We start from the raw sequence: 57,671 nt of genomic DNA on the forward strand, positions 1-57,671 counted from the left end.
GCGCATTATAGGGAGTAATTCTGAGGTGACAAGGGGAAATGCAAAAAAACTTTTCGTTCGCTCGCTTTTCCATCAAGACGCTGTTTAAACGCCCTGTTTGCGGATCATTTGCGCGATTTCTCGGGCAAATCGGGAGACCTGTTGCCAGTCGGTATAGACCACTTCTTTACGGGTATCCGTTTCGCCCCCGGTCATTTTCATAATCAGGCGGATCATAAACCGATCGTACCAGCGGTAACGCGGGTAACGTAGCGCCCCGGCAAACACCGCGCAGCTCTGCGGCTGCCACAGCGAGTTGAGCAGAAACTTGCGCGTATAGCTGTTGGTCTGCGGCGTGCGCTTCTCGGGTTTGCGCGCAACCAGGTTCACCGAAAAGAATGCCCCCGGCAGCGCCTGCAATGCTGCAAGGTGCTTTTTCACAAAGCGGTCCACCGCCGGATGAAAGTGTCCGTAGCGAATCGACGCGCCAATCACCACGCGATCATAATGATGCCATTCCACGTCATCGGTACGGTTCAGATTCAGGGTGTCCGCATCGATACCCAGCTCTTTAAGCTCAGAGGCGAGAAACGAAGCGATTTCACGTGTCTGCCCGTCGCGGGTGGAAAAGAGAATTAAAGTTTTCACGAGCACTCCTGTTATTCGCGCCAGAAAGTGGGAGTAAAGAGCACCAGTAAGGTGAACACTTCCAGACGACCAAACAGCATATTAGCAATCAGGATCCATTTCGCGACCGGGTTCATGGTGGCAAAGTTGTCCGCGACGACGCCGAGCCCAGGCCCGAGGTTATTCAATGTCGCCACCACGGAGGCGAAAGCGGAGAAGTCATCCACCCCGGTGGCGATAATAGCCAGCATACTAATGATAAAGACCAGCGCATAGGCGGAGAAGAATCCCCATACCGCTTCCAGAATACGTTCCGGCAGCGCGCGGTTACCTAATTTAATGCTATACACCGCATTCGGGTGAACCAGACGCTTAAGCTCACGGTTGCCCTGCTTGAACAGCAACAGGATACGGATAACCTTTAAGCCACCGCCCGTAGAGCCTGCGCAGCCGCCGATAAATGCGGAGCACAGCAGAAGCACCGGCAGGAACAGCGGCCAGCGCGCAATGCTATCGGTGGTGAATCCCGCGGTGGTCGCCATCGACACCACCTGGAAAAACGCCTGATTCAGCGTCGTCAGCACCGAGCCGTACACGTTATGAAGCCATAGCACCAGCGTACAGACGATGACCAGCGTCAACTGGACGCCAATGAACATTCGAAACTCAGGGTCGCGCCAGTACACCTTCAGGCTGCGTCCGCTCAACAACGAAAAATGCAGACCGTAGTTACAGCCGGAGATCAGCAGGAAGATGGCAATGATGGAGTTGATCATCGGGCTGTTGAAATAGCCGACGCTGGCATCATGAGTCGAGAAACCGCCGATGGCGATGGTGGCGAAGCTGTGCCCTATCGCATCGAAGGCCGGCATACCGGCAAACCATAGCGCCAATGCGCAGGCGACCGTCAGTAACACATAGATGAGCCACAATGTCTTTGCCGTCTCGGCGATGCGCGGGCGCATCTTGTTATCTTTCAGCGGGCCGGGCATTTCCGCACGGTAGAGCTGCATCCCCCCGACGCCGAGGATAGGCAGAATCGCCACCGCCAGCACAATGATCCCCATACCGCCGAACCACTGCAGCATCTGCCGATAAAAGAGGATAGCGTGCGGGAGCGAGTCCAGCCCCACCAGGGTGGTCGCCCCGGTCGTCGTCAGGCCGGAAAATGACTCGAAGAAGGCATCCGTCACCGTCAGGTTCGGCTGTTCGGCGAAAATAAAGGGCAAGGCCCCTACGCTACCCAGCACGGTCCAGAACAGCACCACGATCAGAAATCCTTCACGGGATTTCAGTTCCCCCTTTTGCTTACGGTTCGGCCACCACAGCATGGAGCCGATCGCCAGAGCGACAAAAAAAGTTTGAGTGAAGGCCCGTCCCGCGCCATCGCGATATATCAGGGCCACTAATCCCGGGACGATCATCGTCCCCGAAAACAAGATGACCAGCAGTCCAACGATTCGGGTTATGGCGCGAAAATGCATCTCTGGCGCTTCCTTTGATAGGCAAAAAAACAGAGGGGATTATTCGTTAATCTTCAGCAATTGCAATGAACCGCGACTAAAATCAGCCAGTTTTGCTGAAAAAGCCGCCACTTCAGCCTGGGGAAGCGCCACGCGCAGCCGAACCGACGCCAGATATTCGCTTTCAACGACGTTGCCGGAAAATTGGGCGAGCAGCGCTTCGACGCCGGCCAGTTGCCCATATTCACATTGCAAAGTATATGCCGTTAACGGCGTCTTGCGCAGTGTCGTCAACTGCGCCAGCGCCTGATGAACACCGCCGCCATAGGCTTTCACCAGGCCGCCGGTGCCCAGCAGGATACCACCGTAGTAACGCACGACGACAGCGGTTATCTCGCCGACGCCGCTTCCCATCAGCTGCGCCAGCATCGGTTTACCCGCCGTTCCCGCCGGTTCGCCATCATCAGAAAACCCAAGCTGTTGCGAATCATCAGGCGGTCCGGCGACCCACGCCACGCAGTGGTGACGGGCATCGGGGTGATCCGCTCTGACGGACTCGACAAAGGCTTTCGCCGCCGCCACGCCGTCGGTATGCGCCAACAGCGTGATAAAACGGCTCTTTTTGATCTCCTCAACGACGGAAACGGGCGCCGCCGGGATTAACCAGCTCTCCATTAGGCCAGCTTCAGATCGCGCGTCATGTTTTCGATACTGTTTTCGTGAACCACCACATTATCTTCGATACGGATCCCGCCGAATGGCTTCATGGCGTCAATTTTTTGCCAGTTGAAGTGTTTGCTGAACGGGCCTTCACGCCACGGCGCCAGTAACGACTCGATAAAGTAGATGCCGGGTTCAATGGTCAACACCATACGCGGCTCGATAATACGGGTGCAGCGCAGATACGGGTATTTCGCTGGCGCCGCCAGATGCGTACCGGAGTCGTCTTGCATAAAGCCAGCAACATCATGCACCTGCAGACCCAGCGGATGACCAATCCCGTGCGGCATAAATGGCCCGGTCAGATCGTTTTCCACCATCGCCTCTTCGCTCATGTCAGTGACTAACTGGTGTTTACGCAGCAGCTTCGCAATACGCTGGTGGAACTGGATATGGTAATCGACGTAGCGAGTCCCGGCTTTCATGGTGCTAATCAGCGCCAGCTGCTCGTCGTTAACGTCTTTAATCAGATGGGCGAAATCGTTATCGCCGTGTGCCGCCCAGGTCCGCGTCAGATCCGCAGCATAGCCGTTATATTCCGCACCGGCGTCGAGCAGGAAGCTGCGCATTTCCGCCGGAGCGCGGTGGTCCAGTTTGGTGTAGTGCAGGACAGAAGCATGCTCGTTCAGCGCCACGATGTTGCTGTAAGGCACGTCGGTATCGCGGTGACCGGTTGCGGTAAGATAGGCCTGATTGATATCGAATTCGCTCATCCCGGACTGAAAAGCTTCATAGGCCGCACGATGACCATTCACCGCCGACTTCTGCGCTTCACGCATACAGGCCAGCTCGTAATCGGTTTTGTAAGCCCGGTAGTAATGCAGATAATCGATAACCCCTTTCGGGTTGATCTTATCCGCGGCGATTCCCAGACCCAGCGCGCGCTCCGGAACCGGCCCGATATAACCAATATTTCCGCGAGCGGCAGGCAGTTGGCTGCCGATGCCATCGGCCTTCGGCAGCGCGACCACATCGACCTCTTCGGTCCAGAACGAGGTCGGCAGCGGCTCAACGTTATGCCAGTAATCAACCGGCAGATAGAACCACAGCTTCGGTTTATTCACACCGTCCACCAGCAACCAGCAGTTAGGCACCTGAGTCACCGGCACCCAGGCTTTGAACTGCGGATTGACCTTGAACGGGTACGGATGGTCATCAAGGAAGACGTTAACCAGCTCGCCGGAGTGAATCAGCAGAGCATCCATCTGAAAACGGGACAGGACGTCGCGGGTACGTTCTTGTAGGGTAACAATATGATTTTTATAGAGCGCGGCCAGGGATTCCATCTTTTGTCCTTTGCTTTTATGGGATCGTGATACTCCGCATCTTAGCACATCGACCTGCGTGCGGGTGATTTCCACCGGATGTGATCCGACCAGCAATTATTTAAAGAGTAATTTGCAATTCTTTAACATAAATTCCACACTCCGTTTCATCTGGTATGACCAGATCATATTGCTGGATTCAGGAGACTGACATGCTCTACAAAGGCGACACCCTGTACCTCGACTGGCTGGAAGATGGCATCGCCGAACTGGTGTTCGATGCCCCAGGTTCGGTCAACAAGCTTGATACCGCAACCGTAGCCAGCCTCGGTCATGCGCTGGACGTACTGGAAAAACAAAACGATCTCAAAGGCCTGATGCTGCGCTCTGAAAAAGCGGCGTTTATCGTCGGCGCGGATATTACGGAATTCCTCTCACTGTTCCTGGTCCCTGAGGAGCAGTTAAGCCAATGGCTGCATTTTGCTAACAGCGTCTTCAACCGTCTGGAAGATCTTCCGGTCCCCACTGTCTCCGCCGTCAACGGTTACGCGCTGGGCGGCGGTTGTGAATGCGTCCTGGCGACCGATTATCGCCTGGCGACGCCGGATCTGCGCATTGGTCTGCCGGAAACCAAACTCGGCATTATGCCAGGCTTCGGCGGCTCAGTCCGTTTGCCGCGCCTGCTCGGCGCCGACAGCGCGCTGGACATCATTGCTGCCGGGAAAGATGTCGGTGCCGATCAAGCGCTGAAAATCGGCCTGGTGGATGGCGTAGTTGCTGCCGACAAACTGCGCGACGGCGCGCTGGCGATCCTGCGCCAGGCGATTCAGGGCGACCTGGACTGGAAAGCGAAACGTCAACCGAAGCTGGAGCCGCTGAAGCTCAGCAAAATTGAAGCGACGATGAGTTTCACCATCGCCAAAGGCATGGTCGCGCAAACCGCCGGGAAGCATTATCCGGCGCCGATCACCGCGGTGAAAACCATTGAAGCCGCCGCGCGTCTTGGTCGTGAAGAGGCCCTGGTGCTGGAAAATAAAAGCTTTGTCCCGCTGGCTCATACCAATGAGGCCCGCGCGCTGGTCGGTATCTTCCTCAACGACCAGTACGTCAAAGCGAAAGCGAAAAAACTGACCAAAGATGTCGAAACGCCGAAGCAGGCCGCCGTCCTGGGCGCGGGCATTATGGGCGGCGGCATCGCTTATCAGTCGGCGTGGAAAGGCGTGCCGGTCATCATGAAGGACATCAACGATAAATCGCTGACGCTCGGCATGACCGAAGCGGCGAAGCTACTGAATAAACAGCTGGAACGCGGCAAAATCGACGGTCTGAAGCTGGCCGGAGTAATAAGCACCATTCAGCCGACGCTGGAGTATAGCGGTTTTGATCGCGTGGACGTGGTCGTTGAAGCGGTGGTGGAAAACCCGAAAGTGAAGAAAGCGGTGCTGGCGGAAACGGAAGATAAAATCCGCCCGGATACCGTGCTGGCGTCCAACACCTCAACGATCCCCATCAGCGAGCTGGCCAGCGTTCTGCAGCGCCCGGAAAACTTCTGCGGCATGCACTTCTTTAACCCGGTGCATCGCATGCCGCTGGTAGAAGTGATCCGCGGCGAAAAAACCTCGGATAAGACCATTGCCAAAGTCGTCGCCTGGGCCAGCAAAATGGGCAAGACGCCAATCGTGGTCAATGATTGTCCCGGTTTCTTCGTCAACCGCGTGCTGTTCCCCTACTTCGCCGGCTTCAGCCAGCTGCTGCGCGACGGGGCGGATTTCCGCAAAGTCGACAAAGTGATGGAGAAACAGTTTGGCTGGCCGATGGGCCCGGCCTATCTGCTGGACGTGGTCGGCATCGACACCGCGCACCATGCTCAGGCGGTCATGGCGGCGGGCTTCCCGCAGCGGATGCAGAAAGATTATCGCGACGCCATCGACGCCCTGTTTGACGCCAACCGTTTCGGCCAGAAGAACGGCCTCGGCTTCTGGCGCTATAAAGACGACAGCAAAGGTAAGCCGAAGAAAGAAGAAGATGCCGCCGTCGACAGCCTGCTGGCCGACGTCAGCCAGCCGAAGCGCGATTTCAGCGATGAAGAGATTATCGCCCGCATGATGATCCCGATGGTTAACGAAGTCGTCCGCTGCCTGGAAGAAGGCATTATCGCCAGCCCGGCGGAAGCAGATATGGCGCTGGTATACGGCCTCGGCTTCCCTCCGTTCCACGGCGGCGCCTTCCGCTGGCTGGATACCATCGGCAGCGCGAAGTATCTCGATATGGCGCAGCAGTACCAGCACCTTGGGCCGCTGTATGAAGTCCCTGCCGGTCTGCGTGACAAAGCGCGCCATAACGAAGCGTATTATCCCCAGGTAGAGCCAGCCCGTCCGGTTGGCGCTCTGAAAACGGCTTAAGGAGTCACAATGGAACAGGTTGTCATTGTCGATGCTATTCGCACCCCGATGGGCCGTTCAAAGGGCGGCGCATTTCGCCACGTGCGCGCGGAAGACCTCTCCGCGCACCTGATGCGTAGCCTGCTGTCGCGCAACCCGTCGCTTGAGGCAAGCGCGATAGACGATATCTACTGGGGCTGCGTACAGCAAACCCTCGAGCAGGGTTTTAACATCGCCCGTAACGCGGCGCTGCTGGCGGAGATCCCGCATTCGGTACCGGCAAACACGGTTAACCGTCTGTGCGGTTCTTCCATGCAGGCGCTGCACGATGCCGCGCGCATGATCATGACCGGCGATGCCAGCGTTTGCCTGATTGGCGGCGTGGAGCACATGGGCCATGTGCCGATGAGCCACGGCGTCGATTTCCACCCGGGCCTGAGTCGCAACGTGGCGAAGGCGGCAGGGATGATGGGGCTGACCGCTGAAATGCTGGCGCGTCTGCACGGCATTAGCCGGGAAATGCAGGATCAGTTCGCCGCGCGCTCCCACGCCCGCGCCTGGGCTGCGACCCAGTCCGGCGCATTCAAAGCCGAGATTATCCCCACCGGCGGCCACGATGCCGATGGCGTACTGAAGTCCTTTAACTATGACGAAGTGATCCGCCCGGAAACCACCGTCGAGACGCTGTCTACCCTGAGGCCGGCGTTTGACCCGGTGACCGGTACGGTAACGGCGGGTACCTCTTCCGCCCTTTCCGATGGCGCGGCGGCGATGCTGCTGATGAGCGAAAGTCGCGCCCGCGAACTGGGGCTGAAGCCACGCGCCCGCGTCCGTTCGATGGCGGTGGTCGGCTGCGACCCGTCCATTATGGGCTATGGCCCGGTTCCCGCCTCGAAGCTGGCGCTGAAAAAAGCGGGCTTATCCACCAGCGATATCGACGTCTTTGAAATGAATGAGGCCTTTGCCGCGCAGATCCTGCCGTGCATTAAAGATCTGGGCCTGATGGAGCAGATCGATGAGAAGATCAACCTTAACGGCGGGGCGATCGCGCTCGGTCATCCGCTGGGTTGTTCCGGGGCGCGTATAAGCACCACGTTGATCAATCAGATGGAGCGTAAAGATGCCCAGTTCGGCCTCGCCACCATGTGCATTGGCCTGGGACAAGGGATCGCCACCGTGTTTGAGCGGGTGTAAATTTACAAAAGGGTATCTCACAGCCAATGGCGTCAGAACAAGGCGGCAAGCGAGCGAATCCCGATGAGCTTACTGAAGTAAGTGATTCGGGTGAGCGAGCGCAGCCGACGCAGTTATGACGTCATTGGCGAAGAGAGACAGTTTAGTTGCCGTTCTTCCCGCCTGTCAGGGGCGGGTTTTTTATTTGCAGATATCAGATAAAGGCAAACGCGTCGCCAAACAGGCGATCTTCGCGCGCGCCGCGTTCGTTGCAGAACAGGTCGCGAGCAATCTTGGCCATCTCAAAACGCCCGGCAATATAGATATCGTGATCGGCCAGGGTACCGTAATCCTGCAGCACCGCGGTCAGCACGGTGCCGGAACGCCCACGCCAGCCCTCTTCCGGCTGCTCAACCACCGGCTCAATGCGCAGATTCGGATGTTTGACGCTCAAGGCTTCCAGCTCAGCCAGATCGTACAGATGTTTGGTCTCGCGGCCGCCCCAGTAAATCGCGATATCGCGCTGAGGATTGCGTGACAGCGCGGTCAGCAGAATAGAACGCACATAAGAGAAGCCGGTGCCGCCGGCAATCAAAATCAGCGGGCGGTCTTCATCTTCACGCAGCCAGGCTTCGCCATGCGGGATATCAACCTCAATTTCGCGCTCTTTCAGGATGCGATCCATGACCGCCATCGCGTACAGATTGAGCTCCGAGGCGCCGATATGCAGTTCGATAAATTCCTGTTCCGCCGGCGTGGAGGCCATGGAGAATGGGCGTTTGTCGCGCTCATCCATTACCACCATCAGATACTGGCCAGCGCGGAAAGAGAATGCCGCTTCCGGTACTAATCGAACACGATACACGGTATCGGTAATCGCCTCCACCGAGGTCACTTTACAGCTTAAGGTTGTCATGCGTCCCCTCTGTCGGGTCTATAGAGCAAAACAGCGGCGTTAGCCCCGCTTACTGTTGTTTAAAGATGGCCAGATCATCCCAGATGGCGTCAATGCGCGCCGTGACGGCAGGATCTTTTTTGATTGGGCGACCCCATTCACGCTGGGTTTCGCCAGGCCATTTATTGGTGGCATCCAGCCCCATTTTTGAACCCAGGCCGGAAACCGGCGAGGCAAAATCCAGATAATCAATTGGCGTATTCTCTACCAGTACCGTATCACGAGCTGGGTCCATACGGGTAGTGATCGCCCAAATCACATCGTTCCAGTCGCGGGCGTTGACATCGTCATCGCAGACAATCACGAATTTGGTATACATAAACTGGCGCAGGAACGACCAGACGCCCATCATCACGCGCTTGGCATGGCCTGCATACTGTTTTTTCATCGTCACCACCGCCAGGCGGTAGGAGCACCCTTCCGGCGGCAGATAGAAATCGACGATTTCCGGAAACTGTTTTTGCAGGATCGGGACGAAGACTTCATTCAGCGCTACGCCCAGCACCGCAGGCTCATCCGGCGGACGGCCGGTATAGGTCGAATGATAAATCGCGTCTTCACGTTGGGTAATATGGGTGACCGTAAACACCGGGAACTGGTCTACTTCATTGTAGTAGCCGGTATGGTCGCCATACGGACCTTCCGGCGCCATCTCCCCGGCCTCGATATAACCTTCCAGCACAATCTCTGCGCTGGCAGGCACTTCAAGATCGTTCGAGACGCATTTCACCACTTCGGTTTTGGTACCGCGCAGCAGCCCGGCAAAGGCATATTCCGACAAAGTATCCGGCACCGGGGTCACCGCGCCAAGAATGGTCGCTGGGTCGGCGCCGAGCGCCACAGAAACCGGGAAGCGTTCGCCCGGACGCGCCGCGCTCCACTCCTGGAAATCCAGTGCGCCGCCGCGATGAGACAGCCAGCGCATAATCAGTTTGTTTTTGCCAATCAGCTGCTGGCGATAAATCCCCAGGTTCTGCCGCTCTTTGTGCGGCCCGCGGGTCACCGTCAGCCCCCAGGTGATCAGCGGCGCGGCATCGTCCGGCCAGCAGGTCATAATCGGGATTTTCCTCAGGTCGACGTCATCGCCCTGGATGATTTTTTGCTGGCAGGGGGCGCCGCGCAGACGTTTGGTCGGCATATTCAGCACTTGTTTAAACTGCGGCAGCTTATCAAACAGATCGCGGAAACCTTTGGGCGGCTCAGGCTCTTTCAGAAAGGCTAACAGCTTACCCACCTCGCGCAGCGAACTGACGTCCTCCTGACCCATCCCCAGCGCCACGCGCCGCGGCGTGCCGAACAGGTTGCACAGCACCGGCATGGTATAGCCTTTCGGATTCTCAAACAGCAACGCCGGACCGCCGGCGCGCAGGGTGCGGTCGGCAATTTCGGTGATTTCCAGGTGGGGATCGACCGGCAGAGTGATACGTTTTAGTTCGCCCTGTTGTTCCAGGAGTGTCAGAAAGTCGCGAAGATCGTGATATTTCATGAAAGTGTTATTGACCTCTCTACAGGCGGCTAATTATACGGTGTTCAACGGCGAGATGCTGTAATTTTGTTAAATTAGCGTGAAAGAACGCTGAAATTTGGATTTCAATTATAATGGCTTTCGCGATTACACCAGCCATTTGTTATGCTTGCCGTTATTAGAAGTGGAATGAGTCATTATGCAAGCCTGGTACTTACTGTATTGCAAACGTGGGCAGCTACAACGAGCCCAGGAACATCTGGAACGTCAGTCAGTTAACTGCCTGATGCCGACGATTGCGCTGGAAAAAATCATTCGCGGTAAACGCACCATGGTCAGCGAACCGCTGTTCCCGAACTACCTGTTTATTGAGTTCGATCCAGAGGTGATTCATACCACCACCATCAGCGCCACCCGCGGGGTTAACAACTTCGTGCGCTTTGGCGCCCTACCCGCTATCGTCCCCTCGGCGGTCATCCATCAGCTCTCTATCTATAAACCGGAAGGCATCACCGACCCGGAAACGCCGCATGAGGGCGATAGCGTACTGATCACCGACGGCGCGTTCGAAGGCTTACAGGCTATCTTTACCGAGCCGGACGGTGAAGCACGCTCTATGTTGCTGTTAAACCTGCTGAATAAGCAAGTCCTGCAGAGCGTTAAAAACACCGATTTCCAGAAAATCTAAGCGCCGATAACGTCGACGCCAAACAGCGCTCTGACGTTTGCGTCCGTTTGCGTCTCAAGCCACTGCGCCTCCTCGCCGCGCCAGGCCGCGACGCTGGCCAGGATATGCGGCAAATATGCGGGCTCGTTACGACGCGAGGCGGGTTTCGGCTTGAGGTCGCGCGGCAGCAGATAGGGCGCATCGGTCTCCAGCAGCAGACGTTCCGCCGGGATCGCCGGCAGTAGCTCTCGCAGCTCGAGCCCGCGCCGCTCATCGCACACCCAACCGGTAATGCCGATAAACAGCCCCAGATCCAGACATTCCTGCACCTCGCTGCGGCTGCCGGTAAAGCAGTGCAGCACCGCGCCCGGGATCTTCCCAAGCCAGGGTTTAAGTAGCGTCAGAAACCGGTCGTGGGCGTCGCGGCAGTGTAAAAACACCGGTATCGACAGCTCGGCGGCCAGCGCCAGTTGGGCGCTGAATGCCGCCTCCTGCTCCTGCGGCGTGGAGAAATTACGATTAAAATCCAGACCGCATTCCCCTATCGCCACCACCTGCGGCTCGCGGGCAAGGACATAAATCGCCTCGGCGACCGCTGGCGTCCAGCTGCTGCCGTCATGGGGATGAACCCCCGCCGTGGACCAGCAGCCGGCGTAATGGCTCGCCATTCTCTGCGCCTGCTGGCTCTCCGGCAAATTTGTGCCGGTCAGCAGCATGCCGTGGACACCCGCCGACCGGGCGCGCGCCACCACCTCATCATGGTCGCGGGCAAACTGCGAACTGGTCAGATTAACGCCGATATCAAACATGATCGCTCCATATGACAACCGCCCTGACGGGCGGTTGGCGGTATTACTCTTCTCTGTGCTCAGCGGCTTCAGCTTCGGCCGCGGCATCGTCATCGCGTGTCAGGCGCTTCCCGGTGTAGAAGCGGGCGAAGAACACCCCGACTTCAAACAGACAGTACATCGGAATGGCCAGCAGCGTCTGCGAGAACACGTCCGGCGGCGTCAGCAGCATGCCCACCACGAAGGCGCCCACCAGCACATACGGCCGTTTTTTGCGCAGCTCTTCCGGCGTAGTGACGCCCATCCAGCAGAGCAGCACAATGGCGACCGGCACCTCAAAAGAGACCCCGAACGCCATAAACAGCGCCATCACGAAGTCGAGATAGCTGCGGATATCGGTCGAGACCAGCACCCCCTCCGGGGCAGCATGGGTCAGAAAGCCGAACGCCAGCGGAAACACGACAAAATACGCGAAAGCCATGCCGATATAGAACAGCAGCGTGCTGGAGACCAGCAAGGGCACCACCAGCCGGCGCTCGTGCTTATACAGCGCCGGCGCGACGAAGGCCCATACCTGATACAGAATAATCGGCACCGACAGGATCACCGACACCATAAAGGTCAGCTTTATCGGCGTAAAGAAAGGTGAAGCGACATCGGTGGCGATCATCGTCGCGCCTACCGGCATCTTGCTGATAAGCGGGGCCGAGACCAGCTGATAGATATCATTGGCGAAATAGACCAGCGCCAGGAAGATCACCAGGATAGCAATGATGCTGTTGAGCAGACGCTTGCGCAGCTCAATCAGATGCGAAATTAGCGGTTGTGTATCGTCTACGCCCATGTTTACGGTTTATCACTCGATGCGGGGGAAGAATGGGGGGCAGCCGCCGTAGCGGATGTTTTCTCTGCCGGTGAAGCGGGTTGCTCGTCGGCCACAGGCTCTGGCGCATGAGCCGGAGCGCTGGCCTGATGTTCGGCCGTCGCCGGCGTGACGTCCTGCCGCTGCGCTTCGCTGCCTTTCACCACCGGATTATGGATGGTATTCGCTTCGTCGCTGGCCTTTTCCGGATCGTGGGCGCTATAGGAGCGCTTCATCGACTCCGCGGCCTCGCGCAGCTCGTCCATAGAGGCTTTCAGCTCCGGCGTCAGGTTATTCAGGCTGGCCTTTTCCACCTTCTTGAGGCTCTCCTGGAACTCCTGCAGTTTTAGCTCCTGAGCCAGCTCATTCTGCACCGTGGTCGCCAGCGACCGTAGCGTACGGATCCAGCCAACCACCGTTTTAACCGCGACGGGAAGCCGCTGTGGCCCCAGAACAATGAGGCCAATTACAAACACCAGCAGTAGTTCACTAAAACCAATATCGAACACGAGTTACACCTGCTCTTTGTCGTGGCGTTTTGTCTCGTCTTTTTTTGCATCATCCTGTTTGTCGGCGATAGTTTTCGCCGTGAAATCTGCGTCTGGCGCCGACTTTTCGGGTTTATCATCATCACTCATGGCTTTTTTAAAGCCTTTGATGGATGCCCCTAAGTCTGACCCCAGTGAGCTCAGCTTCTTCGTCCCGAATAGCAGAACTACGATGACGACAACAATTAATAACTGCCAAATACTGATACCACCCATACACGTTCCCCTATGACAGATGATGAATTATGTGGACGCATTATACACGCCATCCTGCCAGCCGCCTCGCCGTCAGGCCACCGGCATGATTTTGCGCAAATAAGCCTGCGTCATGAAGTGGCGAACCGATCAGTGGGTTTTTCGCCAGCCAATCAGCCAGGTCACGACACCGCCGGCCATCAGCCAGCCGGGCATCATTCCCCACTCAGGGCGATGGATAAAGAGCAGCGTACCACTGAGCAATAAAACCGCGCCTATACCAAACAGATAACGGGATTGGCCCTGGCGCACATGACGCACATGCATATTCCGCACGATAGTATCGACGCTGGTCTGCAGCTGTTTGCTCTGCTGCAGGCTCTGATACACCAGCTCAGGTATTTCAGGCATTCTTTCGATCCAGAACGGCGCTTTGTCTTTAAACGCGCGCACCAGCGCCGGAATACCGACCTGATCTTTGATCCACGACTCAAGGAAAGGCTTCGCCGTTTTCCACAAGTCTAACTGAGGATAGAGCTGCCGGCCTACCCCTTCTACGTAAAGTAATGTCTTCTGTAGCAAAACAAGCTGCGGCTGGACTTCCATATTGAAGCGCCGCGCGGTGTTGAACAGATTAAGCAGCACGTGGCCGAAGGAGATCTCCGCCAGCGGCTTCTCAAAGATGGGCTCGCAGACCGTGCGGATCGCGAACTCAAACTCTTCGACATTAGTGTCCGGCGGAACCCAACCGGAGTCGACGTGCAGCTCGGCAACCTTACGATAATCGCGGTTGAAAAAGGCGATAAAGTTTTCCGCCAGATAGCGCTTATCTTCTTTGTTCAGCGAGCCGACAATGCCGCAATCGATGCCGATATACTGCGGATCTTCCGGGTGCTCGTAGCTGACGAATATGTTGCCAGGGTGCATATCAGCATGGAAAAAACTGTCGCGGAACACCTGGGTGAAGAAGACCTGTACGCCCCGCTCCGCCAGCAGCTGCAGGTTGGTTCCCTGAGCCTCCAGCGCCTCGACGTCGGACACCGGAATGCCGTAGATGCGCTCCATCACCATCATGCTTTCGCTGCAGTAGTCGGGGTACACTTCCGGCACATACAGCATCGGGCTGTCTTCGAAATTACGCCGCAGCTGAATGGCGTTAGCGGATTCCCGCAGCAGGTTCAGCTCGTCCAGCAGCGTTTTTTCATACTCACGAACCACCTCCTGCGGGCGCAAACGGCGGCCGTCAGGCAGCAGACGCGGCACCCAGCGCGCCAGGCGGTAGATGAGCTTCATGTCCGCTTTAATGATCGGCAAAATATCCGGACGGATAACCTTGATCACCACCTCTTTGCCGTTCTCTTTCAGACGCGCGGTATGCACCTGGGCGATAGACGCCGAGGCTAACGGCTCAACGGAGAAATCATCAAACCAGGCCTCCACCGGCAGGCCACCCATCGCTTTCTCTATCTGCTGCTGCGCGAGCTTCCCGTCAAAGGGCGCCACGCGGTCCTGCAACAGCGCCAGCTGATCGGCAATATGCGGCGGAAAGAGATCCCGCCGCGTGGACAGCATCTGGCCGAATTTAATCCACACCGGCCCCAGCTCCTGAAGCGCCAGCCGCAGACGGGCGCCAAGGGGTTGATCCTGATGGCGGTTTGGCATCCAGAACAGCATCCGCCGCCAGATACGCAGCGGCAGCGTGATCCGCATTTTGGGGATGAGCTCATCGAGCCCGTAGCTCAAAAAGGTGTGGACGATGAAATACAGGCGCCGTAATTCTCCTGGCGTCATTTGCCCTCCAGCGTTTCCAGCCGTTTTTCCAGTGCGGCCAGCGCGCGTTCAATAGCCGTCGTCTCTTCAGCAAACCAGGCCAGCTCCAGCGGCCCCGGCGCCAGGCGCCACTCTTCAGTGATCGCTTCCGCGACATAGCGCTGCTGGCGCTGCGCGCCTTTCAGTAAAAACTGAGCGCCGCCGCGGAGAACTTTACCGACGCCTTCGGCCACGATGTCGCCGGTGTAAGGCGCCAGCAGTTCAGCGGGATCGAACTCTGCCAGATCGCACAGGGTGACCATGTTCTGCACCACCTGCAGATCGCCCTGCACTTCCAGCTCGCCGCTGCGGATAAGCGCCGTGAGCTGCTGACGGTTGCGCAGTTTTGGCAGTACGCTGAGCCGGGTAATCACGGTGCAGTCGGCCTCTCCCTCCCAGGCGCTCAGGACATCAACCTGGCGTTCGCTGAACACCAGCACCACGGGCGTGGAGAGGTCCTGCAGCTGTACCCGCAATACCTTGCCCAGCAGGCGCTGGCGGGCCGGTTTTAGCGCTTTGTCGCGCCAGAGGAAAGTATTCAGCGCCGTTTCAATGCCAGCGGTCACCAGGGGTGTGAAAGGCATAGCGTCCCTCCTGTCAGAACTTGTAACCGCGATGCAAAGCAACGATACCTGCCGTCAGGTTGTAGTAGTCCACGCTTTCGAAGCCTGCATCCTGCATCATCCCTTTCAGGGATTCCTGGTCCGGATGCATACGGATCGACTCCGCCAGGTAGCGATAGCTGTCGCCGTCTTTTGCCACCAGCTCGCCCACCTTCGGCAGGATATGGAAGGAGTAAGCGTCGTAGGCTTTGCTCAGCGGTTCAATAATGGGTTTAGAAAACTCCAGCACCAGCAGACGTCCGCCCGGCTTCAGCACGCGGTACATCGAACGCAGCGCTTTTTCTTTGTCGGTCACGTTACGCAGACCGAAAGAGATGGTGATGCAGTCAAAGGTATTATCAGCAAACGGCAGGGCTTCCGCGTTGGCCTGAACATACTCAACGTTACCCACGATGCCGATATTGCGCAGCTTTTCGCGGCCCATTTTGAGCATTGAATCATTGATATCAGCAAGCATAACGCGGCCGGTTTCCCCAACCAGACGGGAAAACTTAGCCGTCAAATCACCGGTCCCCCCCGCCAGATCCAGCACGGTCTGCCCGCGACGTACACCGCTGCAGTCGATGGTGAAACGCTTCCACAAACGATGGATACCAAACGACATTAAGTCATTCATCACATCATACTTTGCGGCGACAGAATGGAATACATGCGCCACCATGTCCGCTTTCTGCTCTTTAGCGACCGTCTGAAAGCCAAAGTGCGTCGTTTCTTGTGAATCCTCAACCATCTTTATGCCTGCTTGCTTTTCAAGAAAATGTTCACTGAGTGTATCAGACTCAGCGCATTTCCCATACGTTTCAGCGTGGCGGAGCCGCCTCCCGGCTGCGCACCGCCTCGGCAGAGTCGGGCGAAAATGCGTCATTTTCCGGCAGGTTATCCTCCTCTTCGAGACGATATTGATCGTCCTGAGCAGTGGCTTGTTCGACTAAATCAGGATTAATCCCGCGCTTGACCTCCACGCCCAACCCGCGAAAAGCCTCCGCCTGAGCCAGCAGATTACCGCGCCCGGAAGCGAGCTTTTTCATCGCCTGGCGATAGTTCTCTTGCGCTTTATCCAGACTCTGGCCGATAGCGGACATATCGTCCACAAACAGGCGCATTTTGTCGTAAAGGCGCCCCGCCCGCTCGGCGATCTTCTGCGCGTTGCGGCTCTGGTGCTCATAACGCCACAGATTGGCGATGGTGCGCAGGGCCACCAGCAGCGTCGTCGGGCTGACCAGCATAATATTATTTTGCAGCGCCTCGCTGATGAGCTCGGGTTGACGATCAATGGCCAGCAGAAATGCCGGCTCGACGGGAATAAACATCAGCACATAGTCGAGGGAGCGCAGGCCCGGCAGTTGCTGATAATCCTTGCGTCCCAGCAGGCGAATATGATTACGCACCGAGGCAAGGTGCTCCTGCAGCGCGACTTCGCGGGTGTAGTCATCCTCGGCGTTGAAATAGCGCTCATAGGCGACAAGGGTCATTTTGGCGTCGATAACCACGTCTTTACCCTGCGGCAGGCGCACGATGACGTCCGGCTGCATCCGCGAGCGGTTGTCGGTCTCGATGCTGACCTGGGTCTGGTACTCATAGCCTTCCCGCAGGCCGGAGGCTTCCAGCACGCGGGTGAGAACCACTTCCCCCCAGTTGCCCTGAGTTTTGTTATCGCCCTTCAGCGCTTTGGTCAGGTTCAGCGCCTCCTGCGCCATCTGCGCGTTCAGCTGCTGCAGGTTGCGGATCTCATGCGCCAGGGTGTGCCTTTCCCGCGCCTCCTGGCCGAAGCTCTCCTGCACCTGGCGGCGGAACCCGTCCAGCTGTTCGCGCAGCGGTGTCAGCAGGCCATGCAGGCTCTGGCGATTTTGCTCATCGACGCGTCGGTTGCTGTGTTCGAAAATGCGGTTGGCGAGGTTTTCAAACTGCTCGCTCAGGCGCTGTTCGCTGTTCACCATCTGGCGGATCTTATCTTCCGCATGCAGCTGGGTGGATTCGAGCCGGGTGGTAACCTCCCGCAGATCGGCCTCCAGCGAGGTATTGATATCCCGCAGGCTGCGCAGCTCGTTGTTCAGCAGCTCGCACTCTTCACGCCAGTGGGCTTCCTGTACCAGCTGCTGACGGGCGGCGCTCAGCTCAATATCCAGCTCTCGCCGCTCCTCGATAAGATCGGCCCGAATTTGATCGGCGCGCGCTTTGGTCGCCAGCCAGCCGACGATTAATCCAGCAGCCAGTGCGATAACCGCGCTGATAATAATGGAGAGATCCACGACGCCCCCTGCGATAACCTGATGACACAAAATAGAATTGTGCTGTACAAACGTCCAGTTTAAAAGGAATTTCCTGCGAGAGGCGACGCAAAAAAAAGGCCGGAGGATCCGGCCTGACAGGGAAAGCGTTGAATTACAGCAGACGGCGCGCCGCTTCCACGACGATTTTCACCGCATGGCTTTCGGTTTGCTTCATGGTTTCGGCGTTAGGGATCTCTTGCTGGGTACGGTTAACGATAACCCCGGCCACCATCCCGGCGCGCAGACCCTGGCTGGCGCACATGGTCAGCAGCGTAGCGGATTCCATTTCATAGTTCATCACGCCCATCGCCTGCCACTCTTCCATGGAGCCTTTGAAGCGGCTCACTACGCGGCCGGAGAAGGTGTCGTAACGCTCCTGTCCCGGGTAGAAGGTATCCGAGGAAGCGGTCACGCCGATATGGGTGGTGGCGCCAATGGATTTCGCTGCTTCCACCAGCGCGGTGGTGCAGGCGAAATCTGCGACGGCCGGGAATTCCATCGGCGCGAAGTGCAGGCTGGCGCCGTCCAGACGAACGGAAGCGGTAGTCACCAGCACATCGCCAACGTTGATGTGCGGCTGAATGGCGCCGGTGGTGCCAATGCGCAGGAAGGTACGCACGCCAAGCTGCGCCAGCTCTTCCACAGCGATAGACGTAGACGGGCCGCCGATGCCGGTGGAGCAGACGATCACCGGTTTGCCGTCCAGTTCCGCGCGCCAGGAGGTAAATTCGCGGTGAGATGCCAGCTTAACCGGCTTATCCATCAGCGCGGCGATCTTTTCCACACGCTCCGGATCGCCAGGGACGATAGCCAGCGTAGCCCCTTGTAAATCGTTCTTGGTGAGGCCGAGATGAAAAACATCAGACTTGGACATAAAAAACTCCTCTGTGGGTCGAATTATCAGCAGAAGCAAAACGGTACTGTACAGAAGCCCCTGGCAACATTTTGTGATGTTAGTCACCAAGAACAATAATGATTGCAGTTGTTTTTCAGTAAATGGTGATAAACATCACATTAACAAGTTATATTCATCGTCACTGAACAAAAGATAGCCGCTTTCAGGCACTGTGCTTTATTACCGCCCGAACTAAAGGTAAAGGGTCTATAGTTACTGATGCGCTAATAAATAAGGGTACGGAGAATACCATGACCACCACCAAGCAACCTGGATTCGCACCTGCAGCCTCGCCGCATGCCGCAACCGCCGTTCATACGCCGGAAGAGCATATTGTCGCCGGAGAGACCTCTATTCCCTCTCAGGGGGAAAACATGCCGGCTTACCATGCCCGCCCGAAAAACGCCGATGGCCCATTGCCGATCGTCATCGTGGTGCAGGAAATCTTCGGCGTGCATGAGCATATTCGCGATCTTTGTCGTCGCCTGGCGCAGGAAGGCTATCTGGCTATCGCGCCTGAATTGTACTTCCGTCAGGGCGATCCGAATGAGTATCACGATATCCCGACCCTGTTTAAAGAGCTGGTTACGAAGGTGCCGGACGCGCAGGTGCTGGCGGATCTCGACCACGTCGCCAGCTGGGCGGCGCGCCATGGCGGCGATGCCCATCGTCTGCTGATCACCGGCTTCTGCTGGGGCGGACGTATCACCTGGCTATATGCTGCCCATAACCCGCAGTTGAAGGCGGCGGTAGCCTGGTACGGCAAACTGGTAGGAGAAAAATCGCTGAATTCGCCAAAACACCCGGTGGATATCGCCGTCGATCTCAACGCCCCGGTACTCGGCCTGTACGGCGCTAAAGACGCCAGCATTCCACAGGACACCGTCGAAACCATGCGCCAGGCGCTGCGGGCGGCCAACGCCACGGCGGAAATCGTGGTCTATCCTGAAGCCGATCACGCCTTTAACGCCGACTATCGCGCCAGCTATCACGAAGAGTCAGCCAAAGACGGCTGGCAGCGGATGCTCGACTGGTTTGCTCAATATGGCGGTAAAAAAGGGTAATCGTCCGAAGCAGGAAAAAAAGGAGGCAAATGCCTCCTTTTTGCTTTTTCGGGTGACGATCAGGCAGATTGACGCAGGTTACGCGCCGCTTGCACCATATTCGCCAGCGCGGCGCGAGTCTCCGGCCAGCCCCGGGTTTTCAGGCCGCAGTCCGGGTTAACCCACAGCCGCTCCGCCGGGATACGCTGCGCGGCTTTTTCCAGCAGCGCTTCGATCCACTCCACGCTCGGTACGTTTGGCGAGTGAATATCATATACCCCCGGCCCGATTTCATTGGGATACTCGAACACTTCGAACGACTCCAGCAGTTCCATGTCTGAACGCGAGGTTTCAATGGTGATCACGTCGGCGTCCAGCGCGGCGATGGAGTCCATGATGTCGTTGAACTCGCAATAGCACATGTGGGTATGGATCTGAGTGTCGTCTTTGGCCACCGCGGCGTTAAGGCGGAAGGCTTCCACACCCCACTGCAGATAGGCATCCCAATCGCTGCGCTTCAGCGGTAACCCTTCGCGCAAGGCAGGCTCATCAATCTGGATGATGCCGATACCGGCCGCTTCCAGATCCGCCACTTCATCACGCAGGGCCAGCGCAATCTGTTTCGCGATGGTTTCACGGCTGACGTCTTCCCGCGGGAAGGACCAGCACAGAATCGTCACCGGTCCAGTGAGCATCCCTTTCACCGGCTTGTCGGTCAGCGACTGCGCGTACTTCGCCCATTCGACGGTGATCGCCTGTGGACGGCTGACGTCGCCGATCACCACCGGCGGCTTCACGCAGCGGGAGCCATAGCTCTGCACCCAGCCGTTTTGCGTGAAGATGAAACCGTCCAGATGCTCACCGAAGTATTCCACCATATCGTTCCGCTCGGCTTCCCCGTGCACCAGTACGTCTAATCCTAACCGCTCCTGCTCGACGATCGCCTGCTTAATATGTTCCGCAATGCCGGTACGATAATGACTGGCGTCCAGATTGCCCTTTTTGAAGTCCAGGCGCAGGCCGCGGATCTCGGTCGTCTGCGGGAATGACCCGATAGTGGTGGTCGGCCACGCCGGCAGGTTAAAGCGTTGACGCTGCGCCTGAGCGCGAACCTCATAGGGGCTGGCGCGCTGGCTGTCCTGAGCGGTGATCGCCGCCAGCCGTTTTTCCACCGCCGGGTTGTGTACGCGCGTCGAATGGCGACGGGCATGGACTGGCGCGCTCCACTCGGTAATCGCCGCGGTATCGCCGCTGTTCAGCGCATCGCGCAGCAGCGCCAGCTCACCGCATTTTTGCAGCGCGAAGGCAAACCAGCTCTTCACTTCCGCATCAAGGCGCGTCTCCACGCTCAGGTCGATCGGGCTGTGCAACAGAGAGCAGGATGTCGCGACCCACAGTTCGCGCTTACCGACGAGGTTTTTAATTTGCGCATATTTTTCGGCGAGATCGGCGCGCCAGACGTTACGCCCATTGATCAGGCCGGCGGACAGCAGCCAGTCGGCAGGAAGACATTTATGCAGTTCGGCGACATCATCTTTACCGTGGACCAGATCGACGTGCAGCCCCTGGACCGGCAGCGCAGCAATGGTCTCGAGATTGTCGCTAACGCCTTCAAAATAGGTGGTCAGCAGCAGTTTGACCTGGCCCTGCAGGGCGTCATAAGCCGGTTTAAAGGCCTCCAGCCACGCTGGCGGCAGCTCCAGCACCAGCGCCGGTTCATCAATCTGCACCCACTCAATGCCGCGTTTCGCCAGTTCGGCCAGCACCTGCTGATAAACCGGCAGGATGTCATTCAGCAGGCTCAGACGGTCAAACGGTTCGCCTTTCACTTTGCCCAGCCACAGATAGGTCACCGGCCCCAGCAGCACGGGCTTGATCTTGTGGCCCAGCGCCAGCGCTTCGTCCACTTCATCCAGCAGTTGGGTCCAGGTCAGTTTGAACTGCTGGCCCTTCACGAACTCTGGCACCATGTAGTGATAGTTGGTGTTGAACCACTTGGTCATTTCCGCAGCGGCCGCTGGCTCGCCGGTGGGAGCGCGGCCGCGGCCAATGCGGAACAGGGTATCGATATCGACAGAGCCGTCTTTGTTCTGATGACGAGCCGGCACGTTGCCAAGCAGCAGGCTGGTGGTCAGAACATGGTCGTACCAGGCGAAATCGCCCACCGGCAGCAGGTCAATACCGGCCTGCTTCTGCTGCTCCCAATGACGGGCGCGCAGTTCCCGGCCTACCGCCAGCAGCTCCTCGCGAGTGGCATTGCCCGCCCAGTAGCTCTCTTGCGCTTTTTTCAGCTCGCGGCGCAGGCCAACGCGAGGGAAACCGAGGGTGTGGTTAATAATTGTCATTTTTTGAGCCTCATAATTGCAATCCGAAAGATTTCGGATTTAGGGAAGGCGGCAAACTTGCTCATCCCCAGGAGCTTACTGAAGTCAGTGACTGGGGTGAGGAAGTGCAGCCAACGCACCATAAATTCGAAAGATAAAGGATTTAGCCATCCAGATGTTTACACATCCATAATTGGCAGTTACTGTATATTCCTCAAGCGCAAATTGCTCATGGCGAAGTGAAGGACTTTCATGATCGAAATTAAACATCTGAAAACGCTGCAAGCGTTGCGGAACAGCGGTTCACTGGCGGGCGCAGCGGCTGCCCTGCATCAGACCCAGTCCGCCTTGTCTCACCAGTTCAGCGATCTGGAACAGCGCCTCGGCTTTCGTCTCTTTGTGCGTAAGAGCCAGCCGCTGCGTTTTACTCCTCAAGGGGAGATCCTCTTACAGCTGGCCAACCAGGTGCTGCCGCAGATCGCTCGCGCCCTGCAGGACTGTAACGAACCACAACAGACCCGGCTGCGGCTGGCTATCGAATGCCACAGCTGTATTCAGTGGCTCACGCCGGCGCTGGAGAATTTCCGCGCCCGCTGGCCGCACGTGGAAGTCGACTTCCATTCCGGCGTCACCTTCGACCCGCAGCCTGCGCTGCAGCAGGGCGAACTGGATCTGGTCATGACATCAGATATCCTGCCGCGCAGCGGTCTGCACTACTCGCCAATGTTTGATTATGAGGTGCGCCTGGTGCTGGCGCCTGAGCACCCGTTAGCCATGAAGACGCTGATTACGCCGGAGGATCTGGCCACGGAAACGCTGCTGATTTATCCCGTGCAGCGCGGACGCCTCGACATCTGGCGTCATTTCCTGCAGCCGGCCGGCATCAGTCCCCAGCTGAAAAGCGTCGATAACACGCTGTTGCTGATCCAGATGGTGGCCGCCCGGATGGGTATCGCCGCGCTGCCGCACTGGGTGGTGGAAAGTTTTGAACGCCAGGGTCTGGTGGTGACCAAAACCCTGGGCGAGGGATTATGGAGCCGGCTGTACGCGGCCGTTCGCGATGGCGAACAGCGTCAACCGGTCACCGAAGCGTTTATTCGCTCTGCGCGGAACCACGCGTGCGATCATCTGCCGTTTGTCCGGAGTGCGGAGCGACCCAGCGTCGATGGACCCACAGCGAGGCCAGGATCACCAACGCTCCGCTAATAAAGCTCGGCCAGTGCGGCTGCTCCTGCCAGATGGCAAGGTTAACCAACAGCCCGGCGGGGACATGGACGTTATTCATGATCCCCAGCGTGCCGGCATCCACCTGAGTGGCGCCATAGTTCCACATAAAGTAGCCCAGCCCGGAAGCCACGACGCCAAGCCACACCAGCACGCTCCACTGCAGCCTGGTGGTCGGCAGCTTCTGTGGGTTGCCCAGCATAAACCATGCCGCCACCGCCACGATAAAGGCCCCGACATAGAACCAGGCAAAGGCATTGTGCTGCGGCATCGGTCGCACCTCCATCAGGCGCTTGTAACCCACCATCCCGATGGCGAAGCAGAGGTTTGACAACTGCACCAGTAACAGCCCGGTCCAGAAATGATCGCTGACTTTGTCGTAACGGATAATCGCCGCCCCCAGCACCGCCAGCGCGGCGCTCAGCAGATAGCCCCAGCGTAGTTTACGTCCGCTGAGCAAATCGTAGATCAGCGTGATATACAACGGGGTAAACACGGTAAACAGCAGGAATTCCGAGACCGTCAGATAGAGATAGGCGCGAAAGGCCAGCAGGTACATGATGCCAAGCTGCATCGCGCCCACCAGCATATAGAGTACGATCGTGCGCGGAGACTGGCCGCGCGTCCGCAGGAAAGGCAGGAACACCAGCGCCGCCAGGCCCACGCGCATCAGCACCGAAAAATAGCTGTCGACGCTACCGGCCAGGTACTCGCCAATCAGGCTGAAAGAAAAGGCCCACAGGATAGTGGTGATAATTAACAGCGCCACAATGGTCGTCTCGTTGGATAAAGAACAGGCATTGTAGCGAAGAGTCAGGTTGACGACTGGACAGTTATTCGCCAGTCGTCAATCTTTTTCAGTCGAGGTACAGCTTACGCAGATAGTGCGGGACCGCATCGTCGGCGTTGCTGCCGATCACTTCCAGCTCCGGATGCAGATCCTTCAGCCGCTGGTGGGCGTTGGCCATAATGCAGCCTTTACCGGCCATCGACAGCATCTCGGCGTCGTTCATGCCGTCGCCGAAAGCGATGCAATCGGACAGACTGTAGCCGAGCATTTTCGCCACCGCCTCCAGCGCATGCCCCTTCGATACCCCGCCCGCCATCACCTCCAGGCAGGTTAAGGTGGAGAAGCTGACGTTCACGCGATCGCCCCAGCGGGCGTTCATCGCCTGCTCAAGCGGCAGTAGATGTTCGTGATCCTCACAGGTAAAGAACACCTTGCTGATCCCCTGCGGATCCAGTTCGCCCGGCTCATACAGCTTGTAGTTAAACACCGCCTCTTTGAAAAAGCGCATCTCTTCCGGGCGATGGCGGTTCATATACCACTCATCTTCCCGATAGACGTTAGTGACAATTTTCGGGTCGTTGCGCACGATTTCAAACAGGTCGGCGGCAATATCGCGGTCGAGGTTATGGGCGAAAATTTGCTGGCCATCGCTATCGTGAACGCGGGCGCCGTTAGAGGTGATCATGTACGACCGGATGCCGAGATTATCGCGGATCTGCCCGACGTCGATGTAGTGTCGGCCAGTGGCGAAGACGAAATTGATCCCACGAGCGGTAAGCAGCTTCAGCGTCTCCTTGGCATACGGGGTCAGGAAATGATCGGGGGAAAGCAGCGTGCCGTCTAAATCTGACGCAACAACCTGGTACATAAAAAAGTTAACCTCTAAGCAGGGCGACGAGCGTTATCGTCGGATTAAGTATGTCGATTGAAAAACTCGACGATGGCATTGAGCGCGACTGAGCGCATAGCGTCCTTTTCAAAAAGGATCTCATGGTATGCCCCTTCAATGACGAGCGGCTTTCCGCCCTCACAGGGATGGCCGGTGGCGGCCCGTAATTCACAATAGCGGTCGTGCATCAGATTATCGACCACCCGCTCCTCTTCCGCCTGCAGCAGCAGCGTCGGGGCCGTATCTTTCTCCACATTCGCCAGCACTTCATCACCGGCCAGCATGCCTTCGCGCACCCAGTGCCAGGTCGGGCCGCCGACCTGCAGTCGCGGCTCGTCGGCATAGAAGCGCAGGTTACGACGATAGCGTTGTCGACTGTGCGTCAGCACGTTAACGGCAAAAGGCAGCGCCCGCCAGCGTCCGGTGCCGATGGCATACTCTTCGCGAATGCGCTGATGGCCCTCAGCCCAGTCGAGAATATGCCGCACCATCCAGTCCGGCAGCCGAATGATAATCCCGAACATCGGCGCGCAGAGCGCAATGGCATCGCAATGCGCCTGGTAGCGTTGCAGAAAAAGCGTGGCAATCGCCCCGCCCATAGAGTGAGCGAGGATAAACCGTTTTCGCCAGTGGCCCGGGACCACCTGCTGCTGCCAGAGCGCAGCCAGGTCATCAACATAATCGCTGAAGTTAACCACGTGCCCGCGGTGGGTATCAGAGAGCAGACGACCCGAGCGTCCCTGGCCGCGATGATCAATGATCATTACGTCAAAGCCGCTGTGAAAGAGATCGTAGGCCACTTCAGCATACTTCACGTAGCTTTCGATGCGCCCGGGGCAAATCAGCACCAGCCGATCGTTATTTTGCGCGCAAAAGCGAACAAAGCGTACCGGTACATCATCGACGCCTTTAAATTCAGCCTCTTCGCGCTGTCGCCAGAAATCCGTCAGCGGCCCCATGCTAAAGGCCGCAAACGCGTTTTCTCGTGTTTCCCAGTCCTTTTTCTGCCCAAACATCGGGTTTACACCCCTGTTAACCGCTGAAAATCGTTTTTTTGCCGTGTATCACACAATGCTGACACAATAGCGTATTGTGGCATAAAAACAGACAATCAGGGAGTTTCTCATGACCATTGAGTGGTGGTTCGCCTACCTGCTGACATCAATCATTCTCAGCCTGTCCCCGGGTTCCGGAGCGATTAATACCATGACCACCTCCATTAACCACGGTTACCGCGGCGCGGTGGCGTCGATTGCCGGTTTGCAGACCGGGCTGGCCATTCATATCGTGCTGGTCGGCGTCGGCCTCGGCACTCTCTTCTCCCGCTCGGTGCTGGCCTTTGAGGTGCTGAAATGGGCCGGCGCAGCCTACCTGATCTGGCTGGGTATCCAGCAATGGCGCGCGGCAGGGGCCATCGACCTGAATACGCTGGCGAAGGCGCAGACCCGCGGCAAACTGTTCCAGCGGGCGGTGTTCGTGAATCTCACCAATCCTAAAAGCATCGTTTTTCTGGCCGCCCTGTTTCCACAGTTTATCCTGCCCCACCAGCCCCAGGTGATGCAGTATCTCGTTCTGGGCGTCACCACCATCGTCGTCGATATCATTGTGATGATTGGCTATGCAACCCTCGCACAGCGCATTTCAGCATGGATTAAGGGGCCAAAGCAGATGAAGGCGCTGAACAAAGTCTTTGGTTCACTGTTTATGCTGGTTGGGGCGCTGCTTGCCTCCGCCCGTCACGCCTGAATGATGGAATCTCGCTCGCAAAGAGAGGTTCGCCTGGCGGGCGAAGCCATCTCTCTGCGCGAGCCGGCGCGCAAAGCGGGAAATTAATCTTTTTGCCCGCTGTCGACGCTGAGCCCGCCGTGCCAGGATGCCGTCAGAGACGTGATTCACGGATGAACGGCGATGGCAGAAACGGCGACCCCACATGATGCGGTATTTAAAACTTTTCTGTCGCGGGCAGAGACAGCGCGCGATTTTATCGAGATCCACCTGCCACCGTCGTTAACAGCGATCTGCAAACTGGATACCCTGCGTCTGGAATCCGGCAGCTTTCTTGAAGACGATCTCAGGCCCTACTACAGCGATATTCTCTATTCGCTGGAAACCACCCGCGGTAAAGGGTATGTCCATGTTCTGATCGAGCACCAGAGCGCCCCCGATAAACTGATGGCCTTTCGCTTAATGCGCTATGCCGTCGCCGCCATGCAGCGCCATCTGGAGAGCGGCCATAAAACGCTGCCTCTGGTTATTCCGGTCCTCTTCTATCAGGGACGACGCAGCCCCTATCCCTGGTCTATGAGCTGGCTGGATAATTTCGCCGATCCCGAGACCGCCCGCCAGCTCTATAGCGGGGCGTTTCCGCTGGTCGATATCACGGTGATCCCCGACGACGACATTATGCAGCACCGCAGCATGGCGGCCCTGACGCTGGTGCAAAAACACATCCGCCAGCGCGATATGGCGCAATTGCTGGATAAGTTGACCCAACTCTTAATGCTGGAGCAGATGAGCGGACAACAAATCACCGTATTGGTAAACTATATGGCTCAGGCAGGGGATGCCGAGGATACTCGGGCACTCTTATACGGGCTGGCACAGCGCGTGCCGCAGCATGGAGGATTACTGATGACGCTGGCGGAAACATGGCTCGCAGAAGGTATGGAAAAAGGCATCAGGAAAGGCGTACAGCAAGGCATAAAGGAAGGTATAAAGGAAGGTATAAAGGAAGGCAAACATCAGGCCTTGCTGCAGGTTGCCGAAGCGATGCGCAAACGCGGGATTGATGACGAAGCGATTATGGAAATGACCGGTCTGTCTGAAGACGAGCTGCAGCGGCTTCGTCACTGACACTTTCTCCACCCGGATAAAGCCGGGTGGAGCATCGCGCCAGGTTAACGCGAGATTATCAGGTGGATGCCGAAGCCCGCAAACAGCGTGCCGGCGATACCGTCGATCCACTTCGCCATCCGCTGATAGCCGCGGCGCATCCCCGGCAGGGCGAACAGGCTGGCAACCACCAAAAACCAGGCCAGCGTCTCCATGATAATCAGCAGAAAAATGCCCCAGCGCGCGCCGGCGCCAACGCTGTCACCGACGAACAGCGAAAACACCGAGCCGAAGTAGATAATCGCTTTCGGGTTCGCCAGATTGGTCAGCAATCCCTTCAGGAAGCTGCGTCCGCTGCGGGCCAGTTCAACCTGCGGTTCTGCCGGGGACACCGCCTCTTTTTTCAACGCGCCGCGCAACATCTGATAGCCCATCCAGCACAGGTACAAGCCACCGCCGATCATAATGATGTTGTGCAGCCATGCCATTCTGGCGAGGATCAGGTTCAGGCCGAGCAGCGCAACCCCCGCCCAGATCATCACGCCGCAGGTGATCCCCAGTACGCCCATCATCGCCTCTCTGCGCGAGCGGCTGATGGCCGTTTGTGAGACAAAGAAAAAATCCGGCCCCGGGCTCATTAGCGCAATGATATGCACCAGCGCCACGGTGAGGAAAAGCATCAGCATAGTTAACTCGCAGGAAAATAATGAAGAGGATAACTATTCTGGCACTTTTATAGCCAGCTGACTACTCATCGTCGCCATCGACATGCGACCGGATCAGCGCCATAAACGGCTTGCCGAAACGCTCGAGTTTACGTGTCCCTACGCCGTTGACGCTGAGCATTTCGCCAGCGGTTAGCGGCGACTGCTCCGCCATCTCAATCAGCGTCGCGTCGTTGAAGACCACGTACGGGGGAATGTTTTCTTCATCGGCAATCGCTTTACGTAACTTGCGCAGCTTGGCAAACAGCTTACGATCGTAATTACCGCCGAAGGATTTCTGCATCGCCTTCGGCTTCAGCGCCACGATACGCGGTACGGCAAGCTGCAGCGGAACGTCGCCGCGCAGCACCGGGCGTGCGGCTTCGGTCAGCTGCAGCGCGGAGTGCTGGGCGATATTCTGCGTCACCAGCCCAAGGTGAATCAGTTGGCGGATCACGCTCACCCAGTGCTCGTGACTCTGTTCCCGGCCGATACCGTATACCGGGAGCTTATCGTGGCCCATCTCGCGGATGCGCTGATTGTTGGCGCCACGCAGGACTTCCACCACGTAACCCATCCCGAAGCGCTGGTTAACCCGATAAATAGTGGAGAGCGCCTTGCGGGCGTCCATTAAGCCATCATACTGCTTCGGCGGATCAAGACAGATATCGCAGTTACCGCACGGCTCCTGGCGTCCTTCGCCAAAGTAGTTCAGCAGCACCAGACGACGACAGGTCTGGGCTTCAGCAAACGCCCCCATCGCGTTCAGCTTATGCCGTTCGATATCCTGCAGCGGTCCGGCGGGCTTCTCTTCCAGACAGCGGCGCAGCCACGCCATGTCCGCCGGATCGTAAAACAGCATCGCTTCCGCCGGCAGGCCGTCACGCCCGGCGCGGCCGGTCTCCTGATAGTAGGATTCAATATTGCGCGGGATATCAAAATGCACCACAAAGCGGACGTTCGGCTTGTTGATGCCCATCCCAAAGGCCACTGTCGCCACCACAATCTGCAGATCGTCGCGCTGGAATTTCTCCTGCACGTCGGCGCGCACGTCGTTTTCCAGGCCGGCATGGTAAGCCGCCGCGCTGATGCCGCGGCTCTGCAGACGCGCGGCGGTATCTTCCACTTTCGAACGGCTGTTGCAGTAGATAATGCCCGATTTGCCTCGCTGATCCTGGACGTAGCGCATCAGCTGGTCGAGCGGCTTGAATTTCTCCATCAGCATATAGCGGATGTTCGGCCGGTCGAAGCTGCTGACCTGAATCAGCGGATCGTTAAGTCCCAGCAGACGGACGATATCGCGGCGGGTGGTGTCATCGGCGGTGGCGGTCAACGCCATAAACGGGATCTGCGGCATCCGCTGACGCAGCTGGCCCAGCGCGGCATATTCCGGGCGGAAGTCATGGCCCCACTGAGAGATGCAGTGCGCTTCGTCCACCGCCAGCATCGCCAGATTCCAGTTCGCCAGATGCTCAAGGAAGTTGTCGAGCATCAACCGTTCCGGGGCGATATACAGCAGACGAACCTGCCCGCTGCGGCAGCCGGCCATCACGTCCTGCTGCTGTTCGCGGCTTTGCGTCGAGTTCAAACAGGCCGCCGCCACGCCGTTGGCCAGCAGTTGATCGACCTGATCTTTCATCAGCGAGATCAGCGGCGAGACCACGACCGTCAGGCCGCCCATGACCAGCGCCGGTACCTGATAACACAGCGACTTGCCGCCACCGGTCGGCATAACCACCAGGCAGTCACGGCCCTCGAGCGCCGTCTCGATAATCGTCTCCTGGCCAGGACGGAACTGCTGGTAGCCGAAGGTCTCTTGTAAAACCTGCCTAGCCAGCGATTCCTGATTTAATACTTCCGCCTGTGCCACGTTGACCCCATTTGCCTGAAAAGAAAACAGGCGCTATTTTCAGCGCCTGCGAGCCAGAGTGCAACGATTAAAACAGATCGTTAAGCATTAGCCCGACGCCGACGCGCGTTTGATTAAAGTTGTAGTCGATAAGCGATTCGCCGTAGCCGCTGTAGATCTGGGTGTAAGCGCGAACATGTTTGGTGATGGGATAGCTCACCCCAAGTTCCGCCCCGCCGTAGCCAGTATTCCAGTTGTATTGCCCCTGCGCGCTAAGGATCGCCTCGCCCAGCTGGTAGCCCACCTTCAGGCGGTAATAACCCATATATTTGGTGATGTCCGGGTTATCATCGGTGCTGCCCACCACATACCAGGGTTTCACTTCCACCAGCCAGTTGCCATTTTGCGCCATCAGGCGGGCATAAAGCCGGTTCCAGCTGCGCGAGGTGGGATCGGAACGGCCATTCGAGTCGTGGTTATATCCCATTTCGATATCGCGCAACGTCCAGCCGGCAAACTGATAGTCGGTCGCAAAGCCAAGAAACAGCTGGGGTTCGTAGTTGGTTTCGCGAAACGGCGCCGACTCTTTGCTGTTGGAGAGCTGCCACCAGGATTTCTGGGTATAGGACGCGCCGAGCAGCGAATTATCCCCCAGGATGCCGCGCCACAGCGGGAAGGCGAGGCTCAGCTGAAACTTCACTTCATCTTTACGGGCATTTTCGGCCCAGTCATAGCTGCGAATCGCCTCTTTATTGAGATCGCTGGTCCACGTGTAGAGCAGATAGTTGCTTTCATAAGGGTAGAGCAGAAAAGGATTATCATGATCCTGTAGCAGGTTGGCGATAATACTGCCGCGCACTGCTGGTTTGTCGTGTACCGACGCATCCTGCGCCATAACACCAGCCGGTAGCGCGCACAGCGCCGCCAGGCAGGCCAAAGAGATACGCATGCTGGTCTCCTGATAAATAGTTTTTATTTTTGTTTAACCTGAAGACATTCTACCTGTTTATTAATCCCCTGCCCCCTAATCCACTCCGAAAGTGGAAATCAATATTTTAGAAGCATAAAATCAACATTTTATTAACGAATGGAACCGGTGTTATGTCCGAACTTACTGCCGAAGCAGCTCTGAAACTGGTGGGGGAGATTTTCGTCTATCACATGCCGTTTAACCGCGCCCTCGGCCTCGAACTGGAGCGCTATGAAAAAGCGTTTGCCCAGCTCAGCTTTAATAATCAGCCGATGATGGTCGGCAACTGGGCGCAAAGCATTCTGCATGGCGGAGTGATCGCCTCCGCGCTGGACGTCGCCGCAGGGCTGGTCTGCGTTGGCAGCACCCTTACCCGCCATGACACTATCAACGAAGAAGAGCTGCGCCAGCGGCTTTCCCGCATGGGAACCATCGACCTGCGCGTGGACTACCTGCGTCCGGGCCGCGGCGAACGTTTTACCGCGACCAGCACCCTGCTGCGCGCCGGCAATAAAGTGGCGGTAGCCCGTGTGGAACTGCATAACGAAGCGCAGGTATATATTGCCAGCGCAACAGCGACCTATATGGTGGGTTGATTGGCCAAAATCGAGTAACATCACTCTCTTTGGCAATGGATTTTACCGATGGATGCGAAACAGACGCGGTTGGGGATTATTCTGGCCCTCGCCGCCTACTTTATCTGGGGTATCGCGCCGGCGTACTTCAAACTTATCTACTATGTTCCCGCCGATGAAATTCTGACCCATCGCGTGATCTGGTCTTTCTTCTTCATGGTGGCGCTCATCAGCGTCAGCCGCCAGTGGCCGCAGGTGAAAAAGCTGCTGAAGACGCCGCGCAAGATCTTCCTGCTGGCGCTCTCTGCGGTGCTGGTCGGCGGCAACTGGCTGCTGTTCATCTGGGCGGTGAATAACCACCATATGCTGGAAGCCAGTCTCGGCTACTTTATCAACCCGCTGGTGAATATTCTGTTAGGGATGATTTTCCTTGGCGAACGTTTCCGTCGCCTGCAGTGGCTGGCGATGATCCTCGCCTTTTGCGGCGTGCTGGTGCAGCTCTGGACCTTTGGTTCGCTGCCGATTATCGGCCTGGGGCTGGCCTTCAGCTTTGCCTTTTATGGTCTGGTGCGCAAGAAAATCGCTGTCGATGCGCAGACCGGCATGCTGGTGGAAACGCTGTGGCTGTTGCCGGTGGCGGCGATTTGGCTGTTCGGCATCACCGACAGCCCCACCAGCCATATGGGGCAGAACCCCTGGTCGCTCAATCTGCTGCTGATGGCGGCGGGCGTGGTGACCACCATCCCTCTGCTGTGCTTCACCGGGGCGGCAACGCGTCTGCGGCTCTCCACGCTGGGCTTTTTCCAGTACATCGGCCCAACGCTGATGTTCCTGCTGGCGGTGACGTTCTACGGCGAAGTGCCGGGCAAGGATAAAATGGTCACCTTTGGCTTTATCTGGGTGGCGCTGGCGATATTCGTGATGGATGCGGTGTATACGCAAAGACGGGGGCGTCGGAGCCAGTAGATTGCCGGATAGCGTCTGTGCCCTATCCGGCTTACAAAAGTCCAGCACCCAGGCCGGATAAGCGAAGCGCATCCGGCACAACAACTACAGCCAGTTTTTACGCTTGAAGTAGAGATACGGCGCCAGGCCGGCCAGCATCATAAAGACGATCGCCCCCGGATAGCCGAAGCTCCAGTGCAGCTCCGGCATAAATTCAAAGTTCATTCCGTAGCTGGAGGCCACCAGAGTTGGCGGCAGGAACACCACCGACACCACCGAGAAGATCTTAATGATGCGGTTCTGTTCGATATTGATAAAGCCCATCGCCGCCTGCATCAGGAAGTTCACCTTCTGGAACAGCGATTCGTTGTGCGGCAGCAGGGATTCGATATCGCGCAGGATCTCCCGCGCCTGCTCCAGCTGGCCCGCCGGCAGGCGCGCCTTACGTACGAGGAAGTTCAGCGCGCGCTGGGTATCCATCAAACAGAGGCGGACCTTCCAGCCGATATCTTCCAGTTCCGCCAGCGTCGACAGCGCTTCGTCGTACTCATCGCCCTGGTGGCCTTCCATAATCACGCGACTCAGCTTTTCCAGGTCGCTGTAGATGTTTTCTATCTCATCCGCCAGCTGTTCGATTTTGGTTTCGAACAGATCTAACAACAGCTCGTAAGCGTTGCCGTCCACCAGCGTCTGGTTACGCACGCGCATGCGGTAGAGGCGAAAAGCCGGCAGTTCACGCTCGCGCAGCGTAAACAGGCGCCCTTCGCGGATAGTAAACGCCACGGTAGAGTTACCCGCGTGATCGTCGGCATCTTCGAAAAAGAAGAAGGAGTGGATATGTAACCCGTCTTCATCTTCAAAGAAACGTGCGGAGGCTTCGATATCTTCCAGTTCCGGGCGCGTCGCCAGGTTCTGACCCAGTTCCGTCTGCACGCGGCTTCGCTCATCATCGTCAGGCTCGACCAGATCGACCCACACCGAGCTGGCGAGGTGCTTGATCTCATCGGCTTCCAGGCGCGTTAAACGATTGTTTTCCAGTTGAAATGCGCTCAGCATGACCGGGACTCCCAATGCAAAAAAATTATCGGACAGTTCGGTGGGCACACAGAAACAAATTGGGTTTCAGACCATTAAGCCTGACTCAGCGCGACGGGAATGGGGCAGGTCGCTGACAACCGCTAAGGCTATCAGCATAAGAGGATAGCCTTAGGAGTTGTTCCTGAATGACAGGAAGTTGAGCCAGCATCTACTGGGTGTGTCCAAGGCGAATGTCCTCTTAGCGTAATCGTGCGCGCATGTTACGCCAGCGCAAAATCGGCGTCAACACGCAACGGAACGCGAAAGCGCAAATCAGGCGCCTTAACGTATAAAGGTAGCAGAATATTACAAAATAATGATATTTTTCTTAAAGTTACACTTCCTCGAGCCGGGCGTAAGCCGCTACCAGCCATTTGATCCCCTGACCCTGAAATGCCACCTGCAGCCGGCTGTGCTCGCCGCTGCCTTCGAGGTTGACGATGGTGCCTTCGCCAAACTTCGGATGTCGTACGCGCTGGCCTAATTTGTAGCCGGTATCGCTCTCGGCAATCGGCGCGCCCAGTCGCTGATGGTTTACCGGGCGGCTTACCGTGGCCCGCAGACGCACCTCTTCTACGCACTCCTGCGGCAGTTCTCCAATAAAGCGCGACGGGCGATGGTAAACCTCTTTGCCGTACAGACGGCGGGTTTCCGCGTAGGTCAGCGTCAGCTTCTGCATGGCGCGCGTCACGCCAACGTAGGCCAGACGACGCTCTTCTTCCAGGCGGCCGCCTTCATCAAGGGCCATCTGGCTCGGGAACATCCCCTCTTCGACGCCGACGATGAACACCTGCGGGAACTCCAGCCCTTTCGCCGAGTGCAGGGTCATCAGCTGAACCGCGTCCTGCCAGGTGTCCGCCTGCCCTTCGCCCGCTTCCAGCGCGGCGTGGGAGAGGAACGCCTGCAGCGGCATCAGATCTTCATCTTCTTCGTTGTAGCTGAACTGGCGCGTCGCCGTCACCAGCTCCTCTAAGTTTTCAATACGGGTCTGGCCCTTCTCGCCTTTCTCCTGCTCGTACATCGCGCGCAGCCCGGAGTCTTTAATCACCCGATCGGTCTGGACGTGCAGCGGCATATCGGTGGTCTCCTGCGCCAGCGCGTCAATCAGCTCCATAAAGCGCTGCAAGGCGCTGGCGGCGCGACCGACCAGCGCTTTATCTTTCAGCAGCTCGCGGCTGGCCTGCCACAGCGTCAGCTGACGATCGCGCGACGTCTGGCGCACCACGTCCAGCGTGCGGTCGCCGATGCCGCGGGTCGGCGTATTGACTACGCGCTCAAACGCCGCATCGTCGTTGCGGTTGGCGATCAGACGCAGGTACGAGAGCGCATCTTTGATTTCCTGGCGCTCGAAGAAGCGCATGCCGCCATAGATGCGGTACGGCATGCTGGCCTGCAGAAGCGCCTCTTCCAGCACGCGCGACTGGGCGTTGCTGCGATAGAGGATGGCGCACTGCTCCAGCGCCCCGCCGTTCTCCTGCCAGGTTTTTATCCGGTTCACCACGAAGCGAGCTTCGTCGAGATCGTTGAAAGCGCAGTACAGCGAGATTGGCTCGCCGTCGGCGCCGTCGGTCCAAAGCTTCTTGCCCAGGCGACCGTTGTTGTTTTCAATCAGGGCGTTGGCGGCGCTGAGGATGTTGCTGGTCGAGCGATAGTTCTGCTCAAGGCGGATGGTTTCCGCACCGGGAAAATCGTTAAGGAAGCGCTGAATGTTCTCGACCTGCGCGCCACGCCAGCCGTAAATCGACTGATCGTCATCGCCGACGATCATCACCTTGCCGGTATCGCCCGCCAGCAGGCGGATCCAGGCGTATTGAATGTTGTTGGTATCCTGGAATTCGTCGACGAGGATATTGGTGAAACGCTCGCGGTAGTGCTGGAGGATATGCGGCTTATTCAGCCACAGCTCGTGGGCGCGCAGCAGCAGTTCGGCGAAGTCCACCAGCCCGGCGCGATCGCAGGCTTCCTGATAGGCCTGATAGACCTTCTGCCAGGTCTGCTCGACCGGGTTACCGTAGCTCTGAATATGATGCGGACGCAGCCCTTCATCTTTCTGGCTGTTGATGTACCACATCGCCTGACGCGGCGGCCACTGCTTCTCATCGAGGTTCATCGCCTTAATCAGACGCTTCAGCAGGCGCAACTGGTCTTCGCTATCAAGGATTTGGAAATCCTGCGGCAGGTTGGCGTCCAGATGGTGCGCGCGCAGCAGGCGGTGGGCCAGGCCGTGGAAGGTGCCCACCCACATGCCGCCCTGGGTGGTGCCCATCAGCTGGCCGATACGATGGCGCATCTCTGCCGCCGCTTTGTTGGTAAAGGTCACCGCCATAATAGAATACGGCGAGCAGTTCTCTACGCTCAGCAGCCAGGCGATACGGTGCACCAGAACGCGCGTCTTACCACTGCCCGCCCCTGCCAGCACCAGCATGTTGGTGCGCGAGGCCGCTACGGCTTCACGCTGTTTGTCATTGAGGCTGTCGAGCAGGTAAGAAACGTCCATTGGCACCGCCGGAAGAGAAGGGGTTCCACGAACCCCTGTTAATATATACAGAGTGACTGGTGATTATATCAGCGAGGCCAGAGATGCCAACCGTGAAATTTCAATATGCGGCAGCAGGCGGCTGTCCGCGGTGTGCATCAGGTCCGCGCCTTGCGGTTTGATCCAGCATGCCTGCATGCCACAGCGCAGCGATCCGGCGACGTCAGTGGTCAGGTCATCGCCGACGTGCAGAATATGCCCGAGCGGTAAGTTCAGGCGCTCCGCCGCCAGATGGTACATGTCGGCAAACGGCTTGGAGCGGCCATCCGGCCCGGCGCGCAGCACAAAGCGGAAATAGTCGCTCAGGCCGAACAGCTCTGGTCGGGCGTTGCCGTTGGTAATCGCCACCAGCGGCCACTTCTCCGCCAGCTTCGCCAGCGTATCGTGGGTCTCCTGCGGGACATCGACGCGGCTTCGCCAGTGGGCGAAGTGTTCCATCGCCGCATCGGCCCCCGCTTTCGCCGCGTCGGCGGAGAGGCCGGCGTTACGCATGCCTAACTCCAGCGCACGGTGGCGCCAGACGGTCACGTCGTGATAGATCTCAGGCTCGGATGCCAGCAGCGTCTGGCGCAGCTGATTAAGCTCATGGGCGTCGAACTGGCTGAGCGACGGATGGTAGCTGCGCACAAAAGCCAGCGACTCGTGCATCGTCCGGTCAATTACCGGGCGGTTATCATAAAGGGTATCGTCCAGGTCAAACGTCAGCGCGGAAATCTGGCCCAGAGGTCGGTAAAAACGCATTATTTCCCCCGTTTTGCGCGCGGATGCGCGGCATCGTACACCGAGGCAAGGTGTTGAAAGTCGAGATGGGTATAAATTTGGGTGGTGGAGAGGTTAGCATGACCCAACAGCTCCTGCACACCGCGCAGATCGCCGCTGGACTCCAGCATATGGGTGGCAAAGGAGTGGCGAAGCTTGTGCGGATGCACATGGCTGTTCAGCCCCTGCTTAATGCCCCACTCGGCGAACCGCTTCTGTACGTTGCGCGCCGAAATGCGCTTGCCCAGTTTCGACAAAAACAGCGCGTCGTCGTCGGTACCGAACAGGCCGCGTAAATCCAGCCAGTGCTCAATCCACATCACGGCGTTGCGACCGATCGGCAAACGGCGCTCTTTGCTGCCTTTGCCCATCACCCAGACCTCGCCGCTTTCGAGATCGAGATGTTTGATATCAAGGTTGACCAGCTCGGATAAACGCAGCCCCGCGCCGTACATCACCTCCAGCATCGCCCGGTCGCGCACCGCCAGCGGATCGTTGAGATCGATATCCAGCAGCCGATTGACGTCATCGACATCGATATTTTTCGGCAGGTGACGGGGAATTTTCGGCGCGGCGATCCCTTTCGCCGGGTTGGCGCTGAGCTCGCCCTGGCCGACCAGCCAGTCGAAGAAACTGCGCAGCGCCGACAGGCGAAGCGCCAGGCTCGCCGGGCCTAACCCCGCGCGGCGACTGCGCACCGCAAAGCTTCGCACCTGAGCGGCATCGCACTGCGACCAGCTTTTCAGACCCGCCTCATCCGCCAGGGCGATCAGCGCGTCCAGCTGTCGCTGGTAATTCAGTAACGTGATCGGGCTGAGCTGGCGTTCAACGCCCAGGTGGCGCAGAAAGCGGGAGACGGCGGAGAAGAGAGGAGAATCGGTCATGCGCGTTCAATCCAGCGCTCCAGCAGGCCGGGCAGCATCTGGGCAATCTCCTGCAGCAGCTGCGTCCCCTGTCCTGGCTGATAATGCTGCGCATCGCGGCTGCTAAAGAGCATCACGCCGGGGGCATTATCGCCGCCCAGCAGCGACATCGCCACTGACCCAATGGCTTTCGCCTCCGGCAGCACCACCAGCAGCTCCGGACCGTTGAGCGGCCCAAGGTAGTGGCGCGCCTGGCCCAGACGTTGAATACGGATCGGCTCAAACGCCTGCCGGCTTAACGCCAGATGGGTAAACTTCGAAGGCGCGCCGAGGCGCCAGCTGTCAGGGAACAGGCGCACCGTGGCGCCCGCCAGCCCCAGCTCGCGCGCCCAGCGGTGAAGGCGGTTGAGCATATCGTCGAGGCTCTCCGCCGCCGCCAGCCGCGTTTGCAGCTGCAGCAGGCGCTGGAACAGGCTTTCATTGGCGACCGCCTGCTCCATCAGCAGCGACATATTCTCTTCCAGCACATGAATATGGTTACGCGCCCGCATCATATGCCACTCCACCAGCGAAATCGTACCGCGTACCGGATGCGGGACGCGGAGGTGTTCGACCTGGGCGGCATTACGAATAAAAAATTCAGGATGTTGCAACAGATAGTCCACCACGGCGCGATCGTTCAATGCGCTGGCGACCTCCTGTTGTTCTTCCCCGATTGGTTTCATAAATGAATAAATCCATCATAGACATGGGCCGCCGGGCCGGTCATAAACAGCGGCTGGCCCGGGCCTTTCCAGGCGATATCAAGACGACCGCCGGGTAATTCCACACGTACCGTTTCAGCGAGCAGCCCCTGCTGGATCCCCACCGCCACCGCGGCGCAGGCGCCGCTGCCGCAGGCCTGAGTTTCCCCTGCGCCGCGTTCGTAGACGCGCAGACGGATATGGGACCGGCCAACCACCTGCATAAAGCCGATATTGGCGCGCTCCGGAAAACGCTCATGGCTTTCCATTACCGGGCCGAGGGTTTCCACCGCCGCCGTATCCACATCATCCACCTGGATAACGCAGTGCGGGTTCCCCATGGATACCACGCCGCACAATACTGTCTGCTCGGCGGCACGCATGATATAGGTCTTTTCCGCTTTGTTGGCGCGGAACGGCACCTGGGAGGGCTCGAAGTTGGGCTCGCCCATGTTCACCCGCACCAGATCGTCTTCCGTTACGCTTAATACCATACGGCCGTTGGCCGTACTCACGCGGATGTCACGTTTATTGGTCAGGCCTTTCAGCCGGACGAAGCGTGCGAAACAGCGCGCGCCGTTGCCGCACTGCGACACTTCGCTGCCGTCGGCATTAAAGATCCGGTAATGGAAATCCAGATCCGGATCGTAGGGCGGCTCCACCACTAACAGCTGATCGAACCCGACGCCAAGGTGGCGATCCGCCAGGCGGCGAATCAGCTCCGGCGAGAAAAAAACATTCTGCGTTACCGCGTCAACGACCATAAAATCGTTGCCAAGGCCATGCATTTTAGAGAACTGCATCATCTACTCCAGTTGCGCGGAACAGAACGTTATCGTTAGTAATTGACCTGGCTCGGACCACCGGTATCGCCACGATCGTTACGATCCGGCGTTGAGCTCTGAATGCCCGGGTTAACCGGTTTTGTCGGCGGCGGCGCAGTTTTGTCAGCCGGCGGGAAATAGAGAGGCCCTTTCAGACCGCAGCCGGTCAGGCTGAAGATCGCAAACAAAACGGCAAGCGTAGGAAAAACGTTTTTCATTGATAGTTGCCCGTGATTCATTCTTTCTGCTTTCTATCATCGCAGGAGAAGGCGTAAAAGCAAGCCTTTAGCATCTGACTGCGCGCGCTTTTGTTTCGCGCTATACTGCCGCCAATCTCAAAAATGCGGGACAGAATCATGAATGACAGTGAATTTCATCGCCTTGCCGACAGCCTGTGGATGACCATCGAAGAACGCCTGGACGACTGGGACGGCGATAGCGACATCGACTGCGAAATCAACGGCGGCGTGCTGACCATCAGCTTTGAAAACGGCAGCAAAATCATTATTAACCGTCAGGAGCCGCTGCACCAGGTATGGCTGGCCACCAAACAGGGCGGCTACCATTTCAATCTCAAAGGCGACGAGTGGATCTGCGATCGCAGCGGCGAGACCTTCTGGGATCTGCTGGAGCAGGCGGCAAGTCAGCAGGCCGGTGAGACGGTGAGATTCCGTTAATGACGTGTTTCCCCGGATGGCGGCGCATCGCGCCTTATCCGGGCTACCCGACGTCTTAGAACCGTAGCCCTGCTAAGCGCAGCGCAAGCAGGGAATATCTCCGGATAGCGGCTCACGACTTATCCGGGCCAAATCTACGAGTAGCGCTGCTGCAGCACCGGCGAGGCGGTAACGTCCTGGCTGGTGGGTATCGCGGCGGCAATCGCCTGAGTGCGGAAAGGGATCACCTGGGTGCGCCCGTCCACCTCGACAATCTGATAGAACTGCGGCAGGTTGAAGTTGATAAAGCTGGAGCCGTAGGTAAAACGATCGTGCGATGACGAATAGAAGCGGCTGACGTCGCGCACCAGCTCCTCTTTGCTGCCCTCGCAGTGGTGATACACCTCAGCGCGGTTGCTCTCATCGAGAATATAGATGTTAAAGCCGCTGTCGTTGTTATCCGCGTCTTCAAAGAAGAACTGAATAATCCCTTCGCTGGCGAAGCCGTCCACCACCGCCGGCAGCTTAACGTGATTGGTTTCCACCTGCACCGACAGGCCGTGGAGCTTGTTGTGCGAGATAGCGCCGTAGAATTCAATGGCGTTTTCCAGCTTCTGCACCGAAACATTGAGACGCTCGAAGAACAGCCCCCAGGTCTGGCCGGAGACGCGCAGCGCTTTAAAGCGCCCGGTATCCTGGCGGGTACTGGAGAGACGCAGTTCGATGCACTCGGAGATCATCTGCTGTACGCGGGTACGGATCAGGCCGCGCAAGTGCTGGCTATAGCAGAACACCTCCACGCTGTCCGGCGGCGCGGCGTCCTGATGCATTTTACCGAGGATCGTTTTCAGCGCTTCGATCATCGCCTGCTCGCCGTTGAAATGCAGGGTACGCACTTCGTTCCACGAGTTGCGATACAGCAGGTCGACGCTGCCGATCAGGCATTTTTGCTCTTCGCCGAAGCTGAAAACATCAAGCTTACGGAAATCAAAGTGCACCACCTGATTGCGGAAGGCCGCCGTCGGGTCATATTCGAGGTTGACGATAATCGCCAGGTGGCGAATTTCGCATGGGCTGTATAGCGCTTTTGGCGTCGGCGCCGGCAGGCGCAGCGGGAAGTGGTGCGACACGTCGGCCACCATCTCCTGCAGCTTCGCCAGATCGACGATGCCGTTGCCCTTAATAAACAGGCGGGTGCGTGAGGTCAGCAGGCCGTTAAACCAGGCCCAGGCCACCAGCTTATTAAGATAACGGTTATATTCCAGCGGCTGATGGCTGATGATCGATTCCATATCCGGCGCGCGGTTGTACAGATACCAACCGGTACGGTTGGCGCGACCCGGCGGCACGTGGATAAAGGTCAGATTCGGTTCCGACAGGTCCGGCGAAATTTGCGGGTTCACCAGCGTCACTTTGCCCGGCAGCGCTTCAAAAGCCGCATACAGCTTACGCGTCAGCACGCCAATATCCTGCGGACTGGCGGAGACGCTGAGGTTATTGCGCCGCGCGAAGCGGATCAGATTACGATAGCTCTGCATCATCGCATCGAGCAGTTCGTTGTGCGCCTTGCGCACTTCATCAATTTTCCAGTTCGCGCGGTTGTCGAGCATCATCAGACGCTTTTCATCCCAGCCCCACGCGTTGACCAGCTGGCTGACGACTTCGCGACGCCAGCCGACGCAGGCGCGTTCGCGGCTGAGTTTTTCACACACTTTCAGATAGAAGCAGCGGCGCACCAGGTCGAGACGGGTTTCATCTTCGATGGCCTGCAGGTAGGTGGTGACGCGCTCCAGCATCATACAGTACGGGTCGAGGCCGAAGGAGACGATCTCGCCATCGTGCAGGCGCTGTTTGATATCTTTCGCCAGCAGGCGGTTATTGGGGTATTCCCAGGAATAGGCTTCCAGCAGCAGCGTTTTCAGCACCGCTTTATAGGGGGAGTCGATACTCTTATACAGCTGCCACAGGCTGGCGCCGAAGTACTCTTCCGCCGACAGCGAACTGAGGCCGCCGAGATCGAGCCACTCGTTTGGCGTCAGCACGCCCTGGGCATACAGCCCCATGACGTAATCGTCGTAATGCTCTTCTTCATCGCACGGCACCATATTCCACAGAATACGCTTGCCGGCGAGACGGACCGCGGTGCGGTAGAACTCATCGAGCAGTAAAATATGCTGGGTCGAACCGCAGTCTTCGCCGCCGAGGCTGCCGCTTTCGTTATGGCGGAAACGGTTTTCGTCGATCAGGAAGAAGCTGACTTCCACACCGAGCGAGGCCGCCCAGCTCTCAAGCAGGCTGCATTTTCGCTGCAGCAGCTGGCGCTCTTCGCTATCCAGCCAGGCCTGGTGACATACCCAGATATCCAGATCGGAAGAACAGCTCTGGCCGACGGAGGAGGTACTGCCCATCGAGTAGACGCCGGTGATCGGCAACTCGCCTTTCGGCGGCTCCTGGGTCTGCATGCCGCGATGCAGTTCCAGTTCTTCAAGATAGTGGCGTTGGGTTTCATCAGGCGTGTAGAGGCAAATGCCACGGGGAACGTTACCGTCAAGGTAACCCGGCATCAGCGGGTGATGATAATGTAATAACGTTGGCAGTAGACTGTAAACCTGCTGGAAAGCGGGTCCCATGGCAGCAAGCGCGCGATCCACGCGCAGTTGGTTGATGGCATCCAGTCTCTGTTTCAGTGTCTCAATATAGAGGTACAAGACATATCGCCTGATGTTCAAAAACCCGAGGTACAATAGTACGGAGGATTTCAGTATTTCAACAAAAACCGTCACCATTCGTCGTCGGTGTGGTTGTGAAGAGCAGCGGACAGACAAATGGTTTAAAACGTGATCAATTTAACACCTTGCTCATTGACCGTAAAGAAAGATGCGCTACATACAAGTGTAGCACCGTTTATTACCTGTAAATTCCTCACTACGCCTCCGGCAACCGCCCACGCGCATGAAAGGTTAAAAAAGAGTGGGCCGGAGCTATCTCCCACATAAACCGTGAAAACTAACATCCGTAAGACAACAATGTTAGGATGGTTAGTGGTCGACAATGACGGTAACAAGCATGTTAGACAAAGTTTTGAAAATTGCCACACGGCAAAGCCCGCTTGCGCTATGGCAGGCGCAATATGTTAAAGCGCGCCTGGAACAAGCGCATCCCGGACTGAAGGTCGAGCTGGTGCCGATGGTCACTCGCGGGGATGTCATCCTTGATACTCCCCTGGCAAAGGTGGGTGGCAAGGGCTTATTTGTGAAAGAGTTAGAGCTTGCCATGCTCGAAGGGCGCGCCGATATCGCCGTTCATTCGATGAAAGATGTGCCGGTGGAATTCCCGGAGGGGCTGGGGCTGGTGACTATCTGCGAGCGCGACGATCCGCGCGACGCGTTTGTCTCCAATCGCTATGCCTCGATTGATGAACTCCCGGCCGGCAGCGTCGTTGGCACGTCAAGTTTACGCCGTCAGTGCCAGCTGGCCGCCACCCGTCCGGATCTGGTGATCCGCTCTCTGCGCGGTAACGTCGGTACCCGACTGAGTAAGCTGGATAACGGCGAGTATGACGCCATCATCCTCGCCGCCGCCGGCCTGAAGCGCCTGCAGCTCGAGGCGCGAATTCGCCAGCCGCTGTCGCCTGAGCAATCTCTGCCGGCGGTCGGCCAGGGCGCGGTGGGCATCGAATGCCGTCTCGACGATGCATGGACCCAGGGGCTGTTAGCGCCTCTCAACCATACGGAAACGGCAGTGCGCGTGCGCGCCGAGCGGGCGATGAACACGCGTCTCGAAGGCGGCTGTCAGGTGCCGATTGGTAGCTATGCGGAACTGAAAGACGGTGAACTGTGGCTGCGGGCGCTGGTTGGCGCCCCGGATGGTTCGCAGATGGTACGCGGCGAACGGCGCGGGCCAGCAGAGCAGGCCGAAGCGCTTGGCATCTCGCTGGCGGAAGAGCTCCTGGATAACGGCGCCCGCGATATTCTCGCGGCAGTTTATGATGGAGAAGCCCCACGATGAGCATCCTGGTCACTCGTCCACTACCGCAAGGAGAAGCGCTGGTCAGCCGTCTGCGGGCCATGGGACGCGTGGCCTGGAGCTTTCCGCTGATAGAATTTACGCCCGGTCGGGAGCTTCCCGCGCTGGGCGACGCGCTTGCCCGCCTGGGGCCTGACGATCTGCTGTTCGCGCTGTCCCAGCATGCGGTGGAGTTCGCCCATGCCCGTCTGCAGCAACAGGGTATGCCCTGGCCCACTTCCCCGCGTTATTTTGCCATTGGCCGCACGACGGCGCTGGCCCTGCATACGGTCAGCGGGCAGCACATCCATTACCCGTTAGATCGGGAAATTAGCGAAGTCTTGCTACAATTACCTGAATTACAAAACATTGCCGGGAAGAATGCGCTGATCTTACGCGGCAATGGTGGGCGGGAACTCTTAGGCGCGACGCTGACCGAGCGCGGCGCCAGGGTCACATTTTGTGAATGTTATCAACGTAGTGCAAAGCATTATGATGGCGCAGAAGAAGCGATGCGCTGGCAATCTCGCGGGGTCACCACGCTGGTGGTCACCAGCGGCGAGATGCTGCAGCAGCTATGGTCGTTAATACCGCAATGGTATCGCGAACGGTGGCTCCTGCACTGCCGCGTTGTCGTTGTCAGCGAACGTCTGGCCCTTCAGGCCCGGGAGCTGGGCTGGCAGGAGATTCAGGTTGCCGATAGCGCCGACAACGATGCGCTGCTACGCGCATTACAATAACTCTCAACATTGGAAGCCATAATGACGGAACAACAAAATCAATCCGCCGTGGTTGAAGAGACCAGGGAGGCCGTGGAGACCACACCACAGCCAGAGAACACTGATAAGAAGAAGGCTGGCAACAAAACCAGCCTGGCGCTCAGCGCGATCGCTATCGCCATTGCGATAGCCGCCGGTATCGGCCTGTATGGCCTGAACAAACAGCAGGCCTCGCGTCAAAACGAAACCACCTCTGAATTATCAAGCCAGGTCGCGGCGCTGCAAAAAGCGCAGGAGAGCCAAAAAAGCGAACTGGAAGGCATTATCAAACAGCAGGCCGAGCAGCTAAACGAAGCCAAACATCAGCAGGAGACGCTGGCCAAACATCTGGACGAAGTCCAGCAAAAAGTGGCGATCATTTCCGGTAGCGACGCCAAAACCTGGCTGCTGGCCCAGGCCGACTTCCTCGTCAAGCTGGCGGGACGTAAGCTGTGGAGCGATCAGGATGTCACCACCGCCGCCGCGCTGCTGAAAAGCGCCGACGCCAGCCTCGCCGACATGAATGACCCAAGCCTGATCGGCGCCCGCCGGGCGATCACCGACGATATCGCCACCCTCTCCGCGGTGAACCAGGTCGACTACGACGGCATGATCCTCAAGGTTAATCAGCTGGCGAACCAAATCGATAACCTGCGGCTGGCGGATAATAACGATGACGATTCGCCGATGGATTCTGATAGCGATGAGCTCTCCAGCTCCATCAGCGAATGGCGCGTCAATCTGCAGAAAAGCTGGCAGAATTTTATGGACAGTTTTATCACCGTGCGCCGCCGCGATGAAACGGCGGTCCCGCTGCTGGCGCCGAATCAGGATATCTATCTGCGGGAAAATATTCGCTCTCGCCTGCTGGTCGCCGCGCAGGCAGTGCCGCGCCATCAGGAAGAGACCTGGAAACAGTCGCTGGATAACGTCTCGACCTGGGTACGCGCCTATTACGATACCGATGACGCCACCACTAAAGCCTTCCTTGAAGAGGTGGATAAGCTCAGTCAGCAAAGCATTACTATGACGGTGCCGGAAACGCTGCAGAGCCAGGCGTTGCTGGAAAAACTGATGCAGACCCGGGTGCGTAATCTGATGGCGCAGCCTGCCGTTTCCGCAGGCGGCGCGCCCTCGCCTGCACCTGCAGCACCGGCGGCCCCCGCTGCGCCGCAAGGAGAGTAACGCATGCTGAAAATTCTTTTACTCTTCGCACTGTTGATCGCCGGGATCGTGCTTGGCCCGATGATCGCCGGGCATCAGGGCTACGTCCTGATCCAGACCGATAATTACAATATCGAGACCAGCGTGACCGGGCTGGTGATCATCCTGATCCTCGCCATGGTGGTGCTGTTCGCCATTGAATGGCTGCTGCGCCGTATTTTCCGCACCGGGGCGCATACGCGCGGCTGGTTTGTCGGCCGTAAACGCCGTCGCGCGCGTAAGCAAACCGAGCAGGCGCTGCTTAAGCTGGCGGAAGGTGATTACCAGCAGGTTGAGAAGCTGATGGCGAAAAACGCCGATCACGCCGAACAGCCGGTGGTGAACTATCTGCTGGCGGCGGAAGCGGCCCAGCAGCGCGGCGATGAAGCGCGGGCTAACCAGCATCTGGAGCGCGCCACCGACCTGGCGGGCGATGACCTGATCCCGGTGGAAATCACCCGCGTTCGCCTGCAGCTGGCGCGCAATGAAAATCACGCCGCGCGTCATGGCATCGATAAGCTACTGGAAATCACCCCGCGTCATCCGGAAGTGCTGCGCCTCGCCGAACAGGCTTATACCCGTACCGGCGCCTGGCAGTCGCTGCTGGATATCATTCCGTCGATGGCGAAAGCTAACGTCGGCGATGAAGAGCACCGCGCCGCGCTGGAACAGCTGGCATGGGTTGGCCTGATGGACAAAGCGCTGGCCGACGGCGGCAGCGAGGGGCTGCGCGAATGGTGGCGCAACCAGAGCCGTAAAACGCGGGCGCTGGTGCCGCTGCAGGTGGCGATGGCCGAGCGCCTCATCGAGAGCGACGATCACGATACCGCGCAGCAAATTATTATTGATGGTCTGAAGAAACAGTATGACGACCGTCTGGTGATGCCGATCCCGCGCCTGAAGACCAATAACCCGGAACAGCTGGAGAAAGTACTGCGCCAGCAGATCAAAGCCGTTGGCGATCGTCCGCTGCTGTGGAGCACCCTGGGCCAGTCGCTGATGCGGCACGGCGAATGGCAGGAGGCCAGCATCGCCTTCCGCGCCGCGCTTAAGCAGCGTCCGGATGCCTTTGATTACGCCTGGCTGGCGGATGCTCTGGATCGCCTCCATCAACCGGAGGAAGCGGCCACCATGCGCCGCGATGGTCTGCTGCTGACGTTGCAGAATAACCCTCAGCAATAACCTCACCTGGCTATCGCCTCCTGCGGGGCGATAGCCCTTCTCCCCCGCCTTCCCGTTGACGCTCCCCCTGAAAGAAAAAAACGCCTGCGCTGAAATCAGGGCAGGCGTTAAAACAGGTCTGTTTGACAACAAATTGGGTGCTTCACTCAACGTAATGTCCATGGTGTTTGATGAGGCATAAATGCGACATCTGTCAGTGGACGATAAGCACCGTAAGAACGGCTCTGCATCATTCCGGAGTTTATGAGGCACAAAGGCGAACATAAGAGATGGAATGAGCATCTACCCGATTATTATCGCACAGGATCCAGGGAAATTGCATCTACCACAGTGATGAATTGAGAGTTTTCCTGACGCGTATTCTTAAGCAAAGAGAAGATTTTTTATCAGCAAGATCAGGGGAATAAGTCATGGCAGGAAGTCACAGAAAACAAAAAACCCCGCCGAAGCGGGGTTCAAAATTGGTCGGCGAGAGAGGATTCGAACCTCCGACCCACTGGTCCCAAACCAGTTGCGCTACCAAGCTGCGCTACTCGCCGAAATACTGCTTTTTGAATTTTTAGTTCAATTCGTTAAAGTCGTGGTGCGAGGGGGGGGACTTGAACCCCCACGTCCGTAAGAACACTAACACCTGAAGCTAGCGCGTCTACCAATTCCGCCACCTTCGCAAATTCACAACTCTATCAAATAATGGGGTGGCTAATGGGATTCGAACCCACGACAACTGGAATCACAATCCAGGGCTCTACCAACTGAGCTATAGCCACCACTGCAAACCTTTTACGCGGTATTAAAACCACCGCAGCTCCAGCACCGGGTTAATGGTGCGCCCGACAGGATTCGAACCTGAGACCTCTGCCTCCGGAGGGCAGCGCTCTATCCAGCTGAGCTACGGGCGCTTAGCGCCGTTGCGGGGTCGGATAATACGGACTTCCTCCCCCGCTGTCTAGTGCCTTTTAAAAGAAAATTATCGTTTGCTCATGCTTTGTTCGTTTTGGCGCTTATTCAGCCGTATTATTGACTTGCCCCTGCCTTCCGAGGCCAAACACCTTATAAATCAGGGTAACGGCAGCAAGGAAAATAATGCCGACAAAGAGCGACATCCGGGTTTCATCATTCAGCCCCATCCCGACCAGCACGCAGATCAGGAAAGCCATGGTGAAATAGTTGGCCCACGGAAACAGCAGCGAACGGAACGGATGGCTGGCTATCGCTGCCCGATGTACGCGACGGAAACGCAGCTGACTAATCAGGATCACAAACCAGGGCACCATCCCCGGCAGGACGCTGGCGCTATAGACATAGACAAACACCCGTTGCTGATTAGGAATGATGTAATTCAGGCAGGAGCCTACCAGCAGGATCAGAATAGACAGCGCCACGCCGACGGCCGGAACGCCGTTGCGCGATACCTTACCGATCGCCGCCGGCAGCTGACGGTTCTTCGCCAGGGCGTACAGCATACGTCCGCAGCTGTACATCCCGCTGTTGCAGCCGGAAAGCGCCGCCGTCAGCACCACAAAGTTGATAATCCCCGCCGCGGCGGTAATACCGATTTTGGCAAACGTCAGTACGAACGGGCTGCCGTTGGAGCCGATTTGATCCCATGGGAAGATGGTGACGATAACGAAAATCGCGCCGACGTAGAAAATCAGGATCCGCCACAGCACTTTGCCCACCGCGCTGCGCAGTGTGACCTGCGGATTTTTCGCTTCACCAGCGGTAATGCCGATGAGCTCCACGCCCTGATAGGACGCGACCACGATACACAGCGCCGTCAGGAAGCCCTTCCAGCCGCCGGCAAAGAAGCCGCCATGTTCGGTCAGGTTGCCAAAACCGATGGAGTGGCCGCCGTTGCCAAAGCCGAAGAAAATGACGCCCAGGCCCACGACGATCATCACGATAATGGTGGTCACTTTAATCATGGCGAACCAGAACTCGATTTCACCGTACAGCCGGACCGCCGCGAGGTTAGCCAGCGCCACCAGCCCCACGGCAATTAACGCCGGGATCCACTGCGCCATCTCCGGGAACCAGAACTGCACATAGACGCCGATGGCGGTAATCTCAGAGATGCCCACCGCCATCCACATAAACCAGTACGACCAGGCGGTCAGGTAGCCGAAGAAGGGGCTCATATAGCGATGCGCATACACTGCGAAGGAGCCGGTGACGGGCTCAAGGAACAGCATTTCGCCCATTGAGCGCATAATGAAAAAGACGAACAGGCCAGCGATAATGTACGCCAGCAGCACGGAAGGCCCAGCCCACTTCAGGGTACTGGCCGCCCCCATAAACAACCCCACGCCAATCGTCCCCCCAAGGGCGATCAGTTCAATATGCCGGGCCTCCAGTCCACGCTGGAGCTCCGCTTTTTTCTCAGTCATATATCCTCTTGTGTTTGCCGTATTCCGGGTACTCCCGGTTATTGTTATTAACTGAACTCATAGCCTTGCCGACGCGCAGGTCTCCCCCGCGCGTATGAAGCCTGCGAATGGTTAATGAATTTTATGGAAATGGCAAATAAAGTATCAGGCGAGTAAAGACATTAAACAGAAAATGGACACAAACTCGCCAGAATGCAGAGGAATATTAGAGTTTATTGGTGTAATGCCAACGTAAATATCGTAGCAGCCGGGCCTGCCTTTTAATCCGGCTCGGCTGGGAAACCAGGCGGTAAAACCACTCCAGCCCCAGATCCTGCCAGAACTTCGGCGCCCGATGAACGTGCCCGGTGAAAACATCGTAAGTGCCGCCGACGCCCATATACAGCGCGTGCGGGTACAGGCGCCGACAGTCGCGCATAAAGACCTCCTGACGCGGGGACCCCATGGCGACGGTGACGATTTTCGCCCCGCTGTCTCGAATGCGTTCGAACAATGCCTGCCGTTGCTCAGGCGCAAAATAGCCGTCCTGGCTGCCGACGATATTCACCTGCCAGCGCTGGCGCAGGCTGGACGCCGTCTGCGCCAGGACTTCAGGTTTACCGCCGACCAAAAACACCGGAGTGCCTTCAGCGCCGGCGCGCTGCATTAACGCTTCCCAGAGATCGGCTCCCGCCACGCGGGACACCTGGGCCTGCGGATATTTTTTACGCAGCGAACGTACCACGCTGATGCCATCCGCATATTTAAACTCCGCCGCCTCAATCAGCGCCCGCACCTCGGGGTTATCCTCTACGGCCAGCATTTTCTCGGCGTTAATCGCCACCAGCGTCCCCTCCCGGAGAACGCCGTCGGCATACAAATAATCCAGAGCGTGCTGCATATCGCGCCAGCCTATGAGCTGCAGCCCTCTTAACAGGTACAACGGCGCGGAAATGGTCCCAGTCATGTCCATCCTTCTCAGACTTGCGGTTGCGAAAGCGGTTTTACGCGCTTATGAATCAGTCCCACGCTATCCAGGAACCAGTACAGCAGTTTCGCCGCCAGCAAGCAGATACCAAAGATCACGAGGAAAAACACCACGCGGGAGCCGAACGAATCCAGCCCCTCGCGCGCCAGCACTATCATGTTGAAGATAGCGCCGAAACAGAAACTATGCAGGATTGCCGCTTTATAGCGATTGCTCTCCCGGTTGCCGAGCTCATACAGCCAGTCGAACCATTTAATAATCAACCCGACCGCCACAGCGCCCAGCGGCACAAACCAGACGCCGCCCATCACCACCAGCGAGCCAATCAGCGTCGGCGAAATCGCCAGCCCCGAATGGTTGTTTAACACTTCCCAGGTGAAGTAGTTGGCGGTATTGAGCACCATCGTCGGACGACCGTGCCACATCCAGCTGGGGATAAAGACGTAGAAGTCGCGGATCATCGGCGCCAGCCCCTGGAAATCGATCTTGTCATAGTTTTGCAGCAGCAGCGCCAGGTTCTCCCACGGCGAGAAGGTATCGCGTGTGAGATAGAGGAAGGTATAAAACGCTTCGTCGCCGCTGACGTTCATCCCGTAGCGCTTCAGCGCCAGCCAGAACATGCCGACGATGCCCAGCACGCCCGCCGCAGCCAGCATCCACAAGCTGATCCAGCCGCGAATAATGCCGATAAACAGGAAGATGGCGAAGGCGATGATGATATTGGCGCGAGTCCCGCCGACGATAGCGTAGGTCAGCAGACCAAAGGCCACGGTGCTGACGAGGAAGAAAATCCACGCCTTATAATCCTGGCGCAGGAAATAGACCACCAGCATCGCCGGAATAAAGAAGTAGAAGAAGCGCTTCAACGCCACGCCGGAGACTTCAGCAGAGAAAATCTGGCTGTAGGAGTTGAGCTTAAACAGCAGGAAACCGTTGTGGGCGAAGAAGATGCCGACGCACAGCAGCGCCAGCCCCATCAGTATGCCCCACGCCAGATGGGTTTCCACCCGGTTCATGGTAAACAGCGGCCGACGCGTAACCTCACGCGATGCCGGACGCAGCCGCGTTTTATAGGTCACGTAGTAGATCGCGTAGAAGCACACCGCGATCAGCAGCGTCTGCAGCAAAATCTCCGGCGGCGCCACGCTGACGTCAAAGCGGAACACCAGAATACTGGTCAGCGGGAAGCCGAAGAAAAAGGTCAGCAGAAACAGCAACGAGAAAAAGACGTTGAAGTTGAAGCGTACCCGACGGAACTCAAACCAGGTGGCGGTGGCGATAAACAGCGTCGACAGCAGCCAGACCACCAGCAGCCCGCTAAATTGCATTAACGTCATGCCTGCCCCTCCGCCGCTAACCGTAGCGCCCGCTGCCAGCCCGTCAGATAGTTCGGCCGGAAGAAAGCGATACCCGACTTATCCACGCTCGCCAGCTGGCGCTGCGCTTCGCGCACCACGCTGACGTCCAGCGCATCGCTGGTGAACAGCACCGGCACATGCTGCTCGGTCATATCCTGCCAGAATGGGTTTTCGCGGTTGAGCACGCAGGGAATGCCCGCCTGAATCAACAGGCACAAGGTGCCGATCCCCTGCTGACGCGCAAACAGGAAATAGCCCAGATCGCAGCGGCGCAGCAGCGCCAGATAATCATGAAACTCAAGCTTCTCGCTGAGGATCTGCAGATGCTCGCGACTAAACAGCGCCGCCCCCGCCTCACGAACCTCATTGATATAGGCCTCGTTATTCGCCGGATAGCCCATCGGCACGATGACGTTTACCGTATCGCCAAACTGCTGATGGATAGCCTTCAGCGCGGCAATATGTTCATTGCTGCGATCCCCGGAGTTGCCCACCAGAATGGTCAGCGTGTCGCCACGCGGCGCGTTTTCGGCCAGGGTATTCAGCGCCGGATCCATACGGGTCGGGAAGTAGAGCAGTTCGCCCGGAACGCGCGGATGGCGGTTAGCGAACCAGCTAAGATCGCCGCGGGTGGCGAAAACGCGCCCTACCCGCCCCTGCGCCAGGCGGCGCAGCGGATAGAACAGGCGGAACTTCAGGCTGGTCGCGTTTTCATACAGATCCGCCCCCCAGATATGCCAGTTAAACTGCGATGGGCGGATACCGCCGCTCAACAGCGCCAGCCACAGACCGGTATTGAACTGGCCGTGGAAGAAAAAGCGCTGCTGACGGTTGGCTTTGGCTTGCGCAATCACCGCCTGCGCCAGCGACTTCTTCCCCGGATAGCAGGTGATGTCCAGCGCCGGATACCCATCACGCACGCTGGCCTCATCACCGACGACCATAAATCTCCTGGCCTGCGGATCGGCGGCCAGTTCGTCGTTAAAGAACCGCAGTACGGTCTGGTTATGATGCGGGATATCCGATCCCAGTACATGTATCAGTGCTGTCATGCCCGTTTACGCCAGAGTAAAAACACGCCACTACAAAGGGCGAAATAAACAATATAAGTGGCCATATACGCCTGCGCCGCGCCAACCGCGCCGTGCGCCGGTATAAGCCAGTGTGAGAATGCGGTCAGCAGCGTGAACTGGCTGATTTCCGTCAGAATATAAAAACGCAGCGACGCTTTAGCGATCACCAGATAGCCATAGACGTAGGCGCCTACTTTTAAAACGTCGCCCACCAACTGCCAGGCGAACAGGTCTCGCATCGCGGTAAAGCGATCGGAAAACAGCAGCCAGATGGCAAAATCGCGCAGCAGCCAGACCGTCAGGCTCGCCGCCGCCACTGCCGGCAGGACGAATTTCAGCGACTTGACTATCTCGCGGGTGATATCCGTTTTGGCGCTCAGCCGCGACAGCGTCGGCAGGAGATAGACGCTGAACGAGGCGGTAATAAACTGCAGATAGGCATCGGAGATACTGCTCACCCCCTGCCAGATACCGACCGCCTCCCAGCCATAATGCGCCGCCAGCAGATTACGCATCATCACATAAGCCACCGGCAGGGTCACTGAGGTTATCAGCGCCATCAGGGTAAATTTCGATAGCTGTCCCGCCAGACCGTTATCCCAGCGCGGACGCAGGGCGCTCAGCGGAATATTACCCCGCCGCCAGAGCATGATGCCCGCAGGGATCACCACCAGCGCCGGCACTAACGCCAGCCCCAGCAGCGCCCCCTGGTAACCACCGAAGTAGTAACAGGCATAATAGGCCGCCACGCCAATCAGGCTGCCGGCAATCAGCGAGAAGGCGTTTCCCGCCGCATCGCGAAAGCCTTTCATCAGCGCCAGCAGGAAGTTCGCCCAGGCGATCCCCATCTGCACCAGCGCCACCAGCCGTACCAGATTCTGATAATGAGTATGACCGAACAGCCCCTGGCTTATCGGCGCCGCCGCCAGTAAAAACACCAGCGCCAGCAGCGTGGAAAAGCCAAGCACCATCGCCGACGAGGTACCCACCACCTGCTTCAGGCGCGGGGGATCGTCGTGATGCTGAGCCACCAGCTTCGTGACGCCGTTAAATATCCCGGCCCCGGCCAGCACGCCGAGCACGGTGACCAGTTGCCGGAAGTTACCGGCCTGGCCAACGCCCGCGGGCCCAAACGAGACGGCCAGCAGCTTGACGACCAACAGCCCGGCGCCGATTTTGACCAGCGTCGAGGCCGCCGTCCACAATGAGGCTTTTGCTAACGACATATCAGGAGAAGTAGCTCAGCAGCGAGTTAATCACCGTCCGCTGGTTCACCACAGACAGATTGTAAAACAGCGGCAGGCGCACCAGGCGCTCGCTCTCCTGGGTGGTATAGCGGTCTTCACCGTGGAATTCGCCGAAGTGTTCGCCTGCCGGACAGCTGTGCAGGGGAATGTAATGGAATACCGCGAGGATCTCCGCCTCTTTCAGCCAGGCGATAAGCCTGCTGCGATCCTCGATATCGCGCAGCTTAATGTAGAACATGTGCGCGTTTTGCCCGCAGTCAGCCGGGACCGTCGGCAGTTCAATACGTCCCGCGCGGGCCAGCGGCAGCAGCGCGTCATAGTAATTCTGCCACAGCGCCAGACGCTGCTGGTTGATGCGCTCCGCCGCTTCCAGCTGCGCCCACAGATAGGCGGCCTGCAGGTCGGACATCAGATAGCTGGAGCCAATGTCCCGCCAGGTATATTTATCCACCAGGCCACGAAAGAACTGGCTGCGGTTGGTGCCTTTTTCGCGAATGATCTCCGCACGTTCCACCAGCGTGCGATCGTTGATCAGCGTCGCCCCGCCCTCACCGCCGGCGGTGTAGTTTTTAGTTTCATGGAAGCTGAAGCAGCCGATATGGCCGATGGTGCCCAGCGCGCGCCCCTTGTAGGTGGACATCACCCCCTGCGCGGCGTCTTCCACCACGAACAGGTTGTACTTGTCGGCGATGGCCATGATGGTATCCATCTCGCAGGCTACGCCGGCATAGTGCACCGGGACGATCGCCCGGGTTTTATCGGTGATAGCGGCTTCGATTAACGTTTCATCGATATTCATCGTATCGCGACGGATATCGACGAAGACGATTTTCGCCCCGCGCAGCACAAAGGCATTGGCGGTGGAGACAAAGGTATAGCTGGGCATAATCACTTCGTCGCCCGGCTGGATATCCAGCAGCAGCGCGGCCATCTCCAGCGAAGCCGTGCAGGAAGGGGTTAGCAGGGCTTTTGCCGTGCCAAAACGCTGCTCCATCCACTGCTGGCAGCGGCGCGTAAAGCCGCCGTCGCCGCACAGCTTGCCGCTGTTCATCGCAGACTGCATGTAATCAAGCTCGGTTCCAACCACCGGCGGCGCGTTAAATGGGATCATGGGGTCACCTGTATAGCCAGTAGGCGGTGCTTTCCACATTAGCACCGCTGAGAATATAACGTTTAAGCGCGGCGGTGTTGCCCATCTGGGTCGCCACCCGCAGTGTAGAAAGTCCGCGCGAAGCGGCCCAGTACCGCGCCGCCTGCATCAGCTGCGCCCCGGCGCCGCGTCCGGCCAGCAGGCCGATACGCGCCTCGGTGGCATTGAGCTGGCGCAGGGAGACAAAGGCGCGAATATCGCCCTCTGGATGGCGGTAAATCAGGCACTGATGATCGAAGGTGCCGCGCACCGCATTTTCAATCCACTGGGCATAGAAACGGCCGCTGGCGTCGGCAGCATACCAGGGCGCGCGAAAGCGGCTCATCGCAAAGGCCTGCGCCGCCTGCTCGCGCAGTGGCGCAATATCCGCCTCCACGGCGACGTCGGCGCCCGCATCCGCAGGGTTGCCCACCGGTAGCGCCAGATCGACCTCGCCTTCCACCAGCTGAAAACCCAGCTGCTGCAGCGCGTCGAGCCGGACGGTGTCGCTGGCGGCTACCTTCGCCTGCACTCGCGACCACCCCGCCAGCGCCTCAGGCGTCAGCCGCGGCGCATGCTCGTCAAAGTGAACGACGGCGCTGTTAACGGCAAAGAAGCGGTTCTCCCACTCCAGGGGATCAATACTGGCGCGGACGGGCACGGAGCAGATCCAGCAGATATTGGCCGTAGCCGGTTTTTTCCAACCGCTTCGCCGCGTGTTTGACGCCGTCGTCGTCCAGCCAGCCGTTGCGCCAGCCGATCTCTTCCAGACAGGCGATTTTGAAGCCCTGACGCTTCTCGACGGTCTGCACGAACATGCTGGCCTCGATCAGGCTATCGTGGGTGCCGGTATCCAGCCACGCAAAGCCGCGTCCAAGCAGTTCGACGGTCAGTGCGCCATCTTCAAGGTACATCTGGTTGATGGAGGTGATTTCCAGTTCGCCGCGCTCGGATGGCTTGACCCGTTTGGCGTACTCCGCCACCTTGCCATCGTAGAAATAGAGACCGGTGACCGCCCAGTTCGACTTCGGCTGCTTCGGCTTCTCTTCCAGCGACAGCGCGCGAAAGTTGTCATCAAACTCCACCACGCCAAAGCGCTCAGGATCCATCACCTGATAGCCAAAAATCGTCGCCCCTTCCGTGCGGGCAGCCACGCTGCGCAGCTTGGGGCTGAAGCTCTGGCCGAAGAAGATATTGTCGCCTAACACCAGGCACACCGGTTCGCCGTTAAGAAAGGCTTCGCCGATGATAAACGCCTGGGCTAAACCATCCGGCGTCGGCTGTACGGCATAGTGCAGCGCAATGCCAAACTCTGAGCCATCGCCGAGCAGGCGCTGAAAATCGCGCAGATCGTCCGGCGTGGTGATGATCAGGATCTCACGGATCCCGGCCAACATTAATACCGACAGCGGGTAGTAGATCATCGGCTTATCGTAGATCGGCAACAGCTGCTTCGACACGCCGCGGGTGATGGGATGCAGTCGCGTTCCGGAACCCCCCGCCAGAATAATACCTTTCATCATTCCCCCCAGAGATGATTAGCCTTGCAGTCCAAGACGCTCGCCCTGATAGCTTCCGTCCTGAACCTGGCGCCACCATGTCTCGTTCGCCAGATACCACGCCACGGTCTTACGCATACCGGAAGTGAAGGTCTCAGCCGGCGTCCAGCCCAGCTCACGGGCGATCTTCGAGGCATCAATGGCATAGCGCAGATCGTGGCCCGGGCGATCGGCAACAAAGGCGATCAGGTCGCGATAGTGCGCCACGCCCTGCGGCTTATGCGGCGCCAGCGCTTCGAGCAATTCGCAAATGGTTTCCACCACCTCGATGTTTTTACGCTCGTTATGACCGCCGATATTGTAAGTCTCGCCCGGTTCGCCGCGGGTCGCCACCAGATACAGCGCTCTGGCGTGATCTTCCACGTACAGCCAGTCGCGGATCTGCTGTCCATTGCCATACACTGGCAGCGGCTTGCCTGCCAGCGCGTTGAGGATGGTCAGCGGGATCAGCTTCTCGGGGAAGTGATATGGGCCGTAGTTATTCGAGCAGTTGGTGATAAGCGTCGGCAGGCCGT

The 57,671-nt window shown here is 58.0% G+C and carries 53 protein-coding genes and 4 tRNA genes (1 of these 57 running past the window's edge); 14 read left to right on the top strand and 43 right to left on the bottom strand.

Features of this window, described 5'->3' with window-relative positions:
• Positions 1-84: 84 nt before the first annotated feature.
• The 4 genes from hemG to pepQ are packed head-to-tail and all read right to left on the bottom strand — an operon-like array spanning position 85 to position 4,075.
• Positions 85-627: a menaquinone-dependent protoporphyrinogen IX dehydrogenase gene (gene hemG, locus ABLV52_RS10775; protein WP_348890360.1), complete on the bottom strand. Its 543-nt coding sequence runs from the start codon at positions 625-627 to the stop codon at positions 85-87.
• Between the two features lie 11 nt (positions 628-638).
• Positions 639-2,090: a Trk system potassium transporter TrkH gene (gene trkH, locus ABLV52_RS10780; RefSeq protein WP_004886724.1), complete on the bottom strand. Its 1,452-nt coding sequence runs from the start codon at positions 2,088-2,090 to the stop codon at positions 639-641.
• Positions 2,091-2,129: 39 nt separating this feature from the next.
• Complete coding sequence (locus tag ABLV52_RS10785) at positions 2,130-2,744, bottom strand: IMPACT family protein (protein WP_004886726.1); 615 nt, start codon at positions 2,742-2,744, stop codon at positions 2,130-2,132.
• On the bottom strand, positions 2,744-4,075 hold the full coding sequence (gene pepQ, locus ABLV52_RS10790) for a Xaa-Pro dipeptidase (RefSeq protein WP_032454527.1): 1,332 nt from the start codon (positions 4,073-4,075) through the stop codon (positions 2,744-2,746). Before pepQ ends, ABLV52_RS10785 begins: the two co-directional genes overlap by 1 nt.
• Before the next feature lie 191 nt (positions 4,076-4,266).
• Between pepQ and fadB the strand changes: the two genes are divergently transcribed.
• Both fadB and fadA read left to right on the top strand, forming a co-directional pair.
• A complete protein-coding gene (gene fadB, locus ABLV52_RS10795) occupies positions 4,267-6,456 on the top strand; it encodes a fatty acid oxidation complex subunit alpha FadB (RefSeq protein ID WP_348890361.1) in 2,190 nt (729 codons plus the stop codon).
• Positions 6,457-6,465: 9 nt separating this feature from the next.
• Positions 6,466-7,629, top strand: a complete 1,164-nt coding sequence (gene fadA / locus ABLV52_RS10800; RefSeq protein ID WP_004886733.1) for an acetyl-CoA C-acyltransferase FadA — start codon at positions 6,466-6,468, stop codon at positions 7,627-7,629.
• Between the two features lie 193 nt (positions 7,630-7,822).
• On the opposite strand, the gene fre is transcribed toward fadA, so the two are convergent.
• Entirely contained in the window at positions 7,823-8,524 is a 702-nt protein-coding gene (fre, locus tag ABLV52_RS10805) for an NAD(P)H-flavin reductase (protein WP_004886735.1), read from the bottom strand.
• 49 nt (positions 8,525-8,573) lie between these two features.
• Positions 8,574-10,049: a 4-hydroxy-3-polyprenylbenzoate decarboxylase gene (ubiD, locus tag ABLV52_RS10810; RefSeq protein WP_023291584.1), complete on the bottom strand. Its 1,476-nt coding sequence runs from the start codon at positions 10,047-10,049 to the stop codon at positions 8,574-8,576.
• Positions 10,050-10,227: 178 nt separating this feature from the next.
• Here ubiD and rfaH point away from each other — a divergent pair, with 178 nt between their 5' ends.
• Positions 10,228-10,716 (top strand): transcription/translation regulatory transformer protein RfaH, encoded by a 489-nt coding sequence (rfaH, locus tag ABLV52_RS10815; RefSeq protein WP_004886742.1) that lies wholly within the window; start codon positions 10,228-10,230, stop codon positions 10,714-10,716.
• On the opposite strand, the gene tatD is transcribed toward rfaH, so the two are convergent.
• From tatD to udp, 9 genes are all read right to left on the bottom strand, one after another.
• Positions 10,713-11,504: a 3'-5' ssDNA/RNA exonuclease TatD gene (gene tatD / locus ABLV52_RS10820; RefSeq protein ID WP_348890362.1), complete on the bottom strand. Its 792-nt coding sequence runs from the start codon at positions 11,502-11,504 to the stop codon at positions 10,713-10,715. The two genes, rfaH and tatD, sit on opposite strands and share 4 nt — an antisense overlap.
• 43 nt (positions 11,505-11,547) lie before the next feature.
• Entirely contained in the window at positions 11,548-12,327 is a 780-nt protein-coding gene (gene tatC / locus ABLV52_RS10825; RefSeq protein WP_004886745.1) for a Sec-independent protein translocase subunit TatC, read from the bottom strand.
• A 2-nt stretch (positions 12,328-12,329) separates the two neighbouring features.
• Entirely contained in the window at positions 12,330-12,854 is a 525-nt protein-coding gene (tatB, locus tag ABLV52_RS10830; RefSeq protein WP_048296407.1) for a Sec-independent protein translocase protein TatB, read from the bottom strand.
• Between the two features lie 3 nt (positions 12,855-12,857).
• Complete coding sequence (gene tatA, locus ABLV52_RS10835) at positions 12,858-13,109, bottom strand: Sec-independent protein translocase subunit TatA (RefSeq protein ID WP_002883425.1); 252 nt, start codon at positions 13,107-13,109, stop codon at positions 12,858-12,860.
• Positions 13,110-13,238: 129 nt separating this feature from the next.
• The gene (gene ubiB, locus ABLV52_RS10840) at positions 13,239-14,879 is read right to left on the bottom strand and encodes a ubiquinone biosynthesis regulatory protein kinase UbiB (RefSeq protein ID WP_348890363.1); all 1,641 of its coding nucleotides are present in this window, start codon (positions 14,877-14,879) and stop codon (positions 13,239-13,241) included.
• Positions 14,876-15,481 carry an SCP2 domain-containing protein gene (locus tag ABLV52_RS10845; protein ID WP_087849095.1) on the bottom strand — a complete coding sequence of 202 codons (606 nt, stop codon included), beginning with the start codon at positions 15,479-15,481 and terminating at the stop codon, positions 14,876-14,878. The genes ubiB and ABLV52_RS10845 overlap by 4 nt, the downstream gene beginning before the upstream one ends.
• Positions 15,482-15,494: 13 nt before the next feature.
• The gene (gene ubiE, locus ABLV52_RS10850) at positions 15,495-16,250 is read right to left on the bottom strand and encodes a bifunctional demethylmenaquinone methyltransferase/2-methoxy-6-polyprenyl-1,4-benzoquinol methylase UbiE (protein ID WP_023291579.1); all 756 of its coding nucleotides are present in this window, start codon (positions 16,248-16,250) and stop codon (positions 15,495-15,497) included.
• Between the two features lie 70 nt (positions 16,251-16,320).
• Entirely contained in the window at positions 16,321-17,769 is a 1,449-nt protein-coding gene (rmuC, locus tag ABLV52_RS10855) for a DNA recombination protein RmuC (RefSeq protein WP_023291578.1), read from the bottom strand.
• Between the two features lie 133 nt (positions 17,770-17,902).
• The gene (udp, locus tag ABLV52_RS10860; RefSeq protein ID WP_002883419.1) at positions 17,903-18,664 is read right to left on the bottom strand and encodes a uridine phosphorylase; all 762 of its coding nucleotides are present in this window, start codon (positions 18,662-18,664) and stop codon (positions 17,903-17,905) included.
• 272 nt (positions 18,665-18,936) lie between these two features.
• Here udp and ABLV52_RS10865 point away from each other — a divergent pair, with 272 nt between their 5' ends.
• A complete protein-coding gene (locus ABLV52_RS10865) occupies positions 18,937-19,749 on the top strand; it encodes a dienelactone hydrolase family protein (protein WP_023291577.1) in 813 nt (270 codons plus the stop codon).
• Between the two features lie 59 nt (positions 19,750-19,808).
• Here ABLV52_RS10865 and metE read toward each other — a convergent pair whose 3' ends face one another.
• Entirely contained in the window at positions 19,809-22,073 is a 2,265-nt protein-coding gene (metE, locus tag ABLV52_RS10870; protein WP_117136958.1) for a 5-methyltetrahydropteroyltriglutamate--homocysteine S-methyltransferase, read from the bottom strand.
• 231 nt (positions 22,074-22,304) lie between these two features.
• Between metE and metR the strand changes: the two genes are divergently transcribed.
• Complete coding sequence (gene metR, locus ABLV52_RS10875) at positions 22,305-23,258, top strand: HTH-type transcriptional regulator MetR (protein WP_032454519.1); 954 nt, start codon at positions 22,305-22,307, stop codon at positions 23,256-23,258.
• Here metR and ABLV52_RS10880 read toward each other — a convergent pair.
• The 3 genes from ABLV52_RS10880 to pldB form a co-directional block, all read right to left on the bottom strand.
• Complete coding sequence (locus tag ABLV52_RS10880; RefSeq protein WP_023291574.1) at positions 23,146-24,045, bottom strand: carboxylate/amino acid/amine transporter; 900 nt, start codon at positions 24,043-24,045, stop codon at positions 23,146-23,148. The genes metR and ABLV52_RS10880 overlap by 113 nt on opposite strands.
• Positions 24,046-24,133: 88 nt before the next feature.
• On the bottom strand, positions 24,134-24,934 hold the full coding sequence (yigL, locus tag ABLV52_RS10885; protein WP_017899394.1) for a sugar/pyridoxal phosphate phosphatase YigL: 801 nt from the start codon (positions 24,932-24,934) through the stop codon (positions 24,134-24,136).
• Between the two features lie 44 nt (positions 24,935-24,978).
• Positions 24,979-25,971, bottom strand: coding sequence for a lysophospholipase L2 (pldB, locus tag ABLV52_RS10890; RefSeq protein ID WP_348890364.1), 993 nt, complete (start codon positions 25,969-25,971; stop codon positions 24,979-24,981).
• Positions 25,972-26,080: 109 nt separating this feature from the next.
• Here pldB and rhtB point away from each other — a divergent pair, with 109 nt between their 5' ends.
• The gene (gene rhtB, locus ABLV52_RS10895) at positions 26,081-26,701 is read left to right on the top strand and encodes a homoserine/homoserine lactone efflux protein (RefSeq protein ID WP_023302337.1); all 621 of its coding nucleotides are present in this window, start codon (positions 26,081-26,083) and stop codon (positions 26,699-26,701) included.
• 162 nt (positions 26,702-26,863) lie between these two features.
• Positions 26,864-27,808: an Rpn family recombination-promoting nuclease/putative transposase gene (locus ABLV52_RS10900; protein WP_348890365.1), complete on the top strand. Its 945-nt coding sequence runs from the start codon at positions 26,864-26,866 to the stop codon at positions 27,806-27,808.
• 44 nt (positions 27,809-27,852) lie between these two features.
• On the opposite strand, the gene rhtC is transcribed toward ABLV52_RS10900, so the two are convergent.
• From rhtC to pldA, 3 genes are all read right to left on the bottom strand, one after another.
• Positions 27,853-28,473, bottom strand: coding sequence for a threonine export protein RhtC (gene rhtC / locus ABLV52_RS10905; protein ID WP_048336567.1), 621 nt, complete (start codon positions 28,471-28,473; stop codon positions 27,853-27,855).
• A gap of 61 nt (positions 28,474-28,534) precedes the next feature.
• Positions 28,535-30,361, bottom strand: a complete 1,827-nt coding sequence (gene recQ / locus ABLV52_RS10910) for an ATP-dependent DNA helicase RecQ (protein WP_060591384.1) — start codon at positions 30,359-30,361, stop codon at positions 28,535-28,537.
• Positions 30,362-30,428: 67 nt separating this feature from the next.
• Complete coding sequence (pldA, locus tag ABLV52_RS10915) at positions 30,429-31,289, bottom strand: phospholipase A (RefSeq protein ID WP_004886777.1); 861 nt, start codon at positions 31,287-31,289, stop codon at positions 30,429-30,431.
• A gap of 152 nt (positions 31,290-31,441) precedes the next feature.
• On the opposite strand from pldA, the gene yigI reads away from it, so the two are divergent.
• Together yigI and rarD are read left to right on the top strand one after the other, a co-directional pair.
• On the top strand, positions 31,442-31,906 hold the full coding sequence (yigI, locus tag ABLV52_RS10920; protein WP_002883404.1) for an acyl-CoA thioesterase YigI: 465 nt from the start codon (positions 31,442-31,444) through the stop codon (positions 31,904-31,906).
• A 48-nt stretch (positions 31,907-31,954) separates the two neighbouring features.
• A complete protein-coding gene (gene rarD / locus ABLV52_RS10925; protein ID WP_023291570.1) occupies positions 31,955-32,851 on the top strand; it encodes an EamA family transporter RarD in 897 nt (298 codons plus the stop codon).
• An 84-nt stretch (positions 32,852-32,935) separates the two neighbouring features.
• Here rarD and corA read toward each other — a convergent pair whose 3' ends face one another.
• From corA to ABLV52_RS10960, 7 genes are all read right to left on the bottom strand, one after another.
• The gene (gene corA / locus ABLV52_RS10930; RefSeq protein ID WP_002883400.1) at positions 32,936-33,886 is read right to left on the bottom strand and encodes a magnesium/cobalt transporter CorA; all 951 of its coding nucleotides are present in this window, start codon (positions 33,884-33,886) and stop codon (positions 32,936-32,938) included.
• A 355-nt stretch (positions 33,887-34,241) separates the two neighbouring features.
• A complete protein-coding gene (gene uvrD, locus ABLV52_RS10935; protein ID WP_348890366.1) occupies positions 34,242-36,404 on the bottom strand; it encodes a DNA helicase II in 2,163 nt (720 codons plus the stop codon).
• A gap of 63 nt (positions 36,405-36,467) precedes the next feature.
• A complete protein-coding gene (gene yigB, locus ABLV52_RS10940; RefSeq protein WP_348890367.1) occupies positions 36,468-37,184 on the bottom strand; it encodes a 5-amino-6-(5-phospho-D-ribitylamino)uracil phosphatase YigB in 717 nt (238 codons plus the stop codon).
• Positions 37,184-38,086, bottom strand: coding sequence for a tyrosine recombinase XerC (xerC, locus tag ABLV52_RS10945; RefSeq protein WP_044521758.1), 903 nt, complete (start codon positions 38,084-38,086; stop codon positions 37,184-37,186). Before xerC ends, yigB begins: the two co-directional genes overlap by 1 nt.
• On the bottom strand, positions 38,083-38,790 hold the full coding sequence (locus ABLV52_RS10950; protein ID WP_044521756.1) for a DUF484 domain-containing protein: 708 nt from the start codon (positions 38,788-38,790) through the stop codon (positions 38,083-38,085). Before ABLV52_RS10950 ends, xerC begins: the two co-directional genes overlap by 4 nt.
• Positions 38,787-39,611, bottom strand: coding sequence for a diaminopimelate epimerase (gene dapF, locus ABLV52_RS10955; RefSeq protein ID WP_002883394.1), 825 nt, complete (start codon positions 39,609-39,611; stop codon positions 38,787-38,789). Before dapF ends, ABLV52_RS10950 begins: the two co-directional genes overlap by 4 nt.
• 35 nt (positions 39,612-39,646) lie before the next feature.
• Entirely contained in the window at positions 39,647-39,850 is a 204-nt protein-coding gene (locus tag ABLV52_RS10960; protein WP_004886794.1) for a lipoprotein, read from the bottom strand.
• A 138-nt stretch (positions 39,851-39,988) separates the two neighbouring features.
• Here ABLV52_RS10960 and cyaY point away from each other — a divergent pair, with 138 nt between their 5' ends.
• Positions 39,989-40,309, top strand: a complete 321-nt coding sequence (cyaY, locus tag ABLV52_RS10965) for an iron donor protein CyaY (protein ID WP_348890368.1) — start codon at positions 39,989-39,991, stop codon at positions 40,307-40,309.
• Between the two features lie 134 nt (positions 40,310-40,443).
• On the opposite strand, the gene cyaA is transcribed toward cyaY, so the two are convergent.
• Positions 40,444-42,996, bottom strand: coding sequence for a class I adenylate cyclase (gene cyaA / locus ABLV52_RS10970; protein ID WP_002883383.1), 2,553 nt, complete (start codon positions 42,994-42,996; stop codon positions 40,444-40,446).
• 358 nt (positions 42,997-43,354) lie between these two features.
• Between cyaA and hemC the strand changes: the two genes are divergently transcribed.
• The 4 genes from hemC to hemY are packed head-to-tail and all read left to right on the top strand — an operon-like array spanning position 43,355 to position 47,436.
• Positions 43,355-44,296 (top strand): hydroxymethylbilane synthase, encoded by a 942-nt coding sequence (gene hemC / locus ABLV52_RS10975; protein ID WP_032454513.1) that lies wholly within the window; start codon positions 43,355-43,357, stop codon positions 44,294-44,296.
• Positions 44,293-45,033, top strand: coding sequence for a uroporphyrinogen-III synthase (gene hemD, locus ABLV52_RS10980; protein ID WP_023291564.1), 741 nt, complete (start codon positions 44,293-44,295; stop codon positions 45,031-45,033). Before hemC ends, hemD begins: the two co-directional genes overlap by 4 nt.
• A gap of 21 nt (positions 45,034-45,054) precedes the next feature.
• Entirely contained in the window at positions 45,055-46,236 is a 1,182-nt protein-coding gene (gene hemX / locus ABLV52_RS10985) for a uroporphyrinogen-III C-methyltransferase (protein ID WP_348890369.1), read from the top strand.
• A gap of 3 nt (positions 46,237-46,239) precedes the next feature.
• On the top strand, positions 46,240-47,436 hold the full coding sequence (gene hemY, locus ABLV52_RS10990) for a protoheme IX biogenesis protein HemY (RefSeq protein WP_023291562.1): 1,197 nt from the start codon (positions 46,240-46,242) through the stop codon (positions 47,434-47,436).
• A gap of 462 nt (positions 47,437-47,898) precedes the next feature.
• On the opposite strand, the gene ABLV52_RS10995 is transcribed toward hemY, so the two are convergent.
• From ABLV52_RS10995 to rffG, 13 genes are all read right to left on the bottom strand, one after another.
• Positions 47,899-47,975: transfer RNA gene (locus tag ABLV52_RS10995), tRNA-Pro, on the bottom strand.
• Between the two features lie 42 nt (positions 47,976-48,017).
• A tRNA-Leu gene (locus ABLV52_RS11000) sits at positions 48,018-48,104 on the bottom strand.
• 23 nt (positions 48,105-48,127) lie between these two features.
• Positions 48,128-48,203: transfer RNA gene (locus ABLV52_RS11005), tRNA-His, on the bottom strand.
• Positions 48,204-48,258: 55 nt separating this feature from the next.
• Positions 48,259-48,335 (bottom strand) — tRNA-Arg (locus ABLV52_RS11010).
• Positions 48,336-48,437: 102 nt separating this feature from the next.
• Positions 48,438-49,823: an amino acid permease gene (locus ABLV52_RS11015; RefSeq protein WP_348890370.1), complete on the bottom strand. Its 1,386-nt coding sequence runs from the start codon at positions 49,821-49,823 to the stop codon at positions 48,438-48,440.
• A 205-nt stretch (positions 49,824-50,028) separates the two neighbouring features.
• The gene (wecG, locus tag ABLV52_RS11020; RefSeq protein ID WP_085551884.1) at positions 50,029-50,769 is read right to left on the bottom strand and encodes a lipopolysaccharide N-acetylmannosaminouronosyltransferase; all 741 of its coding nucleotides are present in this window, start codon (positions 50,767-50,769) and stop codon (positions 50,029-50,031) included.
• Between the two features lie 11 nt (positions 50,770-50,780).
• Positions 50,781-52,127 carry an ECA oligosaccharide polymerase gene (gene wzyE / locus ABLV52_RS11025; RefSeq protein WP_032454510.1) on the bottom strand — a complete coding sequence of 449 codons (1,347 nt, stop codon included), beginning with the start codon at positions 52,125-52,127 and terminating at the stop codon, positions 50,781-50,783.
• Entirely contained in the window at positions 52,124-53,200 is a 1,077-nt protein-coding gene (locus ABLV52_RS11030) for a TDP-N-acetylfucosamine:lipid II N-acetylfucosaminyltransferase (protein ID WP_048296403.1), read from the bottom strand. The genes wzyE and ABLV52_RS11030 overlap by 4 nt, the downstream gene beginning before the upstream one ends.
• Positions 53,197-54,447, bottom strand: a complete 1,251-nt coding sequence (gene wzxE / locus ABLV52_RS11035) for a lipid III flippase WzxE (protein WP_032454508.1) — start codon at positions 54,445-54,447, stop codon at positions 53,197-53,199. Before wzxE ends, ABLV52_RS11030 begins: the two co-directional genes overlap by 4 nt.
• 1 nt (position 54,448) lies before the next feature.
• Positions 54,449-55,579, bottom strand: a complete 1,131-nt coding sequence (gene rffA / locus ABLV52_RS11040) for a dTDP-4-amino-4,6-dideoxygalactose transaminase (RefSeq protein ID WP_044521751.1) — start codon at positions 55,577-55,579, stop codon at positions 54,449-54,451.
• Between the two features lie 4 nt (positions 55,580-55,583).
• The gene (gene rffC / locus ABLV52_RS11045) at positions 55,584-56,258 is read right to left on the bottom strand and encodes a dTDP-4-amino-4,6-dideoxy-D-galactose acyltransferase (RefSeq protein WP_023291556.1); all 675 of its coding nucleotides are present in this window, start codon (positions 56,256-56,258) and stop codon (positions 55,584-55,586) included.
• A complete protein-coding gene (gene rfbA, locus ABLV52_RS11050; RefSeq protein ID WP_348890371.1) occupies positions 56,236-57,117 on the bottom strand; it encodes a glucose-1-phosphate thymidylyltransferase RfbA in 882 nt (293 codons plus the stop codon). Before rfbA ends, rffC begins: the two co-directional genes overlap by 23 nt.
• An 18-nt stretch (positions 57,118-57,135) precedes the next feature.
• Positions 57,136-57,671, bottom strand: partial view of a dTDP-glucose 4,6-dehydratase gene (gene rffG, locus ABLV52_RS11055; RefSeq protein ID WP_044521750.1) — the 3' portion only. 532 nt of this gene lie beyond the right edge of the window; the window shows 536 of its 1,068 coding nt (coding positions 533-1,068); the start codon falls outside the window, past its right edge — the gene reads right to left on this strand; it ends in the stop codon at positions 57,136-57,138.

Source organism: Klebsiella sp. GB_Kp056, from assembly GCF_040064755.1.
Taxonomy (GTDB): Bacteria; Pseudomonadota; Gammaproteobacteria; order Enterobacterales; family Enterobacteriaceae; genus Klebsiella; species Klebsiella quasipneumoniae.

Coding starts and splice junctions, on each gene's coding strand:
- wzxE (WP_032454508.1), bottom strand. CDS start 54,447: ATGTCGTTAGCAAAAGCCTCATTGTGGACGGCGGCCTCGACGCTGGTC.
- rffA (WP_044521751.1), bottom strand. CDS start 55,579: ATGATCCCATTTAACGCGCCGCCGGTGGTTGGAACCGAGCTTGATTAC.
- rfbA (WP_348890371.1), bottom strand. CDS start 57,117: ATGAAAGGTATTATTCTGGCGGGGGGTTCCGGAACGCGACTGCATCCC.
- ubiE (WP_023291579.1), bottom strand. CDS start 16,250: ATGGTTGAGGATTCACAAGAAACGACGCACTTTGGCTTTCAGACGGTC.
- ubiB (WP_348890363.1), bottom strand. CDS start 14,879: ATGACGCCAGGAGAATTACGGCGCCTGTATTTCATCGTCCACACCTTT.
- tatC (WP_004886745.1), bottom strand. CDS start 12,327: ATGGGCGTAGACGATACACAACCGCTAATTTCGCATCTGATTGAGCTG.
- metR (WP_032454519.1), top strand. CDS start 22,305: ATGATCGAAATTAAACATCTGAAAACGCTGCAAGCGTTGCGGAACAGC.
- pldB (WP_348890364.1), bottom strand. CDS start 25,971: ATGTTTGGGCAGAAAAAGGACTGGGAAACACGAGAAAACGCGTTTGCG.
- hemC (WP_032454513.1), top strand. CDS start 43,355: ATGTTAGACAAAGTTTTGAAAATTGCCACACGGCAAAGCCCGCTTGCG.
- hemX (WP_348890369.1), top strand. CDS start 45,055: ATGACGGAACAACAAAATCAATCCGCCGTGGTTGAAGAGACCAGGGAG.
- fre (WP_004886735.1), bottom strand. CDS start 8,524: ATGACAACCTTAAGCTGTAAAGTGACCTCGGTGGAGGCGATTACCGAT.
- ubiD (WP_023291584.1), bottom strand. CDS start 10,049: ATGAAATATCACGATCTTCGCGACTTTCTGACACTCCTGGAACAACAG.
- ABLV52_RS10950 (WP_044521756.1), bottom strand. CDS start 38,790: ATGAAACCAATCGGGGAAGAACAACAGGAGGTCGCCAGCGCATTGAAC.
- fadA (WP_004886733.1), top strand. CDS start 6,466: ATGGAACAGGTTGTCATTGTCGATGCTATTCGCACCCCGATGGGCCGT.
- tatD (WP_348890362.1), bottom strand. CDS start 11,504: ATGTTTGATATCGGCGTTAATCTGACCAGTTCGCAGTTTGCCCGCGAC.
- udp (WP_002883419.1), bottom strand. CDS start 18,664: ATGTCCAAGTCTGATGTTTTTCATCTCGGCCTCACCAAGAACGATTTA.
- rfaH (WP_004886742.1), top strand. CDS start 10,228: ATGCAAGCCTGGTACTTACTGTATTGCAAACGTGGGCAGCTACAACGA.
- fadB (WP_348890361.1), top strand. CDS start 4,267: ATGCTCTACAAAGGCGACACCCTGTACCTCGACTGGCTGGAAGATGGC.
- ABLV52_RS10865 (WP_023291577.1), top strand. CDS start 18,937: ATGACCACCACCAAGCAACCTGGATTCGCACCTGCAGCCTCGCCGCAT.
- rhtC (WP_048336567.1), bottom strand. CDS start 28,473: ATGCTGATGCTTTTCCTCACCGTGGCGCTGGTGCATATCATTGCGCTA.
- xerC (WP_044521758.1), bottom strand. CDS start 38,086: ATGACCGATTCTCCTCTCTTCTCCGCCGTCTCCCGCTTTCTGCGCCAC.
- wzyE (WP_032454510.1), bottom strand. CDS start 52,127: ATGACGTTAATGCAATTTAGCGGGCTGCTGGTGGTCTGGCTGCTGTCG.
- cyaY (WP_348890368.1), top strand. CDS start 39,989: ATGAATGACAGTGAATTTCATCGCCTTGCCGACAGCCTGTGGATGACC.
- rarD (WP_023291570.1), top strand. CDS start 31,955: ATGGATGCGAAACAGACGCGGTTGGGGATTATTCTGGCCCTCGCCGCC.
- metE (WP_117136958.1), bottom strand. CDS start 22,073: ATGACAATTATTAACCACACCCTCGGTTTCCCTCGCGTTGGCCTGCGC.
- pldA (WP_004886777.1), bottom strand. CDS start 31,289: ATGCGTATCTCTTTGGCCTGCCTGGCGGCGCTGTGCGCGCTACCGGCT.
- ABLV52_RS10785 (WP_004886726.1), bottom strand. CDS start 2,744: ATGGAGAGCTGGTTAATCCCGGCGGCGCCCGTTTCCGTCGTTGAGGAG.
- ABLV52_RS10960 (WP_004886794.1), bottom strand. CDS start 39,850: ATGAAAAACGTTTTTCCTACGCTTGCCGTTTTGTTTGCGATCTTCAGC.
- ABLV52_RS11030 (WP_048296403.1), bottom strand. CDS start 53,200: ATGACAGCACTGATACATGTACTGGGATCGGATATCCCGCATCATAAC.
- wecG (WP_085551884.1), bottom strand. CDS start 50,769: ATGACTGGGACCATTTCCGCGCCGTTGTACCTGTTAAGAGGGCTGCAG.
- corA (WP_002883400.1), bottom strand. CDS start 33,886: ATGCTGAGCGCATTTCAACTGGAAAACAATCGTTTAACGCGCCTGGAA.
- uvrD (WP_348890366.1), bottom strand. CDS start 36,404: ATGGACGTTTCTTACCTGCTCGACAGCCTCAATGACAAACAGCGTGAA.
- ABLV52_RS10845 (WP_087849095.1), bottom strand. CDS start 15,481: ATGCCTTTCACACCCCTGGTGACCGCTGGCATTGAAACGGCGCTGAAT.
- hemY (WP_023291562.1), top strand. CDS start 46,240: ATGCTGAAAATTCTTTTACTCTTCGCACTGTTGATCGCCGGGATCGTG.
- pepQ (WP_032454527.1), bottom strand. CDS start 4,075: ATGGAATCCCTGGCCGCGCTCTATAAAAATCATATTGTTACCCTACAA.
- ABLV52_RS10900 (WP_348890365.1), top strand. CDS start 26,864: ATGGCAGAAACGGCGACCCCACATGATGCGGTATTTAAAACTTTTCTG.
- yigI (WP_002883404.1), top strand. CDS start 31,442: ATGTCCGAACTTACTGCCGAAGCAGCTCTGAAACTGGTGGGGGAGATT.
- rhtB (WP_023302337.1), top strand. CDS start 26,081: ATGACCATTGAGTGGTGGTTCGCCTACCTGCTGACATCAATCATTCTC.
- dapF (WP_002883394.1), bottom strand. CDS start 39,611: ATGCAGTTCTCTAAAATGCATGGCCTTGGCAACGATTTTATGGTCGTT.
- hemD (WP_023291564.1), top strand. CDS start 44,293: ATGAGCATCCTGGTCACTCGTCCACTACCGCAAGGAGAAGCGCTGGTC.
- trkH (WP_004886724.1), bottom strand. CDS start 2,090: ATGCATTTTCGCGCCATAACCCGAATCGTTGGACTGCTGGTCATCTTG.
- yigL (WP_017899394.1), bottom strand. CDS start 24,934: ATGTACCAGGTTGTTGCGTCAGATTTAGACGGCACGCTGCTTTCCCCC.
- tatA (WP_002883425.1), bottom strand. CDS start 13,109: ATGGGTGGTATCAGTATTTGGCAGTTATTAATTGTTGTCGTCATCGTA.
- yigB (WP_348890367.1), bottom strand. CDS start 37,184: ATGCGTTTTTACCGACCTCTGGGCCAGATTTCCGCGCTGACGTTTGAC.
- ABLV52_RS11015 (WP_348890370.1), bottom strand. CDS start 49,823: ATGACTGAGAAAAAAGCGGAGCTCCAGCGTGGACTGGAGGCCCGGCAT.